Genomic DNA, 57671 nt, shown 5'->3' on the forward strand with positions numbered 1-57671 from the left:
CTCCGACAGATCGTTGTACGTCCCGTCGTACGACCGCTCGGTGCGCAGCCGCTCCGGGATCGGCTCCGGCGCGGGCTGGGTCCGGGGCGGCGCCTCGCCCGGCTCGGTGTCGACCAGGTTCAGCCGGCGCAGCACCTTCCGCAGGAACACCAGGTTCAGCAGGCTCAGCGACACCGGCAGCCGATGCCAGGGGACGTATCGGTTCAGCAGCCCGAACGCGGCCTCCACGGGACGGCCGAGCAGCCGGTTGCGCAGGGGTTCCCGGGTGACGAAGCGCAACCCGAGGCGGTGCGCGCCGCCCGCCCGGTACGCGGCCTTCCGCGCCCGGTTGATGTTCCCCAGTGGCCGGAATTCATCCGTCGTGTACCAGGGGTTGAAGGTGAGGTCCTCGACGCGTCGCGCGGCGGCCCGGGCCTCGGCGCCGTCCAGTTCCTGGCTCGGGAGGGTGAGCCGGGCGATCGGCACCGCGGGCGCCACCGCGTCCCTCCACTCCACCGACGCGTCCTCGACCGGGGTCCGCCGCTCGTCCACGTACCGCTGGACGCACAGGTCGAACGCCACGTCGGCCTGCCCGAGGCGCCGCGCGAACTCGCGGTGCAGGAAGTCGGGGTCCCGCCGGTCGGGCGCCGGCGCCACCGGCGTACCGGGCGCGGGCCGGAGCAGATACCGCACGGGCCCGGCCTCGCCCCAGAGCATCGCCCCGCGGCTCCAGTAGGTCTCGTTCGCCAGGGAGTCCACCGAACGACGGGTGGCCTCGCGCACGTTCCGCCGCATCCGCCCAGCCGTCCTGAACCCCACCGCCAGCGGCAGCTTCACCAGCAGCCCGAACGCCTTCCCCAGCGGACTGCGGGCCCCCGCCATGGCCTTGGCGAACGCCACGAACTCCCGTGCGTTCGCCGCGTACGACACCGGGAAGCTGGTGGCCAGCAGATCGTGGCTCTCGTCCTCCGACACCCGCACGCGTATCGCCGCGCCCCGCAGATCGGGGGAGCCGTCGCCCTGACGGATGCCGCTCGCGTTGGACAGCCGGACCACCGCCGGATACTCGGCGCCGGGCTGCGCGAAGCCGACCCGCAGGGCCGCCGGGAGGTCGTCGTGGAAACGCAGCCGCGCGTTCTCCACGGCCACCGGGGCCTTCGCGTGGAACGCCCGCGCGATCCCGCCGCCCGCTGCCCGCCGGTTCCTGACCTGGACGTCCATCAGCTCCCGGGCCAGCCGCTCGAACACGAGCCGCTCGGCCTCCGGGCTGCCGCCTTCGTACCGCTCGTACCGCTCGTACCGCTGTTCGGGCTGCCCGGCTTCGGCCATCGGTCGCTTCCTTCGTGCGGACGCGTACGCATGCGTACGGCGTGCATACGGGACAGGGGCCGCACGCTACCGGCGGCGCCCGGTGGCCACAGCGACAGTTCACGCCATGTACACATCTAAGTACAATATGGAGGACAGTCGCATTTGGCATGTCATGGCGGTGTGCGAACGCGCGTCCGGTGTGGCGGTGGGGTGGCTGGCCGGGGTGAAACCCCGTCGCCGGATGTCCGGGCCCGGCGGTAGGGTCGCGCGCATGTCGGAGGGGTTGCAGGCGATCGACCAAGCTGAGCTGGAAGCGGTCGACCGGGCGGGGTTGCAGCACAACTACGGAACCGCCGAGGACGTACCGGATCTGCTGCGCCGCTGCGCGGGGCCTGACCCGGGCGACGCGGAGGACGCCGCGTTCGACCTGCTGAACAACCTCTACCATCAAGGCGGTTGGGTCTGCCCGGCGGCGACGGCCGCGCTCCCCTTCGTGCTGCGTCTGGCCGCCGACCCGCAGGTGACGCCCCGTCGCACACTGCTGGAGCTGGTGGGGCGCCTGGCCGCCGAGGCCGGAAGGGTCAAGGCGCGGTTCCTCGACCCTCGCTGGTCCGCGACCTGGGAACGGCACCTGCCCGATGTGCTCGCCCTGCTGGCCGACCCCGAACCGGAGATCCGGCGGGCCGCCGCCGATGTCCTCGGCGACTGCGCCGACCCCGGCGAACTGGCCCTTCCCGCACTGCTGAGCCGCTGGCAGGCCGAAAGCGACCCGGTGACCCGGCTCGACCTGGTCCTCGCACTCGGGAACGCGGCCCGTCACGGCCCGCCCGGCGCTCCGTCGGACGAGGCCGCGGCCCTCCTGGACTCGCTCCTCACCGCCGCGGAGCCCCAACTGCGCCTGGCCGCGCTGCACGCGCTCGGCGACCGCACCCAGGCCGCTGCCGCGGCCGCTCCGGAGGAGGCCCGGTTGGAGATCGCACTGGGCGCGCTGCGTGATCCGAGTGTGGAGCTGTGGCAGCACACCAGTGCCGCGGAGTGCGGTGTCCGGGGCATGCACCAGTGGACGGCGTCCCTGTTCGACGGCGCGTCCCCCGCCTTCGCCCTCGGCCTGATGGCCGACCACCCCGACGAGGAACAGCGCGTCGGCGGTCTGGAACAGGCCGCCGGGGTCCTGTCGCGGTGGCGGTCACCGGTCGACGCGCTGCTGCCCGGCATCGTGGCGCGGCTGGACGACCCCGCCGCCGAGGTCCGCTACCGCGCGGCCGAGCTGCTGGCCTGCCTCGGCCCCATGGCCGGCGCCCACGCCGACGCGGTCGCCGTGCTGCTCGACGACACCGCCGTCCGGTCCACCCGCGGGGCAGAAGCGGTCGCCGACGCGGCCGTGTGGGCGCTGGCCCGGATGAACGACCCGCGTTGTCTGCCCCGCCTGGCCGAGCACGTGGCCGGCACGCGCCCCGGCTTCGCCTCGACCGGCGCCTACCACGGCGGCTCCCTGAACTCCTTCCACATCCCCGACCTGCCCGCCCTGTACGAGGTGCTCCTTCGCCTCCCGGACCACGCGGACGCCCTGCTGCCGGCGATCCGCGACCGGCTCGACCCCGCCGAGGACATCGGGATGCTCCGCCGGCTCGGCGAGGTCCTCTCCGCCTGGGGCCCCGCGGCGGAGGCGGCGGTGCCGGAGCTGGTCGGCCTCCTGGAGGACGACGAGAGGTGGACGGTGGCGGCGACGGCCCTGGGGAGCATCGGTAGGGCCGGGCGTGCGGGTGGCGCGTCGCTGCTGGCGCGGTCGCGTGCCGGCGGACCGGACGCGGCGCTCGCCGCCTGGGCGTACTGGAGCGTTGGCGGGGAGCCGGGGCCCGCCCTCGACGTGCTCGCGCCCGCCGCGATGGACGGGGACCGCTTCATCCACGCCACGCTGCGCAGACTGGCCGACCTCGGCCCGCACGCCGCCGGTTGCGCGGACCGGCTCCGTGAGCTGACGGCGACGGAGGAGCCCTGGGTCAGAACGGAGGCGGCGCACGCGCTGTGGGCCGTCACCGGCGGCGACACCGAGACCGCGGTCCCGGCCCTGCTGGAGGTCGTGAGAAAGCTGCCCGAGGGGGCGTATCTGCCGGCCATGCTCCCGGCGGTGCGGCACCTGGCCCGCATGGGCCGGGCCGCCGGGCCCGCGGCCCGGCTCCTGCGGAGCCTGCCCGCCGACGACCGCCGCGTCCGTTACTTCGGCGGCTGGCGCGGGTTCACGGAGGACGAGGCGGTCCGGACCGCCGTCGACGAGTTGCTGACGACGTCGGGCGCGTAGTGGCTCGGGCCTGCGGCCTGGCCTTCGGCTGAAAAGCACGGGGCGCAGCCCCGGACGCTTTTCAGGGGCGCGGGGAACTGCGCGACCAGCCCCCACGCACCCGCACCCGACAACGCACCCCCCACAACGCACCCCCCGGCCACCCCCGGAGGGCTACCGCTTCGCGGACTCCACCGCATGCCCCCCGAACTGGTTCCGCAGCGCCGCCACCATCTTCATCTGCGGCGAGTCCTCCTGGCGGGACCCGAAGCGGGCGAACAGGGACGCGGTGATCGCCGGCAGCGGCACGGCGTTGTCGATGGCGGCCTCGACCGTCCACCGGCCCTCCCCGGAGTCGGCGGCGTAGCCGCGCAGCTTCTCCAGGTGCTCGTCGGCGTCCAGCGCGTTGACCGCGAGGTCCAGCAGCCAGGAACGGATGACCGTCCCCTCCTGCCAGGACCGGAACACCTCACGGACGTCGGTCACCGAGTCCACGGCCTCCAGCAGCTCCCACCCCTCGGCGTACGCCTGCATCATGGCGTACTCGATGCCGTTGTGGACCATCTTCGAGAAGTGCCCGGCGCCGACCTTGCCGGCGTGGACGTAGCCGTACGGCCCCTCCGGCTTGAGCGCGTCGAAGATCGGCCGGAGCCGGTCCACGTGCTCCTTGTCGCCGCCGACCATCAGCGCGTAGCCGTTCTCGAGGCCCCACACGCCGCCCGAGACGCCCGCGTCGACGAAGCCGATGCCCTTGGCGCCCAGCTCCTGCGCGTGCTTCTCGTCGTCCGTCCAGCGGGAGTTGCCCCCGTCGACGACGGTGTCGCCGGGGGACAGCAGGTCCGCCAGCTCGTCGACGACGGACTGGGTGGGACCGCCGGCGGGGACCATCACCCAGACCGTGCGCGGCGCGTCGAGCCGCTCCACGAGTTCGGCCAGGCTGCCCACGTCGGAGACGTCCGGGTTGCGGTCGTAGCCGACGACGGTGTGGCCCGCGCGGCGGATCCGCTCGCGCATGTTGCCGCCCATCTTGCCGAGACCGATGAGACCGAGCTGCATGTCAGTTCACTTCTTCCTGAGCGTCACGGGAGTCACGGGAGTCGTGGGTGTCGCGGGAGTCGTAGGTGTCGCGGGTGTCGTAGGTGTCGCGGGAGTCGTAGGTGTCATGGGAATCGTGGGTTGTCGTCGGAGCCGTGGGCGTCCCGCAGCGCGCGGTACGCGGCGACCAGGGCCGCCGTGGACGGGTCGAGCCCGGGCACGTCGGCGCCGTCGGTCAGCGCGGGTTCCACCCGCTTGGCGAGGACCTTGCCCAGCTCGACGCCCCACTGGTCGAAGGAGTCGATGTTCCAGATCGCGCCCTGCACGAACACCTTGTGCTCGTAGAGGGCGATCAGCTGGCCGAGGACCGAGGGGGTCAGCTCGGGTGCCAGGACGGTCGTCGTGGGGCGGTTGCCGCGGAACGTGCGGTGCGGCACCTGCTCCTCGGGCACCCCTTCGGCCCGTACCTCCTCGGCGGTCTTCCCGAAAGCCAGTGCCTGGCCCTGCGCGAAGAGGTTGGCCATCAACAGGTCGTGCTGTGCGGCGAGCTCGGGCTCCATCCCGGCGACCGGCCGGGCGAAGCCGATGAGGTCGGCCGGGATCAGCTTGGTGCCCTGGTGCAGCAACTGGTAGTACGCGTGCTGCCCGTTGGTGCCGGGCGTGCCCCACACCACCGGACCGGTCTGCCACTCGACGGGCAGCCCGTCACGGCCCACGTGCTTGCCGTTGGACTCCATGTCCAGCTGTTGCAGATACGCGGTGAACCTGGACAGGTAGTGCGAGTAGGGCAGCACCGCGTGCGACTGGGCGTCGAAGAAGTCGCCGTACCAGACGCCCAACAGGCCCAGCAGCAGCGGCGCGTTGGCCTCCGGCGGCGCCGTCCTGAAGTGGTCGTCGATCGTGCGGAAGCCGTCGAGCAGTTCCCGGAAGCGGTCCGGGCCGATGGCGATCATCAGGGACAGGCCGATCGCCGAGTCGAAGGAGTAGCGGCCGCCGACCCAGTCCCAGAACTCGAACATGTTGTCCGGGTCGATCCCGAACTCGGCGACCTTCCCCGCGTTCGTCGACAGTGCCACGAAGTGCCGGGCCACCGCCTTCTCGTCCCCGCCGCCCGCCCCGCTCGCGGCCTCGCCGGGGCGGGAGGCGCCCGCTTCGCCCAGCCCGCGCAGCAACCAGGACCGCGCCGACGTCGCGTTGGTGATCGTCTCGATCGTCGTGAACGTCTTGGACGCGACGACGAACAGCGTCTCCGCCGGGTCGAGGTCGCGCACCGCCTCGTGCAGGTCGGCGCCGTCGACGTTCGACACGAACCGCACGGTCAGCGACCGGTCGGTGTACGCCCGCAGCGCCTCGTACGCCATCGCCGGGCCGAGGTCGGACCCGCCGATGCCGATGTTGACGACATTGCGGATGCGGCGGCCCGTGTGCCCGGTCCAGTCGCCGGAGCGGACCCGGTCGGCGAAGGCGGCCATCCTGTCGAGGACCGCGTGCACGGCCGGGACGACGTTCTCGCCGTCCACCTCGACCACGGCGTCACGCGGGGCGCGCAGCGCGGTGTGCAGGACCGCCCGGTCCTCGGTGGTGTTGACGCGCTCACCGCGGAACATGGCGTCCCGCTGCCCGAACACATCGGTGGTGGCGGCGAGTTCGAGAAGCAGGGCGAGCGTCTCGTCGTTGACCAGATGCTTGGAGTAGTCGATGCGCAGATCACCGGCCTCCACGACGTACCGCTCCGCACGCCCGGGGTCGGCGGCGAACAGCTCGCGCAGCGAGGGATGGAGCATCGGGCCCGCGCGGTGGTCCTCCAACTCGGCCCACTCCGGGCGCCGGTTCAGCCGGGCCGTGTCACTCATGGCCGGCCCCCTCCCCGGTGTGCTCTCCGCCGCGCAGCGCGATGGCGTACATCTCGTCCGCGTCGAGGCGGCGCAGCTCCTCGGCGATCAGCTCGGAGGTGGGGCGCACCTTCAGGGCGAGCGTCCGGGACGGCTGGCCGGGCAGGGTGAGCGTGGCGAGCGGGCCCTCGGGGCGGTCGATGACGATCTCCCCGTTCTCCGTGCCGAGCCGTACGCCCGTGACGACCGGACCGGCGGTGGTGACGCGCTCGACGGTGACGCCGAGGCGGGCCTCCAGCCAGCGGGCCAGCAGTTCGGCGCTCGGGTTGTCGGCCTCGCTGTCCACGGCCGCCGAAGTGATCCCGGTGCGGGCCTGGTCGAGGGCGGCGGCGAGCATGGAACGCCACGGCGTCAGCCGCGTCCAGGCCAGGTCGGTGTCGCCGGGCGTGTAGGAGGCGACCCGCTGCTCCAGCGCGGCCAGCGGGGACTCGACGGCGTACATGTCGGTGATCCGGCGCTGCGCCAGCGCGCCCAGCGGGTCCTTCGCCGGGTTCTCCGGCGCGTCCACCGGCCACCACACCACGACCGGCGCGTCCGGCAGCAGCAGTGGCAGGACGACGGAGTCGGCGTGGTCGGAGACCTCGCCGTACGTCCGCAGCACGACCGTCTCGCCGGTGCCCGCGTCGGCGCCCACGCGCACCTCGGCGTCCAGGTGGGACCGGGTGCGGTCGCGGGGGGTGCGGGCGTGCCGCTTGATGACGACCAGGGTGCGCGCGGGGTGCTCGTGCGAGGCCTCCTCGGCCGCCTTGATCGAGTCGTACGCGTTCTCCTCGTCCGTCACGATCACCATCGTGAGGACCATGCCCACGGCGGGCGTGCCGATGGCCCGGCGTCCCTGCACCAGGGCCTTGTTGATCTTGCTTGCCGTGGTGTCCGTCAGGTCGAATTTCATGGCCTGCGCCAGCTCCGTCCGTCTCGTGCGAGCATCTCGTCGGCTTCCTCGGGGCCCCAGGTGCCCGAGGGGTACTGCGCGGGCCTGCCGTGCTTGGCCCAGTACTCCTCGATCGGGTCGAGGATCTTCCAGGACTCCTCCACCTCCTGGTGGCGGGGGAAGAGGTTGGCGTCGCCGAGCAGCACGTCAAGGATCAGCCGTTCGTACGCCTCCGGGCTGGACTCCGTGAACGACTCGCCGTACGCGAAGTCCATGGTGACGTCCCGGATCTCCATCGAGGTACCCGGCACCTTCGAACCGAAGCGCACGGTCATTCCCTCGTCCGGCTGCACCCGGATGACGATCGCGTTCTTGCCCAGCTCCTCGGTGGCCGTGGAGTCGAACGGGGAGTGCGGGGCGGTCTGGAAGACGACCGCGATCTCGGTGACCCGGCGGCCGAGCCGCTTGCCGGTGCGCAGATAGAACGGGACACCGGCCCAGCGGCGGTTGTCGATCTCCAGCTTGACGGCCGCGTACGTGTCGGTCCTGGAGCCCGGGTCGATGCCGTCCTCCTGGAGGTAGCCGACCACCTTCTCGCCGCCCTGCCAAGCCTCCGTGTACTGGCCGCGCACGGTGTGGGCGCCCAGATCGGCGGGCAGCCGCACCGACTTGAGGACCTTCAGCTTCTCGGTGAGCAGCGCCTCGGCGTCGAAGGCGATCGGCTCCTCCATGGCGGTGAGCGCCATCAGTTGCAGCAGGTGGTTCTGGATGACGTCGCGGGCGGCGCCGATGCCGTCGTAGTAGCCGGCCCGGCCGCCGATGCCGATGTCCTCGGCCATCGTGATCTGCACGTGGTCGACGTACGACCGGTTCCAGATGGGCTCGTACATCTGGTTGGCGAAGCGCAGCGCCAGGAGGTTCTGGACGGTCTCCTTGCCGAGGTAGTGGTCGATGCGGAAGACCTGATCGGGGTCGAACACCTCGTGCACGATCTCGTTCAACTCGCAGGCGCTGGCCAGGTCGTGGCCGAACGGCTTCTCGATGACCGCGCGCCGCCAGGAACCCTCGGGGGCGTCGGCCAGCCCGTGCTTCTTCAGCTGCTGGACGACCTTCGGGAAGAACTTCGGCGGTACGGAGAGGTAGAAGGCGAAATTGCCACTGGTGCCCCGTGAGGTGTTCAACTCCTCGACAGCGGACTTGAGTTGCTTGAACGCCTCGTCGTCGTCGAAGTCACCCGGGACGAAGCGCATGCCCTCGGCGAGCTGCTGCCAGACCTCCTCGCGGAACTCGGTGCGGGCGTGCTCGCGCACCGCGTCGTGCACCACCTGCGCGAAGTCCTGGTCCTCCCAGTCCCGGCGGGCGAAGCCCACCAGGGAGAAGCCCGGCGGCAGCAGTCCGCGGTTGGCGAGGTCGTACACGGCCGGCATCAGTTTCTTGCGGGACAGGTCACCGGTCACCCCGAAGATGACGAGGCCGGACGGCCCCGCGATCCTGGGGAGCCGGCGATCGCGCTCGTCCCGCAGCGGATTGGCCCAGTCGACCGCCGTCTGAGGGGTCGTCTCCAAGGTCATTCCCCATCAACTCCCTTGCTGTTCAAGGACTTCGACACCACGTCCAACAGGTCCTGCCAGGCCGCCGCGAACTTGGCGACGCCCTCCTCCTCCAGCTGCCGCACGACCTCCTCGTAGGAGATGCCGAGCGCCTCGACGGCCGCGAGATCGGCACGGGCCTGCGCGTAGCCGCCGGTGACCGTGTCGCCGTGGATCACACCGTGCGCGGCGGTGGCGCGCAGGGTCGCCTCCGGCATCGTGTTGACCGTGCCCGGCGCCACCAGCTCGTCGACGTACAGGGTCGGCCGGTACGCCGGGTCCTTCACGCCGGTCGACGCCCACAGCGGGCGCTGCCGGTTGGCGCGCGCCCCGGCGAGTGCCGTCCAGCGGTCGCCGCTGAAGACCTCCTCGTACGCCTGGTAGGCGAGCCGCGCGTTGGCCAGCGCGGCGCGGCCACGGAGCGCGAGCGCCTCGCCCGTGCCCAGCAGCGTCAGCCGCTTGTCGATCTCGGTGTCCACACGGGAGACGAAGAAGGAGGCGACGGAGTGGACGGCCGACACATCGAGGCCCTTCCTCTGCGCCTTCTCCAGGCCCGCCAGATACGCCTCCATCACCTCGCCGTACCGCTCCAGCGAGAAGATCAGGGTGACGTTGACGCTGATCCCGAGGCCGACGACCTCGGTGATCGCCGGGAGGCCCGCCCGGGTCGCCGGGATCTTGATCATGACGTTGGGGCGGTCGACCAGCCAGACGAGCTGCCGTGCCTCCGCGACCGTCGCCCGCGTGTCGTGGGCCAGCCGGGGGTCGACCTCGATGGAGACCCGGCCGTCCCGGCCGCCCGTCGCCTCGTACACCGGGCGCAGGACGTCCGCGGCGGCGCGGACATCGGCGGTCGTCATCATCCGTACGGCCTCGTCGACCGCCACCCCGCGCACGGCCAGCTCGGCGAGCTGTTCCTCGTAGCCCTTCCCGGAGCCGATCGCGGCCTGGAAGATGGACGGGTTGGTGGTCACGCCGACGACCTGCCCCGACGTGACGAGTGCGGCGAGGTTCCCGGAGGTGACGCGCTCGCGGGAGAGGTCGTCGAGCCAGACGGAGACGCCCGCCTCGAAGAGGCGTCGCAGCGGGTCCGCGGCGGTGGCCGGCGCGGTCGAATCGGTGGTCACAGTGATCATCTTCCTTCAGGCGCTCGCGTCAACCGCGGACGGCGGCCAGGGATTCCCTCGCGGCGGTGACGACGTTCTCGGGGGTGAAGCCGTACTCGGCGAACAAGGTCTCGGCGTCGGCGGAGGCACCGAAGTGCTCCAGGGAGACGATGCGACCGCTGTCCCCGACGTACCGGTACCAGGTGAGACCGATCCCCGCCTCGACCGCCACGCGTGCCTTCACGGACGGCGGCAGCACGCTCTCGCGGTACGCGCGCGGCTGCTCCTCGAACCACTCCACCGACGGCATCGACACCACCCGGGTACCGATCCCCTCGGCCTCCAGCCGCTCCCGCGCGTCGACGGCGAGCCGCACCTCGGAACCGGTGGCGAGGAGGATCACGTCCGGCGTCGCGGTGGAGGACTCCCGAAGCACATAGCCGCCCTTGGCGGCGGCGGGGTTCGGCGCGTACGTGGGAACGCCCTGGCGGGTGAGCGCCAGCCCGTGCGGCGCGGGGTGCGTGGCGTGCCGCCGCAGGATCTCGCGCCAGGCGATCGCCGTCTCGTTGGCGTCGGCCGGACGGACGACGTTCAGGCCGGGGATGGCGCGCAGCGAGGCGAGGTGCTCGACCGGCTGGTGGGTGGGGCCGTCCTCGCCGAGACCGATGGAGTCGTGCGTCCACACGTACGTCACCGGGAGCTGCATCAGCGCGGAGAGCCGGACGGCGTTGCGCATGTAGTCGGAGAACACGAGGAACGTGCCGCCGAAGATGCGCGTGTTGCCGTGCAGCGCGATGCCGTTCATCTCGGCGGCCATCGAGTGCTCGCGGATGCCGAAGTGGATGGTGCGGCCGTACGGGTTCGCCTCGGGCAGCGGGTTGTCCGCCGGGAGGAACGACGACGTCTTGTCGATCGTCGTGTTGTTCGAACCGGCGAGGTCGGCGGAGCCGCCCCACAGCTCGGGGATCACCGCGCCGAGCGCCTGGAGGACCTTGCCGGAGGCGGCACGGGTCGCGACGGACGTGCCCTCCTCGAACACCGGAAGGTGCGACTCCCAGCCCTCGGGCAGCCGGCCCGCCACCACCCGGTCGAACAGCCGGGCCCGCTCGGGCCGGGCGGCCCGCCACTCGGCGATCCGCTTGTCCCAGGCGGCGTGCGCCTCGGCGCCCCGGTCGAGGGCCCTACGAGTGTGGGCCAGGACGTCGTCGGCGACCTGGAAGGTCCGGGTCGGGTCGAAGCCGAGGACCCGCTTGGTGGCCGCGATCTCCTCCTCGCCGAGCGCGGAGCCGTGCGCGGCCTCCGTGTTCTGGGCGTTCGGCGCCGGCCAGGCGATGATCGTGCGCATCGCTATGAAGGAGGGGCGCGAGGTCTCCTCCTGAGCGGCCGGCAGCGCGTCGTACAGGGCGTGCACGTCGATGTTCCCGTTGAACGCCGGCTCGATCCGCTGGACGTGCCAGCCGTACGCCTCGTACCGCTTGAGCACGTCCTCGGAGAACGCGGTGGCCGTGTCGCCCTCGATGGAGATGTGGTTGTCGTCGTAGAGGAGGACGAGGTTGCCGAGCCTCTGATGGCCCGCCAGGGACGACGCCTCGGCGGAGATGCCCTCCTCCAGGTCGCCGTCGGAGACGATCGCCCAGACGGTGTGGTCGAACGGCGAGGTGCCCTCGGGCGCGTCCGGGTCGAACAGGCCACGCTCGTAGCGGGCGGCCATCGCCATGCCGACGGCGTTGGCGACGCCCTGTCCCAGCGGGCCGGTCGTGGTCTCGACCCCGGCCGTGTGCCCGTACTCGGGGTGGCCCGGCGTCTTCGAACCATGGGTCCGGAACGCCTTGAGGTCGTCCAGCTCCAGCTCGTACCCGGCGAGGAAGAGCTGGGTGTACAGGGTCAGCGAGGTGTGACCGGGGGAGAGCACGAAGCGGTCGCGGCCGGTCCACTCGGGATCGGCGGGGTCGTGGCGCATCACCTTCTGAAAGAGGGTGTACGCGGCGGGCGCCAGGCTCATGGCCGTGCCGGGATGCCCGTTGCCGACCTTCTGCACGGCGTCGGCGGCCAGCAGGCGCGCGGTGTCGACGGCACGTCGGTCGAGTTCTGTCCAGATCATCTTCAAGAAGTCCTCGATAGGTGCGGCGGATTGGCCTTTACGCCTTCAAAACTAAAAGTCTGACTTTTCTTGGGGAAGGTCGCCGTGTGCCACCCTTCGGTGAAACTGGGACACCGACGACGGGGGCGGGCGAAGACGTGAAGGGCCTGGGGGCGAAGGCGTGAAGGGCACGGGGGCGAAGGCGTGAAGGGCACGGGCGTCCGGGACGGCGGCGGGTCCGAGGGGACCGGCCGCATCAGAACCTTCCCCTTCCCGGCGGACCTCAGCCTCTCCGGTGTCGGTATGCAGGTCGGTCCCATGAACGACCGTCGCACCTGGCACGCGGACGTCCCCCTGGAACGGGTGCACCGCATCGACTTCCACGTGGTGATGCTGTTCGACCACGGCCCCGTCACCCACATGGTCGACTTCACCGAGTACCAGGCGGACACGGGCGATCTGCTGTGGATCCGCCCCGGACAGGTGCATCGCTTCTCACGGACCACCGGGTACCGCGGGACGGTCCTCACCATGCAACCCGGCTTCCTGCCCCGCGCCACGGTCGAGGCGACCGGCCTCTACCGCTACGACCTGCCCCCGCTGCTCCGCCCCGACGAGGCCCGACGGGCGGCCCTGCGTGCCTCGTTGGCCCACCTGGAGCGCGAGTACGTCGACACGACCACCCTGCCGCCGCATCTGCGCACCGCCGTGCTGCGGCACTCCCTGACGGCCTTTCTGCTGCGTCTGGCCCATCTCGCGGACAGCTCGGGCGAGGCGGCGCAGGGCCACCACGACACGACCTTCACCCGCTTCCGGGAGGCTGTGGAGCGGGAGTTCACCACCAACCACAGTGTCAGCGCCTACGCGGACGCCCTGGGCTGCTCGCGCCGCACCCTCGTCCGCGCGGTCCGCGCCGCCACCGGGGAGACCCCGAAGGGCTTCATCGACAAGCGGGTGGTGCTGGAGGCGAAACGGCTGCTGGCCCACACCGACCTGCCCACGGGCCGCGTCGGCGTGGCGGTCGGCTTCCCCGACTCGGCGAACTTCTCGAAGTTCTTCCAGCTCCACACAGGGACGACACCGGTGGCGTTCCGGGCGGAGATGCGCTGACGGCCGCCCCGGCCGGGTCCGCCCACGGGAACCCGACCGGGTCCGCCCACGGGAAAGGGGCCCCGCCCGTGGACGGAGCCCCACCCCGTGGGGGTCGACGGCCCTCTCAGCGGCCGAAGTTGAACCAGTTCACGTTCACGAAGTCCTGCGGCTGGCCGCTCGTGAAGGTCAGATACACGTCGTGTGCCCCGGTGACGCGGCCGATGTTCGCGGGCACCGTCCGCCAGGACTGCCAGCCCCCGGTGTTGGCGAGGGCGAAACTGCCGATGGGGGCGTTGGAGCGGCTGTCAAGGCGGACCTCGACCAGTCCGCTCACGCCGGCGTTCGCGCCGCTGGCCACCCGGGCCACGAACTGCGTGGCCCCGGTGGAGCCGAAGTCGACGTTCTGGAACAGCGCCCAGTCGCCGTTGGCGAGGGAGCCGATGTTCTGGCCGCCGCCGGAGTCGGACGTGCTCTCGGTGATGACCCCGCTCTGGCCGTTGAACGACTCGGCCTGGATGGCGCTGTACGCGTCACGGGTGCCCGACGGCGGGGGAGTGGTGGTGCCCCCGGCGGCCGACAGCACCTGGACGTAGTCCACCACCATGGGGACCCCGGAGCGGGTGTCGCCGTCCAGACCGCCGCCGAACGCGTCGGGGAAGGCGCCGCCCATGGCCACGTTCAGGATGATGAAGAAGCCGTGGTTGGTGGCGTTGTTCCAGGTCGTGGCGTCCACCTGGTTGGCGCTGACCGAGTGGAACCGGGTGCCGTCGACGGAGAACCGGATCGTCTCCGGGGTCACCGAGCGGTCCCACTCCATGGTGTAGGTGTGGAAGCCGGACTGGCAGGTGGTGCCGGGGCAGACGGTGGAGTTGCCGATGCCGGTCGTCTCGTTGCACGGGCCGCCGGGGTTGACCCCGCAGTGCATGGTGGCCCACACCTGGTTGCGGCCCTGGACGTTCTCCATGATGTCCAGCTCGCCGACGCTCGGCCAGTTCTGGTAGTTGCCCCGGTAGGGCGCGCCCAGCATCCAGAACGCGGGCCAGTAGCCCTCGGCGGCCGTGCCGGTCACGTTCGGCATCTGGAGCCGGGACTCCACCCTCAGCTTGCCGCCGGCCGGGGGCTGGAAGTCGGTGCGGTTGGTCTCGATGCGGCCCGAGGTCCATCTGCCCGCGGAGTCACGCAGCGGGGTGATGCGCAGATTGCCGGTGCCGTCGAGCGAGACGTTGGCGGTGCTGTTCGTCATCGTCTCTACCTCGCCGGTGCCCCAGTTGGCGGGCCCGCCGGGATACGAGGTCCCGGTCGCGTACTGCCAGTGGGAGGTGTTGACACCGGTGCCGGCCGGGCCGTTGAAGTCGTCCAGGAACACCTGGGTCCAGCCGGAGGGCGGTGTGGGGGCGGCCCCCTGCGCGGTGGTCGCCCCCGCCGCGGCCAGCGCCACCGCGCTGACGACGGCGAGGAGTACACGTCTGAGCGGGCGGCGACGACGCCCGACGGGGATGCCGGAGGGTTCACTCATGGCGGCCTCTTGGGGGTGGGGAGTACGGAGTGAAGTGCGCGGGCGGAGAACGCTCTGCTCGGTCCCGTTTCTGAGAGCGCTCTCAGAAGAAGAGCGTGCGGCCAATGTGCGCCCCGTCACCGCGGTCGTCAAGAGTTAAAGCGGAGAAAGTGCTTGCGGGAAGGGCGAGTTCACCCTGTGAAGATCGTCGTCGCGACGGGGAGGAACCTTCTCTCCCCGTCCCCCGCTAATTCGGTGGCCCGGCCGATGGGGCGCCCGTTAGCTTCGCCCCCATGGTCGACACTCACGGCACGTGTACGGATCGATTCACGCCGGTGCGCGAGGCGTTGGCCGCCTCCCTGGCCGACCAGGACGTCGGGGCCTCGGTGGCGGTGTTCGTGGACGGTGAGCCGGAGGTCGACCTGTGGGGCGGGCACCTCGACGCGGACCGCACGGTCCCCTGGCAGCGGGACACCCTCACCAACGTCTGGTCCAGCACCAAGACGATGACCGCGCTGTGCGCGCTGGTCCTCGCCGACCGCGGCGATCTGGACCTGGACGCGCCGGTGGCCGTCTACTGGCCCGAGTTCGCCGCCGCGGGCAAGGAGGGCGTACGGGTGAGCCATCTGCTCTCCCACACCGCCGGGCTGCCCGTCTTCGACGCGCCGACCACACTGGACGACCTCTACGACTGGCCGACGGTCACCGCCCGGCTCGCCGCGCAGGCGCCCGCCTGGGAGCCGGGCACCGACGCCGGGTACCACGCGGTCACCCAGGGGTATCTCGTCGGGGAGGTCGTGCGCCGGGTCACCGGACGCGGCCTCGGCACCTTCTTCGCCGAGGAGATCGCCGGGCCGCTGGGCGCGGACTTCCACATCGGCCTCGCCGCCGAGCACGACCACCGGGTCGCGCCGATCCTCCCGCCGCCCACCCCCACGCGCCGCGGTGGGCCGAAGCCCAACCCCGTCATTCCGCCGACCGCCGCCAACACCCTCGCCTGGCGGCGCGCCGAGATCCCGGCAGCGGGCGGACACGGCAACGCCCGCTCCATCGCCGCCGTCCAGTCGCTCCTGGCCTGCGGGGGCGCGGCCCGGGGAGTGCGGCTGCTCTCGGAGAAGGGGTGCGAGCGGGTCCTGGAGGAACAGTTCAACGGCACCGACCGCGTCCTCGGGATACCGATGCGCTGGGGCCTCGGCTACGGCCTGAACGGCGGTCAACTGCCCAACCCCCGCACCTGCTTCTGGGGCGGCTGGGGAGGCTCCGTCGTCCTCGTGGACTTCGACGCCCGGATGTCCGTCGCGTACACGATGAACCAGATGATCGACAACGGCACCATCGGCGACGACCGAGGCTTCCTCCTCCTCGCGGCGGTCTACGAAAGCCTCAGCGCGTCTTCTCGGCCGCGGGGGTGAACAGACCGCGTACGCGTACTGGTTCTGCCACCCGGACGGCCTGGCAACGACGCGCCGATCGAGGACGGGTCCCGATCGGCGCGTCGCGGACCTCAAGTGGCCGTATCAGCCGAGGTGTCGGGCAAAGAACCGCAGTGTGCTGTCCAGCTCGAACGCTGGGACCTCCCCGTGCTTGCCGGGGTTGGCGTGCAGTGTCTTCTCGGCCGATGCCAGGGCGTCGAACAGCGCCAGGCTCTGGGCCCGCGGAACCCGCTCGTCGTCCCACTGCACCAGGAACTCCACGGGGATGGTGATCCGCGCGGCCGTCTCGGCCGATGCCGACGCCCCTCCCAGGCCCAGCACCGCCGCGCGGACCCGGGGTTCGTCGGCAACGAACGGAACGCCGAGCCCGCACCCCAGCGACACTCCCCAATAGCCCACCGGACCAGCACCGACGTACTCGACTTCCTGGATCGCGTCCAGAGCCGCCCGCCACTCCGGGACGGTCTGGCGAGCCACGAGCGCCTGGAAACCGGCGATCAGCGGAGCCAACTCCTCTCCTGCCTCCACACGAGCCTGGTTCTCGGTCGCGATCCGGTTGTACTTCTCGTCCATCGGCCGGTCGCCGTGGCCGGGCACGTCCACCGCCGCCACCGCGAAATCGCACTCGGCCACGAAGCGGCGCGCGCGGACCACGATGTCGGGTGCCTTCTTGTGCTGGCCGCCGCCGTGCCCCATCAGGATCAGGGGACGAGTACCGGCGGCACCTTCCGGCGTCCACAAGACGCCAGGTATCTCACCTAGGCTGAAGAGCTGTTCGGACACGCCGTCGGACGACGTCTGAGAGGTGAAGCGCATAGCGTTTCAAGCCTTTCGGGATGCCTTCTGCGGGCACTCCCTGGACCATGCGAGAGAGGGAGCCCCGACCTGTCACAGTGTTGATCGGTCTCACCTCCCCGGTTCGCAGTGATGCACGGCGGCGGCGAACGTATCACAGAGGGCTTCACCCGCGTCTGGGTGAATCGATACGACAAGAACGCGGTGCTCAGGTTCGCGCGAGCGAGGTCCGCGCCACGAAGACACGAAACGCCCCGGCGACGCGACCCCGATAGCTCGCCGCGGCACCGTCTCCGCTGGGGAGGACGGCCCGGGGATCAGGGAGCCTCGGGGGTGGGGGCGTCCGGGTGCCAGCCCAGGGCGCGGGAGATGCCGCGTGCGGCGACCCGTACCGCCGGGGTCAGTACCGGCACCTGCGCGTCGGCCCGCGGCACGACCACCGACACGGCGGCGACCACCGCCCCGCCCCGGCCGCGGACCGGCGCCGCCACCGACAGCGCGTCCTCGGTGACCTGACGGCTGCTCACCGCCACGCCGGTGCGCCGGACCTCGGCCAGCACCCGCCGCAACCGGGCGCCGTCCGTGATGGTGTACGGCGTGAACGCGGCCAACTCCCGTTGGCAGTAGCTCTCCTGGGACATGGGGTCGCCGTGCGCCAACAGCGCCAGTCCCACGCCCGTCGCGTGCAGCGGCCAGCGCGCGCCGACCCGGATGTGGACGCCGACGGCCGACCGGCCGGAGAGCCACTCGATGTAGACGACCTCGTCGCCGTCCCGCACCGCCAGCTGCACGTTCTCGTGCGTCGCCTCGTACAGGTCCTCCAGGTACGGCAGCGCGACCTGCCGCAGGGCGAGTCCGCGCGGTGCGAGCGCCGCGATCTCCCACAGCCGTAGCCCCACGTGGTAGATCCCGTCCGCGTCCCGTTCCAGGGCGCCCCACTCGGTGAGCGCGCCCACCAGCCGGTGCGCCGTGGTGAGGGTCAGCCCGGCCCGGCGGCTGATGTCGGTCAGCGTCAGCGCCGGATGGTCGTGGTCGAAGGCGGCCAGCACGGCGAGCAGCCGGTCCGGGGCGGAGCGCGCGGCCCCCGGCTCGGGCAGCGGGCCGGCGGTCTTCGACACCGGGGTCACCCCAGCCCGGCCTCGGCGACCTTCTGGAGCAGGACGTGGAGCGCGTCGCGCTCGGCGGCGTCCAGCGGCTCCAGCAGCTCGTCGGTGACGCGCCGGCCCGCCTCGTCGGTGTCCCGGAGGAAGGCGCGGCCGTCCTCGGTCAGCACGACGATCCGGCTGCGGCGGTCGTCGGCGGAGGGGCGCCGCTCGGCGAAGCCCAGCTTCTCCAGGTCGTCCACCAGACCGACGATCGCGCTCGGGTCGTACCCGAGGGACGCGCTCAGCTCCCGCTGGAGCGCGCCCGGCGTGGTGGTCAGCAGGCGCAGCAGCGCGTAGTGGCGCAGCCGCAGCCCCGACTCCTGCAGTGACGCGTTGAACAGCTGCCCCGAGCGCAGCCCCAGGCGGTACAGCAGATACCCCGTGTCCGCGTGCAGGTCGCGCATCCACGGCTCACGCGCGTCGATCGAGGCGGAGTTCTGAGTCTGCTGGCCGGCGATGGCGGGCTCCCTGGTCGAGGCCCCTGCGGGGCGGCGCGTACGTGCTGCTCCACAGGATGCCCCAAAGACCTCGGCTCAACAACTATTGACGACAACAACTATTGCTCTTAACTTCGATTTCGAAGCCGCGCAGCCACCCGCGCTGTCACTCCGAAGGGACCCCACTCGTGCCCAGCATCGATCTCACCGGCAAGGTCGCCGTCGTCACCGGCAGCGGCCGCGGCCTCGGACTGGCCTACGCCCAGGCCCTCGCCGCCGCCGGCGCCTCCGTGGTCGTCAACGACATCGACGAGGCCGTGGCCGAAGCGGCCGTGAAGTCCATCACCGAGGCGGGCGGCACGGCCGTCGCCGAGGTCGTCGCGGTCGGTACCACCGAGGCCGCCGACCGGCTGGTGGGCCGCGCCGTGGAGGAGTTCGGGCGGCTCGACATCCTCGTCACCAACGCGGGCATCCTCCGCGACAAGGTGCTGTGGAAGATGTCCGACGACGACTTCGACGCGGTGATCACCACCCATCTCAAGGGCACCTTCACCTGCGCCCGCGCCGCCGCGATCCGTATGCGCGAGCAGGGCGAGGGCGGCTCCCTGATCCTCGTCGGCTCCCCGGCAGGACAGCGCGGCAACTTCGGCCAGACGAACTACGCCGCCGCCAAGGCCGGCATCGCCGCCTTCGCCCGCACCTGGGCGATGGAGCTGGGCCGCGCGAACATCACCGTCAACGCGATCATCCCGGTCGCCGCCACCGCCATGACCGAGACCATCCCGGTCTTCGCCCCGTACGTGGAGGCCCTGCGCGAGGGCAAGCCGTTCCCGGACTTCCTGCGCAAGGGCGAGGGCTTCGGCACCCCCGAGGACTGCGCCGCCCTGGTCCCGTTCCTCGCCTCCGAGGCCGCCCGCGGTGTCACCGGCCAGGCCATCGGCATCGGCGGCGACAAGGTGGCACTCTGGTCGCACCCGCAGGAGATCAAGACGGCGTACGCGAACGGCGGCTGGACCCCCGAGGCGCTCGCCGACGTCTGGCCGACCTCGCTGGGCGCCGAGCCGCAGACCGTGGGCATCCCCGCCCCGAAGATCCCGGAGGCGTGATGAGCACCGCAGGTCCCGCCATGAACGTGGACGAGCTGGTCGCGATCGACGTCCACACCCACGCCGAGGTGTCCTCGAAGAAGGGCACGTCGTCGCTGGACGACGACCTCCACGACGCCTCCTCCGCCTACTTCAAGGTCGAGGGCAAGCGCAAGCCCACCCTGGAGGAGACGGCCGCCTACTACCGCGAGCGGAGGATGGCCGCCGTGATCTTCACGGTGGACGCCGAGTCCGCGACCGGCACCGAGCCCGTCCCCAACGAGGAGGTCGCCGAGGCGGCCGCCGCCAACGCGGACGTGCTGATCCCCTTCGCCTCCATCGACCCCTTCCGCGGCAAGGCCGGCGTGAAGCAGGCCCGCCGGCTGGTCGAGGAGTACGGGGTGAAGGGCTTCAAGTTCCACCCCAGCATCCAGGGCTTCTTCCCCAACGACCGCGCGGTGGCGTACGCCCTCTACGAGGTCATCGAGGAGACGGGCACCATCGCCCTCTTCCACACCGGCCAGACGGGCATCGGCGCGGGCGTCCCCGGGGGCGGCGGCATCCGCCTGAAGTACTCCAACCCGCTGCACGTGGACGACGTCGCCGCCGACTTCCCCCATCTGAAGATCATCCTGGCTCATCCGTCCTTCCCCTGGCAGGACGAGGCGCTGGCGGTGGCCACGCACAAGCCGGGCGTGCACATCGACCTGTCCGGCTGGTCCCCGAAGTACTTCCCGCCGCAGCTGGTGCAGTACGCGAACACCCTGCTCAAGGACAAGGTCCTCTTCGGCTCCGACTATCCCGTCCTCACCCCCGACCGCTGGCTCGCCGACTTCGAGAAGCTGACGATCAAGGACGAGGTCAAGCCGAGGATCCTCAAGGAGAACGCCGCCCGGCTGCTCGGGCTGACCAAGCCATGACCACACCGTGAGGGACATCCCCATGTGCAAGGACGGACAGGGGCACAGACATGCGCAATGAGGGACTGGGGTCGTGGCCCGCCCGGCGGGCCCGCAAGACCCCGCGGCGCACCGCGCTGATCCACGGCGACACGAGCATCACGTACGCGGAGCTGTACGAGCGCACCACGCGCCTCGCGCACGCCCTGCGCGCCTGTGGCGTCCGACGCGGCGACCGCGTCGCCTACCTGGGGCCCAACCACCCCTCGTACCTGGAGACGCTCTTCGCGGCCGGCACCCTCGGCGCGGTGTTCGTCCCGCTCAACACCCGCCTCGCCGGACCCGAGATCGCCTACCAGCTCACGGACTCCGGCGCCAAGGCCCTCGTGTACGCGCCCGGGTTCACCGGGCTCGTCGCGGGACTGCCGGGCGACACCGACGTCCGTACCTACGTCGAGACCGGCGGCGAGTACGAGGCGCTGCTGGCCGGGGCGGACGCCGACCCCATCGACCAGCCGGTCGCCGCGGACGACACCTGCATCATCATGTACACCTCGGGGACGACCGGCCGCCCCAAGGGCGCGATGCTCACGCACGGCAACATCATCTGGAACGCCGTCAACGTCCTCGTCGACCAGGACGTCATCGCCGACGAACGCGCCCTGGTCTCCGCCCCGCTGTTCCACACCGCCGGGCTGAACATGCTCACCCTTCCCGTGCTGCTCAAGGGCGGCACATGCGTCCTGGTCGAGTCGTTCGTCCCCGAGGACACCTTCGACCTGATCGAACGCCACCGGATCACGTTCATGTTCGGCGTCCCCACCATGTTCGACCAGGTCGCCCGGCACCCGCGCTGGGACGACGCGGACCTGTCGTCGCTCAGGATGCTGTCCTGCGGCGGCTCCCCGGTGCCGACCCCCCTCATCGCGAAGTTCCAGGAGCGGGGCCTCACCTTCCTCCAGGGCTACGGCATGACGGAGGCCGCGCCCGGCACGCTCTTCCTCGACGCCGAGCACGCCGTGAGCAAGGCCGGTTCGGCGGGCGTCCCGCACTTCTTCAGCGATGTGCGGGTCGTGCGGCCGGACATGACACCGGTCGACGTGGACGAGCCCGGCGAGGTCGTCGTGCGGGGCCCGCACGTCATGCCCGGGTACTGGGGCCTGCCGGAGGAGACGGCCGCCGTCTTCGCCGACGGCTGGTTCCGCAGCGGCGACGCCGCCCGCGTCGACGAGGACGGGTACGTCTTCATCGTCGACCGCATCAAGGACATGATCATCTCCGGGGGCGAGAACATCTACCCCGCCGAGATCGAGGACCAGCTCCTCGCCCACCCCGACATCGTCGAGTGCGCGGTCATCGGCGTACCCGACGACAAGTGGGGCGAGGTGCCGCGCGCGGTGGTCGTCCCCCGGGAGGGCGCCGCCCTGGACGCCGACGAGGTGCTGGCCTCGCTGGCCGGGCGGCTCGCCAAGTACAAGATCCCCAAGTCGGTCGTGCTCGCCGACGAGTTGCCCCGCACGGCCTCCGGCAAGTTGCTGAAGGCCCGCGTGCGCAAGCGCTACGGCAGCAGCTGACCCACCATCAACTCTTCTCGAAAGCAGGCAACATGAGCATCACCGTGAACGGCATCGACGAGCTGAAGAAGCTCGCCGGCAGCGACCTCGGCGCCAGTGAGTGGATCGAGGTCACCCAGGAGCGCATCAACACCTTCGCCGACGCGACCGGGGACCACCAGTGGATCCACGTCGACCCGGAGAAGGCGGCCGAGGGCCCCTTCGGCGCGCCCATCGCCCATGGCTACCTGACCCTGTCGCTGTTCATCCCGCTGTTCACCGAGCTGCTGGACGTCGAGGGCGTGTCGACGAAGGTCAACTACGGTCTGAACAAGGTGCGTTTCCCCTCCCCGGTGAAGGTCGGCTCCAAGATCCGCCTGGTCGGCACGCTGACCTCGGTGGAGGACGTCCCCGGCGGGGTGCAGATCACCGTCGACGGCACGATCGAGATCGAGGGCGCCCCCAAGCCGGCCGCCGTGCTGCAGAGCCTGTCGAGGTTCTACGCCTGACGGGGCGCCCCGCTGCGGGGCGCCTCCGCGACGCCGCAGGGCGGAGCACTCCCCCATGGGTGCTCCGCCCTGCGGTGTGAATTCAGCCACCGCCATCTGCTCACGGCGGACGGTGGCGCGTTCCTCGACGACCCGAGGCTGGCAATCGCCGGCGCGACGCCACAAGGGTTCCCGCGCAGCTGGGACGCTGGGACGGCCCTCCCGCGACCGGCCTGCGGGGTTCCGCGTCCGCTGGGACGGCGCTGGGACGGGATCAGAAACGGATCCCGGTCGTCCGCCCGGAAGTGGCTGGAGTTTGCCGGGTTCCGGCGGTCTGTTTCTGGCACAGTGTGCTCGGGCGCGTGGCATCGGGGGATCCAGGGGGGCGCCTCTCATCCATGAACACATCGCGCCGCCGTCCGACCCACGTGCGGCGCCGCCGTCACGCGCGGCAGCAAGGGGAAAAAGGGGGGACGCCCGTGTCCGAGTGCACGGAGTCCGAGCGGTTCGCCGCGTGTCTGCGCTCCCTCAAGGAGCGCTCGGGACTCAGTTACGCGGCCCTCGCCGCGAAGGCCGGAACCAGCGGGTCCAGTGTGCACCGCTACTGCCTGGGCGGTTCGGTGCCGCAGGACTACGGCACCGTCCACCGCCTGGCCGTGGCCTGCGGAGCCACCCCGGAGGAGCTGCGAACACTGCACCGCCTGTGGGCCCTGGCGGACGCGGCCCGGGAACCGGAGTCGACGCCGCCGACGGAGCCGGCCACGGTTTCCACGGGGCGGGCACCGGAGACGGCCGGGCCGCAACCGGAGACCGCCGGACCGCAACCGGAGACCGCCGGGCAGGAGCCCGGGCCCGCCGAGTCGGAACCGCTCGCCCCTGTGCCGGAAGCGAAAGCCGCGCGGCCGGCGCCGCAAACCGCCCGACCGGCCTCGGAATCCTCCCGGCCGGGGACGGAGGCCGAGTTGGAGCGGGGGGCGGAGGCCACCCGGCAGCGGCCGGGTGCCGGGGGCTCCGAGGCCCCGCACGGGACCGTGGTCGCGACCGGGGCCGGGACCGTGGTCGCGTCCGGGGCCGGGGCCGTGACCGCGACCGGGGCCGTACGGTCCGGGCGGCGGCGCAGACGTGTGGCCGTGGCCGTCGGGCTGGTGGTGCTGTTCCTCGGGGGGATGGCCTGGACGCTGCCGTCGCTGGGCTCGACCGAGGACGGCGAGGGCCCGGACAAGAACGCCGCCGCACCCGGGAAGAAGGACAGCCGCACCCTCTTCACCCCCGCCTGCCGCGAGGTGGTGGCCATGGGCCAGCACGACACCTGCGTGCGCGAGGTGCAGCGGCTCCTGGAGGACAGGGGCGCGGTCATCGGGGTGGACGGCGACTTCGGCCCGCAGACCCTGCGCCGGGTGACGGCCTTCCAGGTGATCGCCGGGATCGAACCGCCCAACGGCGTGGTCGGCGACACCACCAAGCGGGCGCTCTACACGTCCGAGGCGACCATGGACACCTGGACGCCGGACGAGGTGCGCGAGCGTATCCGCGAGGTGTTCACCGAGGCACCGGACCGCGCGGTCGCGATCGCCGACTGCCAGTCCTTCCTCGACCCGCTGCACATCCTCCCGAACACCAACGGCACCCGGAACTGGGGCCTGTTCCAGATCTCCGACGCCCGGCTGCGGGAGCTGAAGGGCACCCCGCGCCAGGCACTCGACCCGGAGTGGAACATCCGCGCGGCCAAGCGGCTGTGGAGCAAGGACCGGGACTTCCACGACTGGCCCCACTGCGACCGGGCGTTCAGCCCGAGCCCGTCACCCTCCCGGTAGGTCCGGCGCACCCAGGAGCGCGGGGCCCGTACGACCGAAGGACCACCGGTCGTACGGGCCCCGCGTCCTCAAGCGGACGCGACACTCACCGCACGTCCACGAAGACCGGGTTCGTGTAGAACCACGTGTCCAGCCACGGGTCGCCGTCGCCCGGCGCGTGCGGGACCGGGCCGTGCGGGTCGACGGCGGCGCCCAGACAGCCCGCTCCGTTGCGGTTGCCGTCGCTGCCCCGCAGCCGCAGGTAGAAGGGCTCGTCACCGGCCGTGATCGGCACACGCAGGGTGTACGTGCCCTTGCGGCCGCTGACGTCCTTGGTGTGGACCACCCTCGTGTCCGGGGCCCGCCAGGAGTCCCGGTCGGTCACCGGCCCCGTCACCGCGCCCCGGATGACGTCCACATGGGCCAGCGCCGGGAGGATGCCTCGCGGGTTGGGGCGGGAGGCCGTGGTCACGGTCACCGTCAGGGTGAGCTTCTCGCCCCTGCGGGCGTGGAGCCGTCCGCCGAGCGTGACGCCCCGGCCGGGGACGCGGTCCCGCTTCACGCGGACCTCCAGGCCGTCCAGCAGATGGCCGTGGTCCAGCCAGACGCGGCCCGCCCGCAGGCCCGCCATCACGGCACGGTAGCCGTACCGGGTGACGCCGACGTGGGTGCGGCTGAACTGGCCGGGCCAGAAGTCGCTGCCGGGCTGCGGGGTGTCCGTGTTCACGGGGTCGGGCAGCTTGCCGGTGGTGTCGAAGTTCTGCCCGGCGGGCCAGTCGCCGTTCTTCCAGGTGTCGAACACGATCCGGTGGGCGTCCGAGTTGGTGGTGACCGAGAACAGCCGGCCCTCGGCGAGCAGGGAGTCCCACAGGCCGCCCACGGTCGCCGTCGCCCAGTCGAAACCGCCGTACGTGAGGTACGCCTCCGCCGGGTAGCCGGGCCAGGACTGCGCGGACGGCTTGTTCTCGTACTCGCCCCGGACGGAGTTCGCGCCCCGCAAGCCGGGGATGGCGGCGCCCTGGGCGCCGGGCGCGCCCTCCATGCCGATCATGATCTCGGGGGCCGCGTCCCGCCAGGCGCGCAGCTCGTGCGGGGAGTCGATGCCCAGGCGCAGGGGGTGGTTGGCGAGGACCAGCACGTCGTCGACGTACCCCGTACGGCGCTGCTCCGCCAGCCACTTGACGGCCTTGACGGCGTGCGCCTCGTTGCGGGCCGTGTCCGCGCCGCCCACGGAGCCGTCGGTGTAGCCGAGCAGCTTGCCGTCGTAGGCCCGCTCGAAGCGGGTGAGCAGGTCGACCTCGTGGGGGCCGGGCGTCGTGAAGACCGTGCAGTGCTCGGCGGCCGGGATGTACCACTCCAGGCCCTGGAAGATCAGCTGACGCGGGTTCTCGGCGCGGGCCCGCAGGATCTCCTGGTGCTCCAGCGCGGCCCCGAAGTCGGCGTGCCCGACGTTGGAGTGCTCCGTGAACACCATCCAGTCGAGGCCGTACCTGGCGCCCGCCGCGGCCAGCTGGGAGAACGTGTACTTCGCGTCGTGGCTGTACACGGAGTGGACGTGGTGGTCGCCCACGAGATAGGCGAGACGGGGGTCGTCGCCCCCGTGGCGGCGCCCGGAGTCGGCGGCCGCGGGCGTCGCCGGGGACCCCAGGGCGAAGGCCGCGCCGAAGAGCCCCGAGGCGCGCAGGAGACCACGGCGCGACAGGCCCTGCGCGTCGAGGTCGGCAAGGGAGACGGACGGATCGGCCCAGAGGGGCAGGTGCTGCTCGGACATGGTCGTGCGAACCCTTCCGGGGTCTCAGTGGTTCATGAACGAGGTGACGGGCAGCGCCCGGCCGACGACGCGGACGTCACCGAGCCGTCCGTGCAGGATCTGGTCGATCTTCCCCGCGTACTCGTAGCCGCCGAGGATCCAGGGCAGCCCGACGGAGGTGAGGCCGACGGCCGCCGCCCTGGGGTTCCGTACCACCGGGCAGCCCTGGACGTACAGCGTGGTGTGCCGGCCGTCGTTGACGACCGCGAGGTGCCACCACGTCTCCAGCGGGGTCTCCTGGCCCCAGTTGGTGGCGATGCCCTGCTGGTTGAGCGGGCGCACCGCCCACTGCGGCTCGCGGTCGTTCGACAGCGACAGCGTGGCGAGCGGCTCGTCCGGGTCGTCCGCGGTCTTGCCCGCGGCGCCGCCCGTGCCGGTGCGGCCGAGGATGCCGGCCCACGCGTGGCGCGCCGGGTCCCAGTCGGCGGGCAGCCGGTAGAACGCCTCGATGGTGTAACCGTCCTCGAACGTCGCCGAGTTGAGGGGCGCCCCGTCGACCGTCCGCAGACAGGCGCCCTTCAGCGGCGGCTTCCCGCCGTGGAACTCCAGGCTGCCGTGGCCCGGCTGGTCCGGGTGGTGGTCGGTGGAGTAGGTGAGAGTGCCGCCTCCGACGGTGACGAGGGTGAGGTCGTTGCCGTGTCCGGAGCGGTCGCGCACCAGGCCGTCGACCCGCGCCCCGTCCTCCTGGCCGTCGAACCGCCAGTAGGCGAGGGTGCCGCGCACCAGCATCCGCGACACGGGCCGTGCGGGACGGGCCGGCATGGGGGCGAAGCCCGCGAACCGCTTCTCGAAGTCGATGTCGACGGTGAACCGGTCGGCGTCACCGGAGAGTTCCATCTCCTGCCGCTCCAGCTCGTTGAGGCCCTTCGCGGCCCGGCCCAGGATCCACGGGGAGACCGTCTCCACGTCGATCGCGTTCCGGTCGAGGTCGAAGTGGTAGAGGCGGATCATCGCGGCGCCGCCGAAGTACCGGTTCTGGTAGTTCGTGAGGTGCAGATGGACGTCGTTGCCCGCCGCGTTCCTCCGGACCGCGCGGGCCGCCGGCCAGTAGTGCCCATTGAGGGTGAGGAAGATCTGGTCGTGGTCCGCGATCAGCCGGTCCCACAGCTGCTGCCCGTACGGGGAGAGGGAGTCGTCCCCGTCGACCAGTTCGTGCGTGGTGAGCACGACCGGTGTCCCCGGGTGCTTCGCCAGGACCTGTTCGGCCCAGGCGTAGCCCTTCGCCGACAGCCGCCAGTCCAGGGCGAGCACCATCCACCGCCGGCCGCCGGCCTCGAAGAGGTGGAAGGAGTTGTAGCCGTCCGGGGAGGCGCCGCCGAACGTCGGCCGGCCCTTGAACCGGTCGGGGCCGAACACGTCCAGGTAGGGGGTCGGGCCGCGCTGGTCGTCGGTGGACGAGCGGACGTCGTGGTTGCCCGCGAGGACGCTGTAGCCGACGCCCTTCCGGTCGAGCAGCCGGAACGCCTCGCCGATCGCCGCGCACTCCTGCTTCGCGCCGTTCTGTGTGAGGTCGCCCAAGTGGGACAGGAAGACGATGTTCTCCTCCCGCCCGTGCTCCAGCAGGTACCGCAGGGACGCCTCCACGGGCGCCTTGTCGATGCTCGGCCCGTCGAAGAGGTACTGCGTGTCCGGCATCACCGCCAGCGTGAACCGGCGGCTGTCGGGATCGGGCCGCCGACGCGCCGCCGTCACGGGTGACTCGGCGGCGGCCCGCGCGGTGCCGGCCGCCGGGACGACCGCCGCCACCGCACCCATCAGCGCGGTCGCCCGCAGGAAGTTCCGTCTGCCGGCGCCGGCCTGTGGGGCCGCCTCGCCCTGGTCGTGCTCATGCGAAGTACACACCTGTGCTCCGTGGGAAGTCCGTGGAAGGTCCGAGGGAAGAAGAGGGGAAGGAGAGGGGGGAGGAGGGGGGAGGAGGGGGGTGGGGTTCAGAGCGCGCGCAGCGTCCACGACCAGCGGTGGACGCCCGGCGGGACGAGATACGACGGCGAGGTGTCGGGACCGCACGACGCCGTGCCGAGCCCTCGGTGTGCCGCGTCGATGTGCACCACACAGCCCGGCCGGGGCACCAGCTCGTCATGGTGCGCGACGGCCGCGAGATCCTCCGCGCGGTACCGGTTGACCGAGACCTGCCGGGGCCCGTCCAGCCGCACCGACAGCTCGTGCCCGGCCCCCGACAGCGTGAAGTGGCGTACGCCGTGCCGGCCCCCGCTCTCCTGCGGGCGCAGATACGGGGTGAACAGGTCGTCGACGGCGGCCGAGTGGTGCCCGACGGGAGCCCCGGCCGCGCGGTCCGGGTAGCTCTCCCAGGGACCCCGCCCGTACCAGGCGAGGCGGTCGAACCCTTCGGTGGTCTCGAACACGGTGCCGACGCGGGCGACGTCCGTCAGCTCCTCGGGCAGCACGGCGATCTCCTCGACCAGGATCCGGCCGTCCACCAGCGCCGTGAACGTCTGCTCGTGCTCGACGGCCCCGGCACCCGTCAGCCAGCGGGAGCGGACCCGCACGAGGGGGCCGTCGCGCTCCACGGACACCGCCTCGCGCGTCGGCCGGTCGAGGCCGAGGGCACGCCACCGCTCGGCCATGCCGCCGAGGACGTCGTTGTCGGTGGGGGCCCGCCACAGGCTCAGCACCGGCGGGGCGGCGAGCAGCGGATGCCGCAGCAGCCCGTCCTCGTCCGTGTCCGGCGGGGGCACATGGCCCTGGGTGTCGTCGGCGCCGACCACCGGCTCGCCCTCGTCCGCCTCGTACCACCGCACCTGCGGGAAGCAGACCTCGGTGCCGCGCGGCGCCCATGGCTCGTCGTCGGCCGTCGTGACCCGCAGCGTCAGCCAGATCTCGCCGGCCCCGTGCCGTACCTCGGGCCGGTCGATGACGGCGGAGCCGCCGGCCGGTACGTCGGGCAGCCGGGCCGGGACCGTCCAGGTGCCGCCGTCGGCCGCGGCGAACTCCCATTCGGCGGCGAGCCATGAAAGGTCCCGGAAGTGCTGCCTGTTGTGGACCCGCAGCACCCGCCAGGTGCCCTCGCCCTCGACGGACAGCCGTACCGGGGCGGCGATCTCGCGGTGCTCGTACATCACGGGCTTCGGGGTGCGGTCCGGGAGGACGACCCCGTCGGCGATGAACGCGCCGTCGTGGATCGTCTCGCCGAAGTCACCGCCGTACGCCCAGCGCAGTCCGGGGGCGGCGACACCGTTGTCATACAGCCCGGCGCCCCCACGCCCGACCGGTCTTCCGTCGTTCACACGCTGGAGGATGCCGTGGTCCCAGAACTCCCAGATGAACCCGCCCTGAAGACCCGGGGTCGCCTCGATGGCCGCCCACGTGTCGGCGAGCGTGCCGTTGCTGTTGCCCATGGCGTGGGAGTACTCGCACTGGATCAGCGGGCGGGTCTGCTCACCGGAGAGGGCGTGGGCCACGCAGTCCTCGATCGGCGCGTACATCGGGCAGGCGATGCCGGAGGCGTCGTCCGTGGCCCCCCAGTCCAGCTTCGCGGCGCCCTCGTACTGCACGGGCCGCGTCGGGTCGTGCCGTCGCAGCCAGCCCGCCGCCGCGTCGTGGTTGGCCCCGTAGTCGGACTCGTTGCCCAGCGACCAGATGATCACCGAGGGGTGGTTCTTGTCCCGCAGGACCATCCGGGAGACCCGGTCCACGAAGGCGTTGAGGTAGCGCGGGTCGTCGGCGATCTCATGGGCGTGGTCGTGCGACTCGATGTCCGCCTCGTCCACCACGTAGAAGCCGAGCTCGTCGGCGAGGTCGTACAGCGCCGGGTCGCCCGGGTAGTGGGAGGTGCGGATCGCGTTGAAGCCGAAGCGCTTCAGCGTGACCAGGTCGGCGCGCAGGTCGTCGTACGACACGGTCCGGCCGGTCAGCGGGTGGAAGTCGTGGTGGTTGACGCCCCGGATGTAGACGCGCTCCCCGTTGACCAGCAGGTCACGGCCGCGCACCTCGACGTCGCGGAAGCCGATCCGGTGGTGCGAGGTGTCGGCGACCGTGCCGTCGGCGCGGTGCAGCCGGACGATGAGGCCGTACAGCTCGGGCGTCTCCGCGCTCCAGGTCCGCACCTCGGGGACGACTGTCTCCAGCCGCGCCTCACCGAGGAAGTCGGAGACCCGCTCGTCCTCGGCGTTGGCCCGGTCGAACCCGGTGTCCTGGGCGAGAGTCAGGCCGTCCAGCTCCCCGCTGACGTACCACCCGGCGGGCAGCGCGCCCGTGCCCTCGGCCGTCCTGATCCGGCAGTCCACCCGCAGCGCGCCGTCGCGTCGGGCCCGTACGGTCACGTCGGCGAGATGGAGGGGGTCGGTGGCGTACAGCAGCACCGAGCGGGTGACGCCGCCGAGCCACCACTGGTCCTGGTCCTCGATGTGGGAGGCGTCGGACCACTTCACCACCGTGAGGCGTACCGTCGCGGACGTACCGGGGCGCACGAGGTCCGTCAGGTCGAACTCGGCCGCCAGATGGGAGTCCTTGGACACGCCCACGGGCCGCCCGTCCACGTGCACCAGCAGCACGCTCTCGGCCGCGCCGACCTGGAGCACGATCCGGCGTCCGGCCCAGTCGGCGGGGATGTCCACCTCGCGCTCGTACACCCCCGTCGGGTTGGCGGCGGGGGAACGCGGCGGGAACTCCGGCCACGGCATACGGACATTGGTGTACTGCGGGGGGTCCTCGGCCGCGTGCAGCGCCCAGGAACCGGGGAGCTCGGCCCAGGACCAGGCCGGTCCCGGCTCGTTCCCGGGTGACGGCAGCAGCTGGAACCGCCAGCGGCCGTCGAGCGACCGGGCCCGGGCGCGCCGGTCGACGGCGTTCATGGGCAGCCGCCCCCAGGAGGTCACCTCCGGTGCCTCCCAGGGGCGCAGGGCGATCAGCGGGTCGGCGGCGCGGGGTACGGGGCTCGACGGATCGTTCATCGGCGGTCGGCCTCCGTACCGAGGTCGCGGGCGGCGGGGCAGGCCGGGGCGGGGGCGGGGAAGAGAAGTGCGTCGGTCATGACCGTTCCGGGTTCGGGGGCGATATCGGGTCGGGGGCCGGCCGGGGCAGGACACGGCCGGCGAGGTTCCAGTCCGGGTCGACGGGGATGCCGAGCCGGTCCAGGGCGGTGGGGGCGATGTCGACGAGCCGGGGGTCGTCGAGACGGGTGCCGCCGGGCATGCCGGGTTCGGCGAGGACGACGAACACCTCGCGCTCGGCGTGGCTGTCGCCGCCGTGGCCGCCGGCGTCGCGATGCCCGTGGTCGGTGGTGACGACCACCGTCCACCGCTCGTCGGCGCGGCCCGGGTCGGAGCGCCGGGCCTCGATCGCCTCCAGCAGCCGCCCGAGGTGGGCGTCCTGGTCGAGGAGGGCCTGTTCGTAGGCGGGGGAGAGGGGACCGGTGTCGTGGCCGGCCTCGTCGGTGGCGCCCAGGTACACGAACAGGGCGTCCGGGTCCCTCTTGGTGAGCCAGCGCAGGGCGGTGCGGGCTACGAGACGGTCCGCGGTCGCGTAGCCTCGGCGCTCGCCGTTGAAGCGCACCCGCCGGCCGATGCCTCGGCCGAGGGTGCCGCGGCGGACCAGCGTCGGCCAGGACACCGCCGCCGCCGTGCGCAGGCCCGGCCGCAGGGCGGCGGCGCGGGTGAGGAAGTCGGGGTAACGGGCGTAGTCGGCGCCGGCGAAGTCGTTGCCGGTCACCCCGTGCCGGTCGGGCCACACCCCGGTCAGGATGCTCGACCAGCCGGGCCCCGAGTCGGTGTAGGCCATGCTGGTGGACGGCCCGTGTCCGGCCTGGCCGTCCGCCTCGCCGTACGGCAGCAGACTGCTGCCGTACGCGCCCGAGGCCATCAGGCCGTGCAGCACGGGCGCGGTGGACGGCGACCGCATCAACCGGTCGAAGCGCAGTCCGTCCATGCCCACGACGAGCACCTTCCCCCGCTCCGGCCGTCCCGCTCCGACGACATCCACCACGGTGCACCTCTCTCTCGACAGGGGTCGGGGCCGCGGACGTCGAAGACAGCACCCCCTACGTGCCTTGTACCGCACCCTCGGTGGCCCCGGCGATGAATCCGCGGGCGAAGACGGCGAAGACGATCACCAGCGGGAGGGACGCCATGAGGACGCCGGCCATGACCATGCTGTAGTCGGTGTTGTGGCCGACGTTGAGCTGCGCCAGCTCCACCTGGAGCGTCACGTGGTCGGGGTTGGTCAGTACGATCAGCGGCCACACGTAGTCGTTCCAGGCGCCGACGAAGGCGTAGATGGCGAGGAACGACATCGCGGGCCTGATCATCGGCAGGGCGACGTTCCAGTACTGGCGGAAGAACCCGGCACCGTCGATGCGCGCCGCGTCGAGCAGTTCGTCGGGCACGCCGTTCTCGATGTACTGGCGCAGCCAGAAGATGCCGAAGGCGTTGGACAGCGCGGGCCACACCAGGGCCTTGAGCATGCCGACCCAGCCGACCTCCGACATCAGGATGAACTGCGGGAGGACGGCCAGCTGGAGCGGCAGCATCATGAACACCAGCAGCGTGCCGAAGAGGATCCTGCGGCCGGGGAAGTCGAACTTGGCGAAGGCGAAGGCCGCGAGGGAGTCGACGAACAGCACCAGGACCGTGGTGACGGACGCGACGAGGACCGTGTTGAGCATCGACCCGAAGAAGTCGACCGTGTCGAGCACACCTCTGATGTTCTCCAGCAGGTGGGAGCCGAAGGTCAGCTTCGGGGGGCTCTTGTAGATGTCGCGGGTGGTGTTGGTCGCCATCACGATCGTCCACAGGAACGGGAAGACCGAGATCACGACGGCCAGGATCAGGAAGAGGTGGGCGGACAGGCCCTTGGGGCGACGTGGCCGCTTCGCGCCCGTGGCCGGCCGTGGCGTGACGGCTGTCGTCATGACTTCCTCCCTCGTTGCACGATGCGCCAGTTGAGGACGACGAGCACGATGATCAGCACGAAGAAGGCCCACACGATGGCCGCGCCGTAGCCGTAGTCGTTGTCGAGGAAGGCCGACTGGTAGAAGTACAGCAGCGTGGTCAGGCCGGCCTGGCCCGGGCCGCCGAGGTTCTGGTTGGCGGCGTTGCTGGCGAAGAGCACCTGGGGTTCGCTGAAGCTCTGCAGACCGTTGATGGTCGAGATGACGACCGTGAACAGGATGATCGGCCGCATGATCGGAACGGTGATCTGGAAGAAGGTGCGGACGGGGCCGGCCCCGTCCATCCGGGCCGCCTCGTAGACCGACTGCGGGATGGCCTGGAGACCGGCCAGATAGATGATCATGTTGTAGCCGGTCCACATCCACGTCATCAGCAGCGCGATGACCACCTTGATCAGCCAGGGATCGCTCAGCCACGGCACGGGAGCGATACCGGCCATGCCCAGGATCGCGTTGACCAGACCGAAGTCATTGCTGAACACCGCCCCGAAGAAGATCGCCACGGCCACGATCGAGGTGACGTTCGGTACGTACAGGGCGATGCGGTAGAAGCCCTTGAAGCGCCGCACCGAGTGCAGCAGCGTCGCGAGGACGAGGGCGCCGAAGAGCGTGGGAACGGTCGACAGGACCCAGATGATCAGCGTGTTGCGGATCGACAGCCAGAAGACCGGGTCGTTCCACAGGAACTCGAACTGCTGGAGTCCCACGAACTGCTTGGCGCCCAGGCCGTCGTAGCGCTGGAACGCCAGGTAGAGCGAGTAGAAGACGGGGCCGAAGGAGAAGACGGTGAAGATCAGGTAGAAGGGCGAGATCGCCAGGTACTGCCGCCAGAACGACAGCACCCCGCGCCGTGCGGGCCGAGCGGCGCCCGCGGGCGGGGTGCGCCGCGGGCGGAAGCGGGCCGGCCCCCCCCCGCCGCGGTGCTCGCGCACCGCGGCGGGGCCGGTGACCGGAGGTGACGACACCTCAGTTCACCCCCTGGCGCCTGGCGATCTGCTTGGCCTGGGAGACCGCGTCCTTCCAGGCGTCGTCGGGCTTCTTGCCCTTGGCCTCGATGCTGGTCAGCTCGGCCATGAAGGGCGCCATGACCGCGGAGTCGGCGGGGGCCTCGTAGCTCACCGGTATGGCCTCGGCGGCGGGACCGAACACCTCGATGATCTTCTGTCCGCCGAAGAAGGCGTCGGGGCCGGTCATGGCCGGCATGGCGTACGTGGCGGGGGAGGCGGGGAAGATCGTGGCGTCGGCGAAGCTCTTGGCGTTGTTCTCCGGGCTGAGGATCCAACTGATGATCTTGAAGGCTTCCTCGGGGTTGCGGCACTGCTTGGGCAGGGTCAGATAGGAGCCGCCCTGGTTGGCCGGCCCGCCCGGGGTCGCGCAGACCCGCCACTTGCCCTTGGTGGCGGGGGCCGCGGACTCGATGTCCAACGCATGCCAGGCCGCGCCGAGTTCGGTGGTCAGGCTCTTGCCGACGGCGGAGTTCCAGCTCTGGTCGTTGATCTTCGCGTCGAGGCCGAGCCGGTAGGCCCGGATCGCGGTGTCCCAGGCGGCACGGATGTGCTCCTGGTCGCCGATGAAGTGGTTGTCCTCGTCGATGAACCGCTTGGTGCCCTGGCCGACCGCGATGCTGAACACAGAGCCCATGTTGTTGACCAGGAAGGTGCCGGGCAGCGCCTTCCTCAGCTCGGTGCCGAGCGCGAAGTAGTCGTCCCAGGTCTTGGCCTCGGCGGCGACCTTGTCCGGCTCGCTGGGCAGCCCGGCCTTGTCGAACTGGTCCGCGCGGTAGAAGAGCGCAGTGGGTCCGATGTCGATCGGGAAGCCGATCTGCTTGCCGTCCTTGGTCTGGGCGAGCTTGGTCTTCCACTCCAGGTACTGGGAGGAGATCTTCTTGAAGCCCAGCTCGTTCAGGTCGAGGAACCGGTCGGCGTTGGGCAGGAACGAGGCGATGTCCTCGCCCTTGATGCCGGTGATGTCGGGGACGGAGGAGCCGCCCGCCGCGAGGGTGGTGGTCAGCTTCTGCTTGAAGTCACCGCCGATGGAGGCGCTGGTCAGCTTGATCCGGCCCTTGAAGTGCGTCTTGGCCTCGGCGACCACCTTGTCGCTGAGGGCGCCGCCCCAGTACCACATGGTCAGGTTCTTGCCGTTCCTGGTGCCGCCGGACTCCGAGCCGCCGCCACAGGCGACGGTCAGTCCGGAGGCTGCCGCGGTGAAGACGGCGGCCTGGAGGAAGCCTCTACGAGAAAGGTCCACGGGACACTCCTGTTTGTTCCTGTTCGTGGTGCTGAGGGGCTGTTTGCGCGGTTCTTCCGGGGGGTTCAGGTCAGTGGTGCGGGCGGGGTGACCGGAGCGTGGCGCACCGGGGGACCGGTGTCCGCCGGGATGCGGTCCGCGAGGAAGCCGTAGGTCTTCTTCAGACCGGGGTCGGTCAGCGAGCGCCACCAGCGCTCGACGCCGTACCAGCCGGGGGCGGCGAGCGCCCCGCCGTGGTGCCGTACCGACAGGCCGGCGGCCAGGACGGCGAACCGCAGCCGTTCCTCCAGCGGCCAGCCGCCGAGGGACGCCGCGACGAAACTCGCGCCGAACACGTCCCCGGCGCCGGTCGTGTCGAGGACGTCCACGTCGAGGGCGGGGGCCTCGGCGTACTCGCCGGTCGTCTGGTCGACGCCGATCGCGCCGGCTGCGCCGCGGGTGACGACCGCGACCGGCACCAGCTCGGAGAGCGTGCCGAGCGCGGCCACCGCGCTGTCGGTACGGGTGTAGGCCATCGCCTCGGTCTCGTTGGGGAGGAAGGCGTGGCACAGGGCGAGTTGGCCGAGGAGTTCACGCGACCACTCCTGGGTGGGGTCCCAGCCGACGTCCGCGTAGATGTGCGTGCCGTTCGCGGCCGCCTTGGCGAGCCATTCGCGCGGCTCGGCCTCGATGTGCACGAGCGCGGTCCGCGCCTCGGGAGGGTCGCCCATCAGCGTGTCCTGCGAGTACGGCGGCTCCTGGCCGTGCGTGACGAGGGCCCGGTCGTGGCCCTGGGCCAGGGAGACGGTGACGGGGGTGTGCCAGCCGTCCGCGGTGCGCGAGAGCGAGAGGTCCACGCCCTCCTGCCCGGCGAGGACCTCACGGCAGTACCCGCCGTAGTAGTCGTCACCGAAGACCGTGGCCAGGGAGGTCCGCAGGCCGAAACGGGCGGCGGCCACCGCCAGGTTGGCGATCCCGCCGGGCCCGCAGCCCATGCCGTCGGTCCAGATCTCCTCGCCGGGGGTCGGCGGCCTTCCCAGCCCCGTGAGCACGAGGTCGTAGAAGAGCAGCCCGGTCAGCAGCACATCGGGCCGGTCGTCGTCCACGCGTGCACCTCTCGTCAGAACTCTTCAAATTCGATGCCGGGAATCGTGCGCTGATCCGAGAGATTGGTCAATACCCGAGCAGAAGTGAGCATGGAAATGCTTGAGGATGACGAGTACTGTTCAGCGCGTGCTGGCAGAGAGACGACACCAACTCATCCTGCGGGCCCTGCGATCAGGCGGCCCCGCTGCCGTGACCGATCTGTCCGAACAGCTCGGTGTGAGCCCGGCCACCATCCGGCGAGACCTCGTCAAGCTGGAGGAGGAAGGGCTGCTCACCCGGGTGCACGGCGGGGCGGTCGTGGACGAGGGCGACCAGCCCTTCGCCGAGGTCGCCGAGGTCCGGGTGGCCGAGAAGGACGCGATAGCGGCGCAGGCCGCCTCCATGGTCCGCGACGGCCAGTCCGTGCTGCTCGACATCGGGACCACCGCCTACCGCCTGGCCCGGCAGCTGCACGGCCGCAGGCTCACCGTGATCACCAGCAACCTGGTGGTCTACGAGGAACTCGCCGACGACGAGGGCATCGAACTGGTGCTGCTCGGCGGCATGGTCCGCCGCGAGTACCGCTCCCTCGTCGGCTTCCTCACCGAGGACAACCTCCGGCAGCTGCACGCCGACTGGCTGTTCCTCGGCACCAGCGGGGTGCGGCCCGGCGGCCAGGTCATGGACACCACCGTCGTCGAGGTCCCGGTCAAGCGCGCCATGATCAGGGCGAGCGACAAGGTGGTCCTGCTCGCGGACTCCGCGAAGTTCCCCGGCACGGGGATGGCGCGGGTCTGCGGCCCCCGGGAACTCGACGTGGTGGTCACCAACGCGCCCGTGGACCATACGACCTGCTCCTCATTGGAGGAGGCCGGGGTCGAGGTCGTGACGACATGAACCGCGCACCGGGCACGAACCGCACCGCCGCGGGCATGATCCCGGCGTGCGGCGGCATGCTCCACCGGGGCGCCGGCGCGGTGCGCGACGACGGCCCGGCCCGCGTCCGCCACCGCGTCCACGGCGGCACCGGGGCGCGGCGGGCCGACACGTGTCCGGGCGGCCGGCACCCCCAACGCGCCACGGCGCGGGCCCTCCTCGACGGCCGGTCCCACGGCCGCACGGCGGACCCCGCGCCTGCCCGCACACATGCACGATCGGCAAAGGTGGTAGTTGCGTGAAGCTGACGATTCTGGGCGGCGGAGGATTCCGGGTGCCCCTCGTGTACGGGGCGCTCCTCGGGGACCGCGCCGAGGGCCGGGTCACCCATGTCGTCCTGCACGATCTGGACGCCGAGCGGCTCTCCGCCGTCACCCGCGTCCTCGCCGAGCAGGCCGCCGACATCCCCGACGCCCCCGAGGTGACCGCCACCACCGACCTCGACGAGGCTCTCACCGGCGCCGACTTCATCTTCTCCGCGATCCGCGTCGGCGGCCTGGAGGGCCGGGCCCACGACGAACAGGTGGCCCTCGCCGAAGGCGTCCTCGGCCAGGAGACCGTGGGCGCCGGCGGCATCGCCTACGGGCTGCGCACCGTCCCCGTCGCCGTCGACATCGCCCGGCGTGTGGCCCGGCTCGCCCCCGACGCCTGGGTCATCAACTTCACCAACCCGGCCGGCCTGGTCACCGAGGCCATGTCCCGCCACCTCGGCGACCGCGTCATCGGCATCTGCGACTCACCCGTCGGCCTCGGCCGCCGTATCGCCCGGGTCCTCGGGGCCGACCCCCGCGAGGCGTGGATCGACTACGTCGGCCTCAACCACCTCGGCTGGGTCCGCGGCCTGCGCGTCGCCGGCCGCGACGAACTCCCGCGCCTGCTCGCCGACCGCGATCTGCTCGGCTCCTTCGAGGAGGGCAAGCTCTTCGGCGTCGACTGGCTGCGGTCCCTGGGCGCCATCCCCAACGAATACCTGCACTACTACTACTTCAACCGCGAGGCGGTCCGCGCCTACCAGGCCGCCGAGAAGACCCGCGGCGCCTTCCTCAAGGACCAGCAGGCCCAGTTCTACGAGGAGATGCGCCGCCCCGACGCCCACGCCCTGAAGGCATGGGACCGCACCCGCGCCGAGCGCGAGGCCACCTACATGGCGGAGAACCGCGAGACGGCGGGCGCCGGCGAACGCGACGCCGACGACCTCTCCGGCGGCTACGAGAAGGTCGCCCTCGCCCTGATGCGGGCCATCGCCCGCGACGAGCGCACCACCCTCATCCTCAACGTCCGCAACCGGGCCACCCTCTCCGCCCTGGACACCGAGGCCGTCATCGAGGTGCCCTGCCTGGTCGACGCCAACGGCGCCCACCCGGTCGCCGTCGACCCGCTGCCCGGCCACGCCACCGGCCTGGTCTGCGCGGTCAAGGCCGTGGAGCGCGAGGTCCTGGCCGCCGCCGAGTCGGGCTCCCGCACCACCGCGGTGAAGGCATTCGCCCTGCACCCCTTGGTCGACTCGGTCAACGTCGCACGACGCCTGGTGGAGGGCTACACGGCGGTGCACCCTGGCCTGGACTACCTGAAGTAGGCTCCTCCGCGACAGGCGCGGGAAAGCGCTTTCCGTCCTCCTGTCGTCCCACGGCCCCGTCCTTCCCGACTCCTCGAACCGACTCCTCGACCGCCCGCCCTCCCCCCCCTGCTCCGCCCTCTTCCTGGAGACCTTTCATGCATGACGAACGCCGCCGGATCGAGGAACGCGTAGAGCGCGTCCACACCCAGCGCATCAAGCCCGCGATCTACGCGGCCTCCGTCCCCTTCACGGTGGAGGCCTGGCAGGCGCCGGGGGAGCCCGTCCCCTTCGAGGAGGCCGCAGCCGCCCCGTACACCCCCTTCGCGATGGACACCCCCTGGGGGCCGCCCTGGGGCACGACCTGGTTCCGGATGCACGGCCGGGTGCCCGCCGAGTGGGCCGGCCGCCGGGTGGAGGCCGTGATCGACCTCGGCTTCGTCGGCGACTGGCCCGGCAACCAGGCCGAGGCCCTCGTCCACCTCACCGACGGCACCCCGCTGAAGGCGGTCAACCCGCTCAACCAGTACGTCGCCGTCGGCAACCCGGTCCGCGGCGGCGAGGTGATCGACTACCTCGTCGAGGCGGCCTCCAACCCGGACATCCTCGCCGACAACTTCTCCAAGGTCACCCCGCTCGGCGACATCCTCACCGCCGGCGACAAGCCGCTCTACACCTTCCGGCGCGCCGACCTCGCCATCCTCGACGAGGAGGTCTTCCACCTCGACCTGGACCTCCAGGTGCTGCGCGAACTCATGGTCCACCTCGGCGAGCACGAGCCCCGCCGCCACGAGATCCTGCACGCCCTGGACCGGGCCATGGACGCCGTCGACCTGGACGACGTCTCCGGCAGCGCCACGGCCGTCCGCGAGATCCTCGCCCCCGTCCTCGCCAAGCCCGCCCACGCCAGCGCCCACACCCTCTCCGGCGTCGGCCACGCCCACATCGACTCGGCCTGGCTGTGGCCCATCCGCGAGACCAAGCGCAAGACGTCCCGCACCTTCTCCAACGTCACCTCGCTGGCCGACGAGTACGAGGACTTCATCTTCGCCTGCTCCCAGGCCCAGCAGTACGAGTGGGTGCGCGACAACTACCCGCAGGTGTGGGAGCGCATCAAGAAGGCCGTCGAGAAGGGCCAGTGGGCGCCCGTCGGCGGCATGTGGGTCGAGGCCGACGGCAATCTGCCCGGCGGCGAGGCCGTCGCCCGCCAGTTCGTCCACGGCAAGCGGTTCTTCATCGAGAACTTCGGCATCGAGACCAAGGGCGTCTGGCTACCGGACTCCTTCGGCTACAACGCCGCCTACCCGCAGCTCGCCAAGCTCGCCGGCAACGAGTGGTTCCTCACCCAGAAGATCTCCTGGAACCAGACCAACAGGTTCCCCCACCACACCTTCTGGTGGGAGGGCATCGACGGCACCCGCATCTTCACCCACTTCCCGCCCATCGACACCTACAACGCCCGCTTCAGCGGCGAGGAGATGGACCGCGCCGTCCGCAACTACCAGGAGAAGGGCGCCGGCACCCGCTCCCTCGCCCCCTTCGGCTGGGGCGACGGCGGCGGCGGCCCCACCCGCGAGATCATGGAGCGGGCCCGGCGCCTCGCCGACCTCGAAGGCTCCCCGAAGGTCGTCGTCGAGCACCCCGACGAGTTCTTCGCCAAGGCCCGCGCCGAGTACGAGGACGCCCCCGTCTGGAACGGCGAGCTGTACCTGGAGCTGCACCGGGCGACATACACCTCCCAGGCCCGCACCAAGCAGGGCAACCGCCGCAGCGAGCACAAGCTCCGCGAGGCCGAGCTGTGGGCCACGACGGCCGCGCTCCACGCGCCCGGCTACGCCTACCCCTACGAGAAGCTCGACCGCCTGTGGAAGACGGTCCTCCTCCACCAGTTCCACGACATCCTGCCCGGCTCCTCGATCGCCTGGGTCCACCGCGAGGCCGAGGCCGAGTACGCACGGGTCGCCAGGGAACTGGAGGAGCTGACGACGCAGGCGGTCACCGCGCTCGGCGGCGGGGACGCCCGCGTGTTCAACACCAGCCCCCGCGACCGCGCCGAGGTCATCCGCACCCCCGAGGGCGCGCCGGTGTACGTGGCGGTCCCGGCCAACGGCAGCGCGCCGCTCACCCCCGCCGAGCCCCCGCACCCGGTCACCGTCGACGGCCTCGTCCTCGACAACGGCCTGGTCCGGGTGGAGGTCGCCGAGGACGGCACCCTGGCCTCGGTCCGCGACCTTCTCGCCGACCGCGAGGTCCTCGGCGAGAAGGGCAACCTCCTCCGCCTGCACACCGACCTCCCCAACTACTGGGACGCCTGGGACGTCGACAAGCACTACAGGAACCGCTACACCGACCTGTTGGACGCCGAGTCCGTCACCGTCGTCGAGTCCGACCCGCTGCTGGGCGCCATCCGCGTCGAGCGGTCGTTCGGCAAGGGCTCCCGCATCGTTCAGACGATCACCGTCCGGGCCGGCAGCCGCCGGATCGACTTCGAGACGGACATCGACTGGCACGAGGCCGAGAAGTTCCTCAAGGCCGGCTTCCCGATCGACGTGCGGGCACCGCACTCCTCCGCCGAGATCCAGTTCGGCCACATCCAGCGCCCCACCCACACCAACACCAGCTGGGAGGCGGCCCGCTTCGAGGTCTCCGGCCACCGCTGGGTGCACGTCGCCGAGCCCGGCTACGGCGTCGCGGTGATCAACGACTCCACGTACGGCCACGACGTCTCCCGCACGGTCCGCGAGGACGGCGGTACGACCACCACGGTCCGCCTCAGCCTGGTCCGCGCCCCCCGTATCCCCGACCCCGAGGCCGACCAGGGCAAGCACCGCCTGACGTACGCGCTGCTGCCCGGCGCGACCATCGAAGACGCGGTCGCCGAGGGCTACGCCCTCAACCTGCCGCTGCGGGTCGCCGACGCGGCGGGCGCGCCCGAGCCGGTGGTCTCCGTGGAGGGCGAGGGCGTGACGGTCGAGGCGGTCAAGCTCGCCGACGACGTTTCCGGCGACGTGGTGGTCCGCCTCTACGAGTCCGGCGGCGGCCGCGCCCGGGGCGTCCTGCGCACCGGTTTCCCGCTCGCCGGTGCCCACCTCACCGACCTGCTGGAGCGCCCCCTGTCGGAGGCGGCCACGGACGGCGACGGCGTCCCCGTGACACTGCGCCCGTTCGAGGTGCAGACCCTGAGGCTCAGGGTGGGAAACCGCTGACGCCCCCGGGGCCGCCCCGCACCCCCTGAGCAGCCGCACACCCGGTCGCGGCGGGCACGTCGCCCGCCGCGACCGGGTTGTTTCCCGGGGCGGGGGACGACCGCCCTGCTCCCCGGCGCCGTATCGTGACCCGGGCGGTCACGGTGGACAGTGAAGACGGCGAGAGCGTCGGCCCCCGGCCGGCGGCGTGCCGGGCCGTGACACGGCAGGAGGGCGGCTGTCGGTCAGGACAGCCGCCCTCCTCCGTCGTAGTCGTAGGGGAGCGGTGGGAACCTCAGACGGCCAGGGGCCGGTCGGCGGCCGAGGTGCAGGCCGTGGGCGACGAGGCGCGCGGGGGAGCGTCCGCGGGCGACACGGCGAGCGACCGGGTCTCCACGGGCTCCACCGCGCCCACCGGCACCTCGACCACCACCGGCAGACCCACGGCCCCCGGCCCCTCGACGGCCCTGGGGATGTCCGCGGCGGCCGGCGCGGCGCCCACCACCGGCGCACTCGCACCCTGGCCCACGGGAGCACCCGCGCCCTGGCCCACCGCCGCCTGCGCGGCCACCGCGTCGTCGGCCTGCTGGGGCAGTGTCACCGGACGCACCGGACGGGTCCCCGACACCACGGTGTAGTCCTGTCCGAGGCGGGTGGGCAGCACCTCACCGGTCTCCTCGCCGAGCGCCAGCCGCACCGCGGCCCAGGGCGCGTTGATCCCGCACAGCGCCAGCTGGTGCAGCCCGCCCGCGGGACGCGTGTTCACATCCATCAGCACCGGCCGGTCCCCGTGCATCCGGAACTGGATGTTGGTGAGGTAGTGCAGGCCGAACGACTCGGCGAGCCGCCGGGCCGGCTCGATCCACGCCGGGTTGAGCGAGAAGCCCCGGCGCCGTCCGTTCTTCGTGCGGCCCACCGCCATCCGCACCCGCCCGTCGGTACCGGTGAGGCAGTCGACGGACACCTCCGGCTGTGCGAGGCGCGGCATCACCAGCCAGTCGACGGGCTCACCGGCCTCCCGCAGGGCGGCGACCACCATGTCGAGCGACACGTACGGGCCGGGGAACCCGCTGAGGTGGTCGAGCGAGAAGGGGGCGCGGGTCACCACCCGGAAGCCCACACCGCCCGCCCCGGCCGCGGGCTTGAAGCACGCCCTGTGCCCCTGGGCCTCCAACTCCTCGACAGCCGCGACGAGTTCCTCGGCGTCCGTCACCCGGAACCACGGCGGCACGGGCACCCCGTACGCCTGGACCGCCTCGTACGCGGTCACCTTGTCCTCGAAGACCTCGATCGACTCGGCGGGCGGCGCCAGCAGCGCCGTACCGACGGCCGTGAACTCCTCGCGGTGCGCCGCGATGGCCGCCTGGTGCAGCCGCGGCACGAACACGTCGATCCCGCGCTTGGCGCACTGGTCGAGCGCGTACTCGACGTACGCGGCGGGGGAGAGACCCTCGGGCTCCAGGTCGGCGGTGTCGGCGGCGGCCAGGACGGGGGAGTCGGCGTCGCCGTGCGTGGCATGGATCTCCACCGGACGAGCGTGCGGATTATGCCGCAGCTGATCCATGAAGAAGACGTTCTCCGCGTACGTGCGGTTGAGCCAGACGCGTACGCGAGAGACCATGCAGGCCGCCTTTCTACGGTTCGCGGGCACGGCGGAGCAGGCCGTGCCCGGCCAGGGGGGATGGAGGTACGCCGAACCGCCGACGCGAACGACGGGCGTGACGGTGGTGTTGGGGCAGATCATAAGGCCACCGGGACCCCTGTTGCTGTCACGCGCGTGTTAATCCTCGTGCCACGGGCGCGCCGGAGCGCGGGCAAGCGCTCAGCCAGTCACTCTTGTCCGTCGGTGCGCACTTGTGTTCTCGTGTTGCCATTCGGTGTCGCGGAGGGAGTGAGGGTGGAGTCGACGGTGGACCGGCCCGGGAACCTGCTGGCCATCAGCGATCTGCACATCGGCTATCCCGAGAACCGCGCACTGGTCGAACGGATGCGCCCGGAGACGGACGACGACTGGCTCCTCGTGGCCGGCGACGTCTCCGAGAAGGTCGCCGACATCCGCTGGGCCCTGGAGACGCTCGCCGGACGCTTCGCGAAGGTGGTGTGGGCTCCGGGCAACCACGAACTGTGGACCCACCCCAGCGAGACCATCCCCCACCGCGGCGTCGCGCGGTACGAGCATCTCGTGGCGCTCTGCAGGGAGTTGGGCGTCGTCACCCCCGAGGACCCGTACCCCGTCTGGGAGGGCCCGGGCGGCCCCCTCGTCGTCGCGCCGCTCTTCCTGCTCTACGACTACTCGTTCCTGCCCCAGGGCTGCGCGACGAAGGCCGAGGGCCTGGAGTACGCGCACGGCACCGGCGTGGTCTGCACCGACGAGCACGTCCTGCACCCCGACCCGTATCCGAGCCGCGACGCCTGGTGCCGCGCCCGGGTCGCCGAGACCGAGCGCCGGCTCGCCGAGATCCCCGCCGACCTGCCCACGGTGCTGGTCAACCACTACCCCCTCGACCGGCACCCGACGAACGTCCTGCGCTACCCCGAGTTCGCCATGTGGTGCGGCACCGACCTGACGGCCGACTGGCACCGGCGCTTCCGCGTCGAGGTCATGGTCTACGGCCATCTGCACATCCCGCGGACCACCTGGCTGGACGGGGTCCGCTTCGAAGAGGTGTCCGTGGGTTACCCCCGCGAGTGGCGCCCGCGCCCGGAACCCCCGGGAAGGCTGCGCCGGATTCTGCCGATGGAGGTCGGAACCGTTGATCGAGGAGCTGCTCCCGGAGTCGGTCGTGGCCGTGGAGGCGTACGCCGATGACACGGCCGGGGGAGCCGACGAGATCGAGCTGTACCCGGAGGAGGCGGCGATCGTGGCCCGCGCCGTCGCCAAACGGCGCCGTGAGTTCGCCGTCGTACGGGCCTGCGCCCGGCGGGCCATGGAGAAGCTCGGCGTCCCGCCGCGGCCGATCCTGCCCGGTGAGCGCGGCGCACCCGGCTGGCCGGAGGGTCTGACCGGCAGCATGACCCACTGCGACGGGTACGCGGCCGCCGCACTGGTCCGCGCCGCCGACCTCGCCTCCCTCGGCATCGACGCCGAACCCCACAGCGCCCTGCCCGACGGCGTCCTGGAGGCCATCGCGCTCCCCGCGGAGGAAGCCCGGCTGCGCCGACTCACCGCCGGCCACCCCTCGGTCCACTGGGACCGGCTGCTGTTCAGCGCCAAGGAGTCCGTCTACAAGGCGTGGTTCCCGCTCACCGGTCGCTGGCTGGACTTCTCCGAGGCCGACATCGAGGTGTCCGTCGACCCCGACGGCCACACGGGCGGTCTGCGCGCCGAACTGCTCGTCCCCGGACCGCTGGTGGACGGCCGGCGCCTGACCGCCTTCGACGGACGCTGGTGCGTCCGGCGGGGGCTGGTGGTGACGTCGGTGTCGGTCCCCTTCCCGGAGAACGAGGCACACCGGTGAGTGCCCTCGCGTACGCCCTCACGTAGCCGGTGCCGCACGGCCCGCCGGGCCCGCCGGCGGACCGTGCGGCGGGCGGGTCACAGCCGCGGGCACCAGCTCCGCAGCAGCCGGAAGAACTCCTCCTCGTTGCCCGCGAGACCGGCCTCGGCCAGTGCCCGCTCCGCCTCGGCGAGCGCGGCGGTCGGCACCACGGGTGGTCGCCTGCCCTCCGGCGGCCCGTCGAACGCGGCTCGTACGGTCCCCAGCAGCCGCAGATATGCCTGGACGGCGGTCCGCTCGCGGTCGGTCAGTACGGCGGTCGGCATCGGACGGCTCTCCCCTCGTTGGATGAGTGACACGCCCCCAGCTTGCCGCCCGGCACTGACAATCCCGTTCCGGCGCAGGCCGGTTCGCCCGGCCGGCGGACGGCACGACCGCCCTACCGCGCCGCCCCCAGCACGGTCTCCCGCTCACGGTCCGTCAGCGGTGGCGCCGCCAGCGGGTCCTTGACCGGGCCCCGCAGCACCGCGAGGACGACCTCCGGCCTGACCAGGGCGGCAGCCGGGGCGGAGAGGGTGATCACGCCGAGGAAGGCCCGGAAGACCAGGGGCCGCCCCACCGCCGTACGCATCAGCCGGTCCACATACAGCCCGAAGAGCCTGCGCAGGGCGTTCGGACGCTTGCCGATGGCCTCCGGATAGCGGATGTCCGTGGCGGTGGCCAGCTCCCAGGCGAGCGCCACCGGTACGGCGACGGCCCGCTGGATCCGGCGCGCCAGCCCCGGCGCGGTGATCCCGTGCTCGGCGACCTTCTCCCGCAGCCCGAGGGCGCCCTGCGCGGCGACCGACATCCCGTGCCCGTAGATCGGGTTGTACGTCGCCACCGCGTCGCCGATCGCCACGAACCCGTCCGGCCAGCGGGACACCTTCTCGAAGAAGCGGCGCCTGTTGATCGTGCTGCGGGTGACCACCACCTCGGTCAGCGGCTCGGCGCGGGATATCAGCTCGCCCACGACAGGATGTCTGACGCCGCGCGCGAACTCCTCGAACTCCTCCGCCTTCGCGGTCGGTTGACCGCCGCGGGTGCCCGACAGGGTCACCAGCCAGCGTCCGCCCTCGACGGGCACCAGCGTCGCGCTCCGCGCCGGCACCGGGTCCGCCGCGTTCGGCTGGACGTTCACCACCGGGTAGTCCTCGGTGCCCTCGGGCGCCCGGAAGAGCCGGCTGGCGTACACCAGCCCGGAGTCGACCTCCTCCATCGGCGCGGGCGGCACCCCCAGCGCGTCGAGCCAGGCCGTGCCCCGCGAGCCCCGCCCGGCGGCGTCCACCACCAGGTCGGCGGGCAGCACCCGCTCCTCGCCGTCGGCCATCCGCACCCGTACACCGGTCACCCGGGACGCGTCGCCCGCCAGGCCCAGGATCTCGGTGCGCTCCAGCACGGTCACCCGGGGACCGGCCAGCAGCCGGGCACGGACCACCGACTCCAGCAGATCCCGGCTGCACGCGATCATGAACTCCATCTCGGGCCAGCGCCGGATCCAGCCCTGCGCCGACAGCGATACCAGCCCCGTCGGCAGCGGGATGCGCCGGGCCCCGGCGGCCACCCACGCCTCCGTCACCCCGGGCAGCAGCTCCTCCATCGCGCGGGCCCCGCCGGACCACAGCAGATGGGCGTGCCGGGCCTGCGGGACGCCCTTGCGGGCCTCGGGGCCCTCGGGCAGCGCGTCACGCTCGACGAGGGTGACCTCGGCGTGGTCGCGCAGCGCGGCGGCGGCCAGCAGGCCGGCCACGCCCGCGCCGACGACGACGGCACGCCGTCCGGCGAAGACCGCCGACTCGTGTGGACCGCTAACGGGTTCGCTCATGGAAGTCGCTTCCTGACCTGGTCGCGGCGGCCCATTCGCGGGCGGCCGCTACGACGGGGGACTGACGCAGGGCGATGGACATCCGCACCAGGTCACGGGGGTTCTCGGCGGGCAGCGTGGGCGTGTCGGCGACCGCCGAGCTGATGACCCGGCCCTCCGGGTCGTCCTGCCGGGCCCGCACCGCCGCCGTCAGCATCGCCGCGTCGGCCTCGGCCCGCGCCTGCACGGGCTCCGAGCCCGCCGCGACGGCCGCCTCGTAGGCCCTCGCGCGCACCTCGGAGTCGAAGTACGGGTAGAGGCTGAGCATGCCGTCGTGGATGTCGGACTCCCGCTGCGTCATCTGCAGCTGCGCGGGCGCCCACCAGGAGATCCGCACCTCGTGGCCGGCCTGGGCCCACACCGGCCGCAGCTCCCGCCACAACGGGCCGAGCCTGCGGTACGTGGACCAGGTGGTCCAGGCGTCGCCGATGCGCTGCCCGGCGAGCGGCAGACAGAAGCCGACCGCGCTGACCTGGGCGCCGATCGACGCCAGCGCGGGGGCGAGATAGGTGCTCAGGCCGTCCAGGTCGTCGCCCTGCCAGCGGGCGGCGACGGCGACCAGCTTGGCCGCCGCGAAGGAGACGTTGACGAGGTAGCCGAACGTGATGATCAGCAGGCCGGCGCGCAGCCAGCCGCTCACCTGGAGCGCCCAGCGCCAGCACATGACGTGCATGGCGACGCCCGCGACGGTGAGTCCGACGAGATACAGCACGATCATCTCGCGCAGGAACGGTGTGTTGGCGTAGTACGTGTCGAAGTCCCGGACCCGCTCCAGCGGGGCGTTCCCGAGCACGAACAGCACCACGATCGCCGCGCACACCGCGGCGTAGCCGGCGATCCAGCGGCGTGACAGCCGACGGGTGACCTCGGGCGGGCCGCCCCGCCAGTTGGTGATCAGCACCAGACAGGAGCCGCTGAACGCGCTCAGCAGGACGTACACCAGGGCGGCCGACAGGTTGGTGATGCCGGTCAGGCGGTTGACCTCGGTGATCGTCGGGGGCGCGGCGAAGAAGAAGACCAGGGTCGCCAGGGTCATCAGGGCGCACACGGACCTGATCAGGGGGTCGCCCCAGTTCCGCAGCAGCGCGGGCATCTTCAGGGCGAGGGCGACCGCCATCGCGGCGGCCGGTACGTAGTAGCTGTGCCCGTCCATGGTGTCGGCGGCTGCCTCAGCCCTGCGGGCCGCGGTAGCCCAGCGAGGCCCCGATCCGGCCGGCCAGGTGATCACGCCGCACGGGCCCGCGCAGCGCGGAACCGGCCAGCCACGTACGGCACTTGCTGGCGAGCAGCAGACCGAAGCTCTCCGCCTCCTGCTCGTCGGTCTGGTCGAAACGGGTGCGCGCGGCCACCTTCAGGACCGTCGCCTGGAGGTCGGCGTCCACGTTCGATAAGCGCGCGGCGACCGCGGCGCCCTCCGCACCCTCCACGGGGTGGCCGCAGTGCCCGGCCTGCATGTGCCACAGCTCATGGCCGAGAATCACCAACTGGTGGTCGGGGGCGGTGCGTTCCTCGATGACGACGAGGTCCTGGTCGGCCATGTCCAGCCAGAGGCCGCTGGCCGTGCCCGGCGGGAAGACGGCCGTACGGTAGTGCACGGGACGGCCGCGGCGTCTGCTCATGGCGTCGCACAGGGCGCTGTAGAGGTCGGCGGGGTCCGCCGGCGCCGGGAGCGTCAGCTCACCGACCAACTCGCCGCACAGACGGCGCATTTCCTTTCCGATGCCCACAGATCTTCCCCCGGTCAGGACTCGGGCCGCTTGACGCTCTCCAGCAGCATGTCCAGCCACTCCGCCACCTTGTCGCGGTGCTGGTCGGTGGGCAGCTGGGCCGCCCGCCAGGCGATGGAGCGCACACCGTGGTTCTGCAGCAGCCGCTGCAGCGGGTCGTCGGCGGCCTCGGCCGCCGCCCGCTCACGGTCGGCGAGCTGCTGGAGGAGCTCCTGCTCGGTGCGCATCAGCGCGCTCGCCAGGGCCTCCGGGTCCTCGGCGGTGAGGAAGCCCGCGTGGACCCGGAAGAAGCGCTGGATGGCGTCGCAGTGTTCCATCGTGGGCCGCCGGTCGCCGTTGATCAGGGCACCGGCCTGCTGGCGCGACATCCCCGCGCCGTCGGCGATCTCCTGCTGGGTGTACTTGCGGCCGTTGGGCTTGAGCCGGGTGCGCCGCAGCAGGTCCAGACGTTGCAGGAAGCGGGCCTGGATGTCGGGCTCACCGGCGCGCTGCCCGCTCAGCAGGGCCTTCACCACCGCCTCGGGGACACCGGACGCCACCGAGAGCCGCCGGGGGTCGAAGACCTCCGCGTGCGCCACGTCCAGCTTGTCCGCCAACGCGGTGACGCGGGCCACGACGGCCGGCAGCAGAACCGTCGCCGTGGCGTCCGGAACCTCGAAGCCATCCGTCACCGACAGATCTCCTACGTCTCTCTCAGGCCAATTTCGCGGTACTGCGGAATCCGTGGATCCAAGCCTGGCGCGAGACCCTGGTCCCGGCAAGTACACCGTGAACTGCGGGGAGACTAGCCGCTTCGTCGAACTCACATCCAGGTCTCGCCACAACTGTGGCGAGATTCAGCCGTCAACCGACGCCAAATGCCACGATAGTTGACATGGCTCCGCCGGGGGCAGGAGGATCAAGGCGCCGCGTGAAGGCCGCATAGGCAAGAGGGGTGACCTCCCGATGGCATATCAGGCAGGAGGGCAGCGGTCGGTGCCGCGGCCCGTCCCCGACACTCTCGAAGCCCAGGAAGCACAGGCGTATCTCCAGGACTACGCCGTGATGCTGGACTCGGTCCTCTTCCCGTCGGTCGTGCTCGACCACCGCTGGGACGTCGTCCTGGCGAACGCCGCGTTCCGGGCGGTCTTCACCGGAGTGGGACCGCACCCGACGGCCATGCCGGACGACAACTTCCTCCGCTTCGTGCTCTTCCACCCGGACGCCGCCGCGGTCCTCGGGGACCACGAGTCCAGTTGGTGCCTGCCGATGCTCGCCCACTTCGCCGCCGCCGTGGAGCGGCACGCCCAGGACCGGGGCCTGCAGTCGATCCGCCGGGACATCGCCCAGGACCCCATCATGGACGCCGCCTACCGGCACGGCCTGCCGCACTGGCTGCGCACGGTCGGCCCCGCCGCCGTACGGCACGACGGCGCCGTCCGCCCGCTCGTCCACCCGGACCCCCGCTGGGGCGCCACCCACTGCCGCGTGGTCGACGAGACCCCGGACACCCTCCGCGACCTGGGCTACACCCGGATGACCCTCGTCCTGCGCGAGACCAGTCGGCAGCCCGACTCCCCGCGCCGGCAGCGACGCTCCCGGCGGGCCTCCGCGGGCCATCTCAGCGTGGTGCCCTCACCGGGCCGGTGAGCCGCACCCCCTCCGGTGCCGCCGGCGTTCAGGTCGCCGACGGCACCGGGGTCAACCCTTCTCCGGCACGACGTCCGGCACGACCTCCGGCCGGGCCGCGTCCGCCGGGGCGCCCCGCTTGGCCGTCTGGATCTGCTCGTACACCTGTGTGCGCAGTTCGGCGAAGCGCGGGGCGGCGCGGGTGTGGAGCTGGTCGCGGTCCGCGGGCAGGTCGACGGAGAACTGCCGTTGGACGACGGTCGGGGAGGCGGACAGGACCAGGACCCGTTCGCCCAGGTAGACGGCCTCGTCGATGTCATGGGTGACGAACAGGACCGTGATGCCCCGCTCCCGCCACAACCCCCGGACCAGGTCCTCCAGATCGGCCCGTGTCTGCGCGTCGACCGCGGCGAACGGCTCGTCCATGAGCAGGACGTCCGGCTCGTAGGCGAGAGCGCGGGCGATGGCCACGCGCTGCTGCATACCGCCGGACAGCTGCCAGGGGTACGCGCCCGCCGCGTCGCCGAGGCCGACCGACGCGAGGGCGTCGTCGACCAGCTCACGGCGCCGGTCCCCGGCCAGTTTCTTCTGCTTCTTCTGCCTCAGGGGGAGTTCGACGTTGTCGCGGACCCTCATCCAGGGGAAGAGACTGCGCCCGTACTCCTGGAAGACCACCGCCATGCCCGGTCGCGGGCCGCTCACCGGCCGCCCCTCCAGCCGCACCTCACCGGAGGTCGCGGCCAGCAGCCCCGCCACGCACTTCAGCAACGTGGTCTTGCCGCAGCCCGACGGCCCTACCAGGCAGACCAGTTCACCCCGGTCGACGGTGAAGGTGAGGTCCCGCACCGCCTCCACGCGCCGCCCGGAACCCTCGTAGACCTTCCTCAGGCCCGACACCTCCAGGAGGGGCCGCACGTCCCGCCGCTCCCCGCCGCCTGTCACGACGGCCTCCGGTCGGACGCGCGCAGGCCGTGGTACCAGCCGAGGACCCGCCGTTCGACCAGGCGGAAGGCGACGGACAGCAGGAAGCCGAGAACACCGAGGACGAGGATGCCGGTCCACATGTCGGGGATCGCGAACCCGCGCTGGAACCGCACGATGGTGTGGCCGAGGCCGTTGCCGGCCGCGGTCATCTCGCTGATGACCATCAGGATGATGCCGATCGACAGGGCCTGGCGCAGCCCCGCGAAGATCTGCGGGCCCGCGGAGGGCAGGACGACGGTCCGCAGCCGCGCGACCCCCGTGACGCCGTACGACCGGGCCGTCTCGGACAGGACCGGGTCCACCGCCCGTACCCCCTCGACCGTGTTGAGCAGGACCGGCCACACGCAGCCGCAGGCGATCACCAGGATCCTCATCGTGTCGCCGATGCCCGCGAACAGCATGACGACCGGCACCAGGACGGGCGGCGGCACCGCCCGCAGGAACTCCAGCACCGGCTCGCACACCGCCCGCACCCGCCGGTGCGTGCCGATGACGGTACCGAGCGCGATCCCGGCCACGGCCGCACCGGCGTAACCGGCCGCCAGCCGCAGCAGACTCGGCAGGACGTCCTCGCGCAGCCGCTCGGCGGTCCACACGTCGGGGAAGGCGGTGAGGATCGTGCGCAGCGGCGGCCAGTAGGGGTCGACGCTGTCGTCCGACGCCAGCCACCACACGGCGACCAGCACCAGCGGCAGGGTGAGGGCGAACGCCGCCCGCAGCAGCACGGCCCTCACACCGTCACCTCCCCGCGCACCGACTGGTGCCAGGACAGCGCGCGCCGTTCCACCGCTCGCGCGCCCACATTGATCAACAGCCCCAGCACCCCGGTGACCACCACCAGCGCGTACATCTCCGGCACCGCCTGCGAGGTCTGCGCGACCGCGATGCGCTGCCCCAACCCCGGCGCTCCGATGACGAGTTCGGCCGTCACGGCCAGGATCAGGGCCACGGCGGCGGCCAGCCGGACCCCCGTCATCACATACGGCAGGGCCGTGGGCCACAGCACGTGCCGGACCCGCGCCCAGGTGCCGAGCCCGTAGCAGCGGGCCGTCTCCTCAGCGACCGGGTCGACGTCCTGGACGCCGTACAGGGTCTGGATCAGGACCTGCCAGAAGGACGCGTAGACCACCAGCAGCAGCACCGACCGCAGTTCCGTGCCGTACAGCAGGACCGCCAGCGGGATCAGGGCGACCGACGGGATGGGGCGCAGGAACTCGATCGTGGAGGCCGTCGCCTCGCGCAGCCACGGCACGATCGCGATGACCACGCCCGCCAGGACCCCGGCGGTCACCGCGATCAGCAGGCCCACCGCCCAGCCGGTGAGCGTGTCGCCGAGCGCGGTCCAGAACGTGCCGTCCGACAGTTCGCCCGCCAGCGCGCCGGCGACCCGGCTGACCGGCGGGAAGTACGCGTCCCCGACGACTCCGAGCCGTGGGACGGCCTCCCACAGCGCGAGGAATCCCGCGAACCCGGCCGCGCCGAGGACGGTGTCCGCACCTCTCACGGCAGCAGCTCGTCCAGGTCCGGGGCCTTCTCGAACAGGCCGTCCCGCTGCCCCAGTCCGGCGAGCCGCTCGATGGAGGCGCGGTTCGGTTCGGCGGGCCAGCGGGGCAGGACGACCGTGCTCAGCAGACTGTCCGGGATCTTCGTGTACGTCGTGATGATCTCGCGGACCTCGTCCGGATGCCTGTCGGCGTAAGCGAGCGACTCCGCCGTCGCCTCCTGGAACTTCTTCACCACCTCCGGGTTCTCGCGGGCGTACTCCCGCGAGGTGAAGTACATGGCCACCGTGAGGTCCGGCGACACGTCGACGAAGTTCGAGGCGAGGACCGTGCCGCCCTGCGACTTGATGGTGGCGAGGGCCGGCTCCACGGCACAGGCCGCGTCCACGTGGCCGCCGGCGAGCGCGGCCGGCATCTGGTCGAAGGGCAACTCGACGTACTCCACCTTCGAGGGGTCGCCGCCGTCCTTGCGTACCGACTCGTTGACGGAGGTGTCGCAGATGTTGCCGAGGGTGTTGACCGCGACCTTCCGGCCCGCCAGGTCCTTCGCTGACTTCAGCGGGCTGCCCTTCTTCACGGCGATCCCCGCGAAGTCGGCGCCCTGCTTCCCCGTGGAGGCCACCCCGTTGGCCACGGCCTCGACCGGCATGTTCTTGGACCGCGCGACCAGCAGCGAGGTCATGTTGCTGAACCCGAAGTCGACCTGCCCGGCGACCACGCCAGGCAGGATCGCCGCGCCGCCCTGCGCGAGGGTCGGCTCCAGCTTCAGGCCGCGTTCGCTGTAGAAGCCCTTCTTCTGGCCCAGGTAGATCGGGGCCACGTCGATGATGGGAATGACGCCGATCTTGACGGTGGTGGTGCCGCCGGACCTCGCGTCGCCGTCCCCGTCCCCGGACGAGTCGGACGAACCGCAGGCCGCCGCGGAGACACATAAGACTCCGGCCGCGAGACCGATGAGCAGACGACGCATGACTCCCCCTGACGGGACCGCTCTTCGACGGACCGTGCGCAGACCGCACAGAAGTGCTCAGCGGGAAGGTAGAACGCGGCTGGTTGGCGGGTCAATGCCCTTGCTCTGCATGGCCGTTGACGGTCGCGTACGCCGCGACCCGCTCCCGCACCTGCTGGCCGCGGTCGCCCGCATCGAGGCCGACCTGTGCGCGGCGGGCAGGGCCGCGGGCCGCGCCGGAGCCCCGGTCGGGGTCGCCGGCGCGGCCGGTGGCGGTGGCGATGGTGCTACAGGTCGAGCACCAGTCGGGGGCCCCGGCACCGGGACACGCAGATGAGCATGGTCTCCCCGGCCTCGCGCTCCTCGTCGCTCAGCACCGAGTCACGGTGGTCGGGGGTGCCGTCCAGGACATCCGTCTCGCACGTCCCGCAGGTGCCCTCCGTGCACGAGTACAGCACCTCGACCCCGGCGGCCCGCACGGTGTCGAGGACCGATACCCCGACCGGCACGGTCACCGTCCTGCCCGACCGCTCCAGCACGACCTCGAACTCGCTGTCAGGGCCGGTCTCCTGCTCCTTCGGCTGGAACCGTTCCACCCGCAGCGCCCGCCCCGGGCACCGCTCCTCGACCGCGTCGAGCAGCGGGCCGGGGCCGCAGCAGTAGACGAGGGTCTCCTCGGGCAGTTCGTCGAGCACCGGGCCGAGGTCGAGAAGTCCCGTCTCGTCCTGCGGGGCGACGGTCACCTTGCCCCCGTACGCGGCCAACTCGTCCTGGAACGCCATCGATCGGCGGCTGCGCCCGCCGTACAGCAGCGACCACTCGGCTCCCGCGGCCTCGGCGGCGGCCAGCATGGGCAGGATCGGCGTGATGCCGATGCCTCCGGCCACGAAGCGGTAGCGGGGCGCGGGCTCCAGGGCGAAGTTGTTGCGCGGCCCGCGCACCCGTACCTTGTCTCCCTGGCTCAACTCCGTGTGCACGTACGCCGATCCACCACGTCCGTCCGGCTCCCGGAGGACCCCGATCCGCCAGGTGTACCGGTCCGCCGGGTCACCGCACAGCGAGTACTGCCGCTCCAGCTCGGGCCCGAGCAGCACATCGATGTGCGCTCCCGGCTCCCATGAGGGGAGTTCCTCGCCGAGCGGGTGGCGCAGGGTGAGGACGAGGACGCCGTCGGCGGCCAACTCCCTTTTCTCGACGACGAGTTCGGCCCCGTAGGACGACGCGGGTGACGACGAGGGCGATGTCGAGATCATGAGCTGCTTCCCTGGGGCTCGTGTCCGTGCGGCTCGTGTGCGTGCGGCTCGTGTCCTTGGGGGTGGGCGAGCATCCACTCCCACATCTCGATCGGGTCCTGCGAGGTGTGCTCGCGTCCGCAGTGACAGGTGCCGTGCAGCACGTCGGTGCCGGGCAGCCAGTCGACGCGGTAGATCTCACCGGTCCGGAACGGAGTGGCGGAGGAGGCGCTCACTGGACCTTCTCCACCGGCTTCGCGCCCTCCTCGACCAGCCGGGCGAGGATACGGCGGGCGGCCAGACCACCGGTGTCGATGTTGATGCTCAGCTCCTGGTAGCCCGTGCGCTCGGTACCGAGCGTCTTCTGCAGCAGGTTGAGCGCGTCGACGTCCTGCATCACGACGGTGTGGTTGTTGGTCCGCAGGAACTCGGTGACCTCGTCATCGTCGGTCGCCCAGTCACGCGAGACCATCCAGAAGTCGTACACCTTGCCGTCGGTCGAGGGGGTGATGGCGTACGTGACCTCGGTGTGGAAGCCGTTCGGGTCGCTGCCGTCCGCCTCGGGGACCACACCGACCGGGGCGACCCGGCTGTGCAGCAGGTACAGGCAGGGGGCGAAGTACTCGATGTCCTGCCAGCGGGTGATGCGGCCGGAGATGCCGGTGGACCTGGCGTAGAACGGCGGGCACTCGGCGTCGTCCATGTGCCGGCTCACCCGGACGATGCCGGCGCCCTCGTCGACCTCGGTGGTGATCGGTGTCTCGGCGACCTCCGGGGTGCCGATGTAGCCGCCGTGCAGATACGTCTCGTGCGACAGGTCGAGCAGGTTGTCGACGAGCAGCCCGTAGTCGGCGTCGATCGGTTCCATGCCGCGCACGGTGACCCAGCCGGGGGAGTCCAGGTGCTTCGCCCGGGGGATCGTCTGCGGGTCGGCGAGCGCCGGGTCGCCTATCCACACCCAGATCAGGGAGTCCTGCTCGACCACCGGGTACGAGGCGAGCCGCGCGGTCCGCGGAACGCGCTTCTGCCCCGGCACGTACACACAGGTGCCCGTCGTGTCGTACGTGAAGCCGTGGTAACCGCACACGATCCGGTCGCCGTCGAGCCGGGTCGGGGCCTCGGACAGCGGGTACCGCCGGTGCACGCACCGGTCGTGCAGCGCGACGGGCGTGCCCTCCTCCTCCGTCCGGTAGAAGACGAGCGACTCACCGAGGATCGTCCGGCCGAGCAACTCCCGCCCGACCTCATGGGCGTAGGCGGCCACGTACCACTGGTTCCTGGCGAAGGCGGTCATGTGAGGCATGGGGTTCCCGTCCCTGTCGGCGGGGCGCCCTCGCCCCGCGTGCCGTGGTTGGACTCAGGGTCCTGACGGGCGTGGTTGCCGCGCAAGGCGGCTTCTGTCAGACGGAAGCGTCTTCACGAAAGAGCACCTGAGACCCGCTGGCCCGGTCCACCCGCCACCGCACAGCGGGCACGTCCGGTATGTCGATGGCGGCGATACGGTCGGACAGTCCGCGGTCCCCGAAGCGGGCCGCGTCCACCGCCAGGATCTGGCGCCGGGCGGCCCAAAAATGAAGATCACCGGCCGTGATCAGGACGGTAGCCGTGCCCACCGACATCCACGGCGGGTGCACGCGCCCCCTAGGCCCTGTCGTCGAATTCCCACCTACCCCGCGACGACAGGGCCTAGCGAATCCCGCCAGCCGACATCGTCCGGGCGCACGCTCCACTGCGCGGGCCACCGGTTCTCCCCGCGGAAGACCAGTTGTCCGTCCTCAAGGTCCAAGGCTTAGGTGCGTGGGAGCGCTCAGCCGTCCGTTCCAGCAGCACCTGGGCCGGGCTGGTATCCGCACCCGAAGTACACGAACTGCCCGGGCTGGACACGTACCTCGGTACGCTCCCAGCGGTAGATCCCGCTCTGCTCGCCCTCGTAGGCAAAGGTGTCTCCCGCCTCTATGGTGACGACCGGGTCTGCCGTCACGTCGCCGAAGGTTCCCCACTCGTCCTCGTCCGGGTATCCGTCGGCGAACCAGCGCTGTTGCAGTTGAGCGCGGACGGCGTACGACGAGGTGTTGTGGACCTCGACGCTGTACGAGGCCGTGTGAATCAGGTCGTCGCCCGACTGTTCCCCGACTGAGGCTGTCACCTCCAGGGCGTGGGCTGACGGACAGTCTTCTTCCTGTTTGGTCGGCACCGGTTCGCTGTAGACACCGTCGGTCACCGCTGCCATCTGGGCAGGGCAGTAGAACGTGGTTGCCTCCACGATGAACC

48 protein-coding genes (2 of these 48 running past the window's edge) are annotated in these 57671 nt (G+C 71.7%); 14 read left to right on the forward strand and 34 right to left on the reverse strand.

The genetic code is table 11. From position 1 onward, the window contains the following. Positions 1-1308, reverse strand: the start of a protein-coding gene (locus ACZ4Z2_RS25915) for a peroxidase family protein (RefSeq protein WP_468079078.1). It extends 1581 nt beyond the left edge of the window; 1308 of the gene's 2889 nt are visible here — the first part of the coding sequence; its start codon is at positions 1306-1308; its stop codon lies off the left edge, out of view. 253 nt (positions 1309-1561) lie between these two features. Here ACZ4Z2_RS25915 and ACZ4Z2_RS25920 point away from each other — a divergent pair, with 253 nt between their 5' ends. Beyond that, positions 1562-3589 (forward strand): hypothetical protein, encoded by a 2028-nt coding sequence (locus tag ACZ4Z2_RS25920; protein WP_468079080.1) that lies wholly within the window; start codon positions 1562-1564, stop codon positions 3587-3589. A gap of 153 nt (positions 3590-3742) precedes the next feature. On the opposite strand, the gene gnd is transcribed toward ACZ4Z2_RS25920, so the two are convergent. From gnd to tkt, 6 genes are all read right to left on the reverse strand, one after another. Then, the gene (gene gnd / locus ACZ4Z2_RS25925) at positions 3743-4624 is read right to left on the reverse strand and encodes a phosphogluconate dehydrogenase (NAD(+)-dependent, decarboxylating) (protein ID WP_468079082.1); all 882 of its coding nucleotides are present in this window, start codon (positions 4622-4624) and stop codon (positions 3743-3745) included. 104 nt (positions 4625-4728) lie between these two features. Next, on the reverse strand, positions 4729-6456 hold the full coding sequence (gene pgi / locus ACZ4Z2_RS25930) for a glucose-6-phosphate isomerase (RefSeq protein WP_468079084.1): 1728 nt from the start codon (positions 6454-6456) through the stop codon (positions 4729-4731). Next, a complete protein-coding gene (gene opcA, locus ACZ4Z2_RS25935) occupies positions 6449-7387 on the reverse strand; it encodes a glucose-6-phosphate dehydrogenase assembly protein OpcA (protein WP_468079085.1) in 939 nt (312 codons plus the stop codon). Before opcA ends, pgi begins: the two co-directional genes overlap by 8 nt. Then, positions 7384-8937: a glucose-6-phosphate dehydrogenase gene (gene zwf, locus ACZ4Z2_RS25940; protein WP_468079087.1), complete on the reverse strand. Its 1554-nt coding sequence runs from the start codon at positions 8935-8937 to the stop codon at positions 7384-7386. Before zwf ends, opcA begins: the two co-directional genes overlap by 4 nt. Further along, complete coding sequence (tal, locus tag ACZ4Z2_RS25945; protein WP_468079088.1) at positions 8934-10091, reverse strand: transaldolase; 1158 nt, start codon at positions 10089-10091, stop codon at positions 8934-8936. Before tal ends, zwf begins: the two co-directional genes overlap by 4 nt. 19 nt (positions 10092-10110) lie before the next feature. After that, positions 10111-12162 (reverse strand): transketolase, encoded by a 2052-nt coding sequence (tkt, locus tag ACZ4Z2_RS25950; protein ID WP_468079090.1) that lies wholly within the window; start codon positions 12160-12162, stop codon positions 10111-10113. Between the two features lie 183 nt (positions 12163-12345). Here tkt and ACZ4Z2_RS25955 point away from each other — a divergent pair, with 183 nt between their 5' ends. After that, the gene (locus ACZ4Z2_RS25955) at positions 12346-13251 is read left to right on the forward strand and encodes a helix-turn-helix domain-containing protein (protein WP_468079091.1); all 906 of its coding nucleotides are present in this window, start codon (positions 12346-12348) and stop codon (positions 13249-13251) included. Between the two features lie 106 nt (positions 13252-13357). Here the strand turns inward: ACZ4Z2_RS25955 and ACZ4Z2_RS25960 are convergent, their stop codons facing one another. Next, the gene (locus ACZ4Z2_RS25960; RefSeq protein ID WP_468079093.1) at positions 13358-14749 is read right to left on the reverse strand and encodes a glycoside hydrolase family 16 protein; all 1392 of its coding nucleotides are present in this window, start codon (positions 14747-14749) and stop codon (positions 13358-13360) included. 272 nt (positions 14750-15021) lie between these two features. On the opposite strand from ACZ4Z2_RS25960, the gene ACZ4Z2_RS25965 reads away from it, so the two are divergent. Continuing rightward, a complete protein-coding gene (locus tag ACZ4Z2_RS25965) occupies positions 15022-16140 on the forward strand; it encodes a serine hydrolase domain-containing protein (protein WP_468079095.1) in 1119 nt (372 codons plus the stop codon). A gap of 105 nt (positions 16141-16245) precedes the next feature. On the opposite strand, the gene ACZ4Z2_RS25970 is transcribed toward ACZ4Z2_RS25965, so the two are convergent. From ACZ4Z2_RS25970 to ACZ4Z2_RS25980, 3 genes are all read right to left on the reverse strand, one after another. Next, the gene (locus ACZ4Z2_RS25970; RefSeq protein ID WP_468079096.1) at positions 16246-16977 is read right to left on the reverse strand and encodes a dienelactone hydrolase family protein; all 732 of its coding nucleotides are present in this window, start codon (positions 16975-16977) and stop codon (positions 16246-16248) included. 296 nt (positions 16978-17273) lie between these two features. Then, on the reverse strand, positions 17274-18074 hold the full coding sequence (locus ACZ4Z2_RS25975) for an IclR family transcriptional regulator (protein WP_468079097.1): 801 nt from the start codon (positions 18072-18074) through the stop codon (positions 17274-17276). A gap of 5 nt (positions 18075-18079) precedes the next feature. Continuing rightward, a complete protein-coding gene (locus ACZ4Z2_RS25980) occupies positions 18080-18505 on the reverse strand; it encodes a MarR family winged helix-turn-helix transcriptional regulator (RefSeq protein WP_468079099.1) in 426 nt (141 codons plus the stop codon). A gap of 221 nt (positions 18506-18726) precedes the next feature. Between ACZ4Z2_RS25980 and ACZ4Z2_RS25985 the strand changes: the two genes are divergently transcribed. The 5 genes from ACZ4Z2_RS25985 (at position 18727) to ACZ4Z2_RS26005 (ending at position 24377) form a co-directional block, all read left to right on the forward strand. Then, a complete protein-coding gene (locus ACZ4Z2_RS25985; RefSeq protein WP_468079100.1) occupies positions 18727-19644 on the forward strand; it encodes an SDR family NAD(P)-dependent oxidoreductase in 918 nt (305 codons plus the stop codon). Between the two features lie 20 nt (positions 19645-19664). Next, positions 19665-20543, forward strand: a complete 879-nt coding sequence (locus tag ACZ4Z2_RS25990; protein WP_468079164.1) for an amidohydrolase family protein — start codon at positions 19665-19667, stop codon at positions 20541-20543. Positions 20544-20593: 50 nt separating this feature from the next. Continuing rightward, the gene (gene menE / locus ACZ4Z2_RS25995; RefSeq protein ID WP_468079101.1) at positions 20594-22096 is read left to right on the forward strand and encodes an o-succinylbenzoate--CoA ligase; all 1503 of its coding nucleotides are present in this window, start codon (positions 20594-20596) and stop codon (positions 22094-22096) included. Positions 22097-22128: 32 nt separating this feature from the next. Beyond that, the gene (locus tag ACZ4Z2_RS26000; protein ID WP_468079102.1) at positions 22129-22584 is read left to right on the forward strand and encodes a MaoC family dehydratase; all 456 of its coding nucleotides are present in this window, start codon (positions 22129-22131) and stop codon (positions 22582-22584) included. A 458-nt stretch (positions 22585-23042) separates the two neighbouring features. Continuing rightward, a complete protein-coding gene (locus ACZ4Z2_RS26005; RefSeq protein ID WP_468079103.1) occupies positions 23043-24377 on the forward strand; it encodes a helix-turn-helix domain-containing protein in 1335 nt (444 codons plus the stop codon). A gap of 85 nt (positions 24378-24462) precedes the next feature. Here ACZ4Z2_RS26005 and ACZ4Z2_RS26010 read toward each other — a convergent pair whose 3' ends face one another. The 8 genes from ACZ4Z2_RS26010 to ACZ4Z2_RS26045 form a co-directional block, all read right to left on the reverse strand. Further along, entirely contained in the window at positions 24463-26127 is a 1665-nt protein-coding gene (locus tag ACZ4Z2_RS26010; RefSeq protein WP_468079105.1) for a PHP domain-containing protein, read from the reverse strand. 24 nt (positions 26128-26151) lie between these two features. Beyond that, on the reverse strand, positions 26152-28008 hold the full coding sequence (locus tag ACZ4Z2_RS26015; protein ID WP_468079107.1) for a LamG-like jellyroll fold domain-containing protein: 1857 nt from the start codon (positions 28006-28008) through the stop codon (positions 26152-26154). Positions 28009-28094: 86 nt separating this feature from the next. Continuing rightward, the gene (locus ACZ4Z2_RS26020; RefSeq protein ID WP_468079108.1) at positions 28095-31076 is read right to left on the reverse strand and encodes a glycoside hydrolase family 2 TIM barrel-domain containing protein; all 2982 of its coding nucleotides are present in this window, start codon (positions 31074-31076) and stop codon (positions 28095-28097) included. A 76-nt stretch (positions 31077-31152) separates the two neighbouring features. Then, the gene (locus ACZ4Z2_RS26025; RefSeq protein WP_468079110.1) at positions 31153-32106 is read right to left on the reverse strand and encodes an alkaline phosphatase family protein; all 954 of its coding nucleotides are present in this window, start codon (positions 32104-32106) and stop codon (positions 31153-31155) included. 55 nt (positions 32107-32161) lie between these two features. Then, positions 32162-33031: a carbohydrate ABC transporter permease gene (locus tag ACZ4Z2_RS26030; protein ID WP_468079112.1), complete on the reverse strand. Its 870-nt coding sequence runs from the start codon at positions 33029-33031 to the stop codon at positions 32162-32164. Further along, positions 33028-33912 (reverse strand): carbohydrate ABC transporter permease, encoded by an 885-nt coding sequence (locus tag ACZ4Z2_RS26035; protein WP_468079166.1) that lies wholly within the window; start codon positions 33910-33912, stop codon positions 33028-33030. The genes ACZ4Z2_RS26030 and ACZ4Z2_RS26035 overlap by 4 nt, the downstream gene beginning before the upstream one ends. A 124-nt stretch (positions 33913-34036) precedes the next feature. Next, positions 34037-35317, reverse strand: a complete 1281-nt coding sequence (locus ACZ4Z2_RS26040; RefSeq protein ID WP_468079114.1) for an ABC transporter substrate-binding protein — start codon at positions 35315-35317, stop codon at positions 34037-34039. A gap of 65 nt (positions 35318-35382) precedes the next feature. Beyond that, positions 35383-36402 (reverse strand): carbohydrate kinase family protein, encoded by a 1020-nt coding sequence (locus ACZ4Z2_RS26045; RefSeq protein WP_468079115.1) that lies wholly within the window; start codon positions 36400-36402, stop codon positions 35383-35385. A 127-nt stretch (positions 36403-36529) separates the two neighbouring features. On the opposite strand from ACZ4Z2_RS26045, the gene ACZ4Z2_RS26050 reads away from it, so the two are divergent. The 3 genes from ACZ4Z2_RS26050 (at position 36530) to ACZ4Z2_RS26060 (ending at position 42079) form a co-directional block, all read left to right on the forward strand. Continuing rightward, positions 36530-37279 (forward strand): DeoR/GlpR family DNA-binding transcription regulator, encoded by a 750-nt coding sequence (locus ACZ4Z2_RS26050; protein ID WP_468079116.1) that lies wholly within the window; start codon positions 36530-36532, stop codon positions 37277-37279. Between the two features lie 277 nt (positions 37280-37556). Further along, positions 37557-38894 carry a 6-phospho-beta-glucosidase gene (locus tag ACZ4Z2_RS26055; protein ID WP_468079118.1) on the forward strand — a complete coding sequence of 446 codons (1338 nt, stop codon included), beginning with the start codon at positions 37557-37559 and terminating at the stop codon, positions 38892-38894. 137 nt (positions 38895-39031) lie between these two features. Next, positions 39032-42079 carry an alpha-mannosidase gene (locus ACZ4Z2_RS26060; RefSeq protein WP_468079119.1) on the forward strand — a complete coding sequence of 1016 codons (3048 nt, stop codon included), beginning with the start codon at positions 39032-39034 and terminating at the stop codon, positions 42077-42079. A gap of 274 nt (positions 42080-42353) precedes the next feature. Here the strand turns inward: ACZ4Z2_RS26060 and ACZ4Z2_RS26065 are convergent, their stop codons facing one another. Beyond that, positions 42354-43679 (reverse strand): ATP-grasp domain-containing protein, encoded by a 1326-nt coding sequence (locus ACZ4Z2_RS26065; protein ID WP_468079121.1) that lies wholly within the window; start codon positions 43677-43679, stop codon positions 42354-42356. A gap of 276 nt (positions 43680-43955) precedes the next feature. Between ACZ4Z2_RS26065 and ACZ4Z2_RS26070 the strand changes: the two genes are divergently transcribed. Continuing rightward, entirely contained in the window at positions 43956-44867 is a 912-nt protein-coding gene (locus ACZ4Z2_RS26070; protein WP_468079123.1) for a metallophosphoesterase family protein, read from the forward strand. Beyond that, entirely contained in the window at positions 44812-45516 is a 705-nt protein-coding gene (locus ACZ4Z2_RS26075; RefSeq protein WP_468079125.1) for a 4'-phosphopantetheinyl transferase family protein, read from the forward strand. Before ACZ4Z2_RS26070 ends, ACZ4Z2_RS26075 begins: the two co-directional genes overlap by 56 nt. Positions 45517-45593: 77 nt before the next feature. Here ACZ4Z2_RS26075 and ACZ4Z2_RS26080 read toward each other — a convergent pair whose 3' ends face one another. From ACZ4Z2_RS26080 to ACZ4Z2_RS26100, 5 genes are all read right to left on the reverse strand, one after another. Further along, positions 45594-45821, reverse strand: a complete 228-nt coding sequence (locus ACZ4Z2_RS26080) for a hypothetical protein (protein WP_468079127.1) — start codon at positions 45819-45821, stop codon at positions 45594-45596. A 113-nt stretch (positions 45822-45934) separates the two neighbouring features. Continuing rightward, positions 45935-47359 carry an FAD-dependent oxidoreductase gene (locus ACZ4Z2_RS26085; protein ID WP_468079129.1) on the reverse strand — a complete coding sequence of 475 codons (1425 nt, stop codon included), beginning with the start codon at positions 47357-47359 and terminating at the stop codon, positions 45935-45937. Further along, the gene (locus tag ACZ4Z2_RS26090; protein WP_468079131.1) at positions 47343-48551 is read right to left on the reverse strand and encodes an MAB_1171c family putative transporter; all 1209 of its coding nucleotides are present in this window, start codon (positions 48549-48551) and stop codon (positions 47343-47345) included. Before ACZ4Z2_RS26090 ends, ACZ4Z2_RS26085 begins: the two co-directional genes overlap by 17 nt. 16 nt (positions 48552-48567) lie before the next feature. After that, positions 48568-49107, reverse strand: a complete 540-nt coding sequence (locus ACZ4Z2_RS26095; protein WP_468079132.1) for a toxin-antitoxin system, toxin component — start codon at positions 49105-49107, stop codon at positions 48568-48570. 32 nt (positions 49108-49139) lie between these two features. Further along, a complete protein-coding gene (locus tag ACZ4Z2_RS26100) occupies positions 49140-49796 on the reverse strand; it encodes a helix-turn-helix domain-containing protein (RefSeq protein ID WP_468079134.1) in 657 nt (218 codons plus the stop codon). A gap of 274 nt (positions 49797-50070) precedes the next feature. On the opposite strand from ACZ4Z2_RS26100, the gene ACZ4Z2_RS26105 reads away from it, so the two are divergent. Further along, positions 50071-50754 (forward strand): MmyB family transcriptional regulator, encoded by a 684-nt coding sequence (locus tag ACZ4Z2_RS26105; protein WP_468079136.1) that lies wholly within the window; start codon positions 50071-50073, stop codon positions 50752-50754. Between the two features lie 51 nt (positions 50755-50805). Here ACZ4Z2_RS26105 and ACZ4Z2_RS26110 read toward each other — a convergent pair whose 3' ends face one another. The 9 genes from ACZ4Z2_RS26110 to ACZ4Z2_RS26150 all read right to left on the reverse strand — a co-directional run. Beyond that, positions 50806-51648, reverse strand: a complete 843-nt coding sequence (locus ACZ4Z2_RS26110) for an ABC transporter ATP-binding protein (protein ID WP_468079168.1) — start codon at positions 51646-51648, stop codon at positions 50806-50808. 23 nt (positions 51649-51671) lie between these two features. Next, the gene (locus ACZ4Z2_RS26115) at positions 51672-52451 is read right to left on the reverse strand and encodes an ABC transporter permease (protein ID WP_468079138.1); all 780 of its coding nucleotides are present in this window, start codon (positions 52449-52451) and stop codon (positions 51672-51674) included. Continuing rightward, positions 52448-53221 carry an ABC transporter permease gene (locus ACZ4Z2_RS26120; RefSeq protein ID WP_468079140.1) on the reverse strand — a complete coding sequence of 258 codons (774 nt, stop codon included), beginning with the start codon at positions 53219-53221 and terminating at the stop codon, positions 52448-52450. The genes ACZ4Z2_RS26115 and ACZ4Z2_RS26120 overlap by 4 nt, the downstream gene beginning before the upstream one ends. Continuing rightward, positions 53218-54189: an ABC transporter substrate-binding protein gene (locus ACZ4Z2_RS26125; RefSeq protein ID WP_468079142.1), complete on the reverse strand. Its 972-nt coding sequence runs from the start codon at positions 54187-54189 to the stop codon at positions 53218-53220. Before ACZ4Z2_RS26125 ends, ACZ4Z2_RS26120 begins: the two co-directional genes overlap by 4 nt. Before the next feature lie 266 nt (positions 54190-54455). Continuing rightward, on the reverse strand, positions 54456-55421 hold the full coding sequence (locus tag ACZ4Z2_RS26130) for a PDR/VanB family oxidoreductase (protein ID WP_468079143.1): 966 nt from the start codon (positions 55419-55421) through the stop codon (positions 54456-54458). Beyond that, positions 55418-55636 (reverse strand): hypothetical protein, encoded by a 219-nt coding sequence (locus ACZ4Z2_RS26135; protein ID WP_468079145.1) that lies wholly within the window; start codon positions 55634-55636, stop codon positions 55418-55420. The genes ACZ4Z2_RS26130 and ACZ4Z2_RS26135 overlap by 4 nt, the downstream gene beginning before the upstream one ends. Next, on the reverse strand, positions 55633-56703 hold the full coding sequence (locus ACZ4Z2_RS26140; RefSeq protein WP_468079146.1) for a Rieske 2Fe-2S domain-containing protein: 1071 nt from the start codon (positions 56701-56703) through the stop codon (positions 55633-55635). The genes ACZ4Z2_RS26135 and ACZ4Z2_RS26140 overlap by 4 nt, the downstream gene beginning before the upstream one ends. A 97-nt stretch (positions 56704-56800) precedes the next feature. Next, positions 56801-57019: a hypothetical protein gene (locus ACZ4Z2_RS26145; RefSeq protein ID WP_468079148.1), complete on the reverse strand. Its 219-nt coding sequence runs from the start codon at positions 57017-57019 to the stop codon at positions 56801-56803. A 188-nt stretch (positions 57020-57207) separates the two neighbouring features. Further along, positions 57208-57671 carry the 3' portion of a DUF732 domain-containing protein gene (locus ACZ4Z2_RS26150; protein WP_468079150.1) on the reverse strand. It continues 523 nt past the right edge of the window, so only the last 464 of its 987 coding nucleotides appear in the window; the start codon falls outside the window, past its right edge — the gene reads right to left on this strand; its stop codon occupies positions 57208-57210.

Source organism: Streptomyces sp. NPDC030183 (genome assembly GCF_055573455.1).

Excerpts from the sequence above, each read along its gene's own strand:
- ACZ4Z2_RS26090 (WP_468079131.1), bottom strand. The coding sequence starts at position 48,551 with ATGGACGGGCACAGCTACTACGTACCGGCCGCCGCGATGGCGGTCGCC.
- ACZ4Z2_RS25920 (WP_468079080.1), top strand. The coding sequence starts at position 1,562 with ATGTCGGAGGGGTTGCAGGCGATCGACCAAGCTGAGCTGGAAGCGGTC.
- ACZ4Z2_RS26020 (WP_468079108.1), bottom strand. The coding sequence starts at position 31,076 with ATGAACGATCCGTCGAGCCCCGTACCCCGCGCCGCCGACCCGCTGATC.
- ACZ4Z2_RS26130 (WP_468079143.1), bottom strand. The coding sequence starts at position 55,421 with ATGATCTCGACATCGCCCTCGTCGTCACCCGCGTCGTCCTACGGGGCC.
- tkt (WP_468079090.1), bottom strand. The coding sequence starts at position 12,162 with ATGATCTGGACAGAACTCGACCGACGTGCCGTCGACACCGCGCGCCTG.
- opcA (WP_468079085.1), bottom strand. The coding sequence starts at position 7,387 with ATGAAATTCGACCTGACGGACACCACGGCAAGCAAGATCAACAAGGCC.
- ACZ4Z2_RS26105 (WP_468079136.1), top strand. The coding sequence starts at position 50,071 with ATGGCATATCAGGCAGGAGGGCAGCGGTCGGTGCCGCGGCCCGTCCCC.
- ACZ4Z2_RS26140 (WP_468079146.1), bottom strand. The coding sequence starts at position 56,703 with ATGCCTCACATGACCGCCTTCGCCAGGAACCAGTGGTACGTGGCCGCC.
- ACZ4Z2_RS25960 (WP_468079093.1), bottom strand. The coding sequence starts at position 14,749 with ATGAGTGAACCCTCCGGCATCCCCGTCGGGCGTCGTCGCCGCCCGCTC.
- ACZ4Z2_RS26095 (WP_468079132.1), bottom strand. The coding sequence starts at position 49,107 with ATGCGCCGTCTGTGCGGCGAGTTGGTCGGTGAGCTGACGCTCCCGGCG.
- ACZ4Z2_RS26085 (WP_468079129.1), bottom strand. The coding sequence starts at position 47,359 with ATGAGCGAACCCGTTAGCGGTCCACACGAGTCGGCGGTCTTCGCCGGA.
- ACZ4Z2_RS26145 (WP_468079148.1), bottom strand. The coding sequence starts at position 57,019 with ATGTCGGTGGGCACGGCTACCGTCCTGATCACGGCCGGTGATCTTCAT.
- pgi (WP_468079084.1), bottom strand. The coding sequence starts at position 6,456 with ATGAGTGACACGGCCCGGCTGAACCGGCGCCCGGAGTGGGCCGAGTTG.
- ACZ4Z2_RS26080 (WP_468079127.1), bottom strand. The coding sequence starts at position 45,821 with ATGCCGACCGCCGTACTGACCGACCGCGAGCGGACCGCCGTCCAGGCA.
- ACZ4Z2_RS25970 (WP_468079096.1), bottom strand. The coding sequence starts at position 16,977 with ATGCGCTTCACCTCTCAGACGTCGTCCGACGGCGTGTCCGAACAGCTC.
- ACZ4Z2_RS26060 (WP_468079119.1), top strand. The coding sequence starts at position 39,032 with ATGCATGACGAACGCCGCCGGATCGAGGAACGCGTAGAGCGCGTCCAC.
- ACZ4Z2_RS26125 (WP_468079142.1), bottom strand. The coding sequence starts at position 54,189 with ATGCGTCGTCTGCTCATCGGTCTCGCGGCCGGAGTCTTATGTGTCTCC.
- tal (WP_468079088.1), bottom strand. The coding sequence starts at position 10,091 with ATGATCACTGTGACCACCGATTCGACCGCGCCGGCCACCGCCGCGGAC.
- ACZ4Z2_RS25980 (WP_468079099.1), bottom strand. The coding sequence starts at position 18,505 with ATGCGCGACCTGCACGCGGACACGGGGTATCTGCTGTACCGCCTGGGG.
- gnd (WP_468079082.1), bottom strand. The coding sequence starts at position 4,624 with ATGCAGCTCGGTCTCATCGGTCTCGGCAAGATGGGCGGCAACATGCGC.
- ACZ4Z2_RS26065 (WP_468079121.1), bottom strand. The coding sequence starts at position 43,679 with ATGGTCTCTCGCGTACGCGTCTGGCTCAACCGCACGTACGCGGAGAAC.
- ACZ4Z2_RS26010 (WP_468079105.1), bottom strand. The coding sequence starts at position 26,127 with ATGTCCGAGCAGCACCTGCCCCTCTGGGCCGATCCGTCCGTCTCCCTT.
- ACZ4Z2_RS25990 (WP_468079164.1), top strand. The coding sequence starts at position 19,665 with ATGAACGTGGACGAGCTGGTCGCGATCGACGTCCACACCCACGCCGAG.
- ACZ4Z2_RS25965 (WP_468079095.1), top strand. The coding sequence starts at position 15,022 with ATGGTCGACACTCACGGCACGTGTACGGATCGATTCACGCCGGTGCGC.
- zwf (WP_468079087.1), bottom strand. The coding sequence starts at position 8,937 with ATGACCTTGGAGACGACCCCTCAGACGGCGGTCGACTGGGCCAATCCG.
- ACZ4Z2_RS26000 (WP_468079102.1), top strand. The coding sequence starts at position 22,129 with ATGAGCATCACCGTGAACGGCATCGACGAGCTGAAGAAGCTCGCCGGC.
- ACZ4Z2_RS26030 (WP_468079112.1), bottom strand. The coding sequence starts at position 33,031 with ATGACGACAGCCGTCACGCCACGGCCGGCCACGGGCGCGAAGCGGCCA.
- menE (WP_468079101.1), top strand. The coding sequence starts at position 20,594 with ATGCGCAATGAGGGACTGGGGTCGTGGCCCGCCCGGCGGGCCCGCAAG.